At 62.9% G+C, this 54,861-nt stretch carries 60 protein-coding genes and 2 tRNA genes (2 of these 62 running past the window's edge); 18 read left to right on the forward strand and 44 right to left on the reverse strand.

Annotated features, from left to right (window positions below; all coding sequences use genetic code 11):
• The 3 genes from BVU17_10355 to BVU17_10365 form a co-directional block, all read right to left on the reverse strand.
• On the reverse strand, positions 1–1,510 hold the 5' portion of the coding sequence (locus BVU17_10355) for a hypothetical protein (protein ID AUG47898.1). Its footprint begins 44 nt before the window's first position; only the first 1,510 of its 1,554 coding nucleotides appear in the window; the start codon lies at positions 1,508–1,510; the stop codon falls past the left edge of the window.
• Between the two features lie 700 nt (positions 1,511–2,210).
• Positions 2,211–3,458: a hypothetical protein gene (locus BVU17_10360; protein AUG47899.1), complete on the reverse strand. Its 1,248-nt coding sequence runs from the start codon at positions 3,456–3,458 to the stop codon at positions 2,211–2,213.
• A gap of 65 nt (positions 3,459–3,523) precedes the next feature.
• Complete coding sequence (locus BVU17_10365) at positions 3,524–4,459, reverse strand: NAD-dependent dehydratase (GenBank protein AUG47900.1); 936 nt, start codon at positions 4,457–4,459, stop codon at positions 3,524–3,526.
• Between the two features lie 197 nt (positions 4,460–4,656).
• Between BVU17_10365 and BVU17_10370 the strand changes: the two genes are divergently transcribed.
• Positions 4,657–5,715 carry a hypothetical protein gene (locus BVU17_10370; GenBank protein ID AUG47901.1) on the forward strand — a complete coding sequence of 353 codons (1,059 nt, stop codon included), beginning with the start codon at positions 4,657–4,659 and terminating at the stop codon, positions 5,713–5,715.
• An 843-nt stretch (positions 5,716–6,558) separates the two neighbouring features.
• On the opposite strand, the gene BVU17_10375 is transcribed toward BVU17_10370, so the two are convergent.
• From BVU17_10375 to BVU17_10495, 25 genes are read right to left on the reverse strand one after another with little or no spacing between them, the layout of a single operon-like run.
• Positions 6,559–8,022 (reverse strand): preprotein translocase subunit SecY, encoded by a 1,464-nt coding sequence (locus tag BVU17_10375; GenBank protein ID AUG47902.1) that lies wholly within the window; start codon positions 8,020–8,022, stop codon positions 6,559–6,561.
• A 6-nt stretch (positions 8,023–8,028) separates the two neighbouring features.
• Positions 8,029–8,526, reverse strand: a complete 498-nt coding sequence (locus tag BVU17_10380) for a 50S ribosomal protein L15 (GenBank protein ID AUG47903.1) — start codon at positions 8,524–8,526, stop codon at positions 8,029–8,031.
• Complete coding sequence (locus BVU17_10385) at positions 8,526–8,990, reverse strand: 50S ribosomal protein L30 (protein ID AUG47904.1); 465 nt, start codon at positions 8,988–8,990, stop codon at positions 8,526–8,528. Before BVU17_10385 ends, BVU17_10380 begins: the two co-directional genes overlap by 1 nt.
• Positions 8,990–9,628 (reverse strand): 30S ribosomal protein S5, encoded by a 639-nt coding sequence (locus BVU17_10390; protein AUG47905.1) that lies wholly within the window; start codon positions 9,626–9,628, stop codon positions 8,990–8,992. The genes BVU17_10385 and BVU17_10390 overlap by 1 nt, the downstream gene beginning before the upstream one ends.
• Complete coding sequence (locus tag BVU17_10395; protein AUG47906.1) at positions 9,625–10,188, reverse strand: 50S ribosomal protein L18; 564 nt, start codon at positions 10,186–10,188, stop codon at positions 9,625–9,627. Before BVU17_10395 ends, BVU17_10390 begins: the two co-directional genes overlap by 4 nt.
• On the reverse strand, positions 10,188–10,637 hold the full coding sequence (locus tag BVU17_10400; GenBank protein AUG47907.1) for a 50S ribosomal protein L19e: 450 nt from the start codon (positions 10,635–10,637) through the stop codon (positions 10,188–10,190). Before BVU17_10400 ends, BVU17_10395 begins: the two co-directional genes overlap by 1 nt.
• A complete protein-coding gene (locus BVU17_10405; protein AUG47908.1) occupies positions 10,637–11,362 on the reverse strand; it encodes a 50S ribosomal protein L32e in 726 nt (241 codons plus the stop codon). The genes BVU17_10400 and BVU17_10405 overlap by 1 nt, the downstream gene beginning before the upstream one ends.
• Positions 11,362–11,898 (reverse strand): 50S ribosomal protein L6, encoded by a 537-nt coding sequence (locus tag BVU17_10410; protein AUG47909.1) that lies wholly within the window; start codon positions 11,896–11,898, stop codon positions 11,362–11,364. Before BVU17_10410 ends, BVU17_10405 begins: the two co-directional genes overlap by 1 nt.
• Positions 11,899–11,900: 2 nt before the next feature.
• Positions 11,901–12,293: a 30S ribosomal protein S8 gene (locus BVU17_10415; protein AUG47910.1), complete on the reverse strand. Its 393-nt coding sequence runs from the start codon at positions 12,291–12,293 to the stop codon at positions 11,901–11,903.
• Positions 12,294–12,295: 2 nt separating this feature from the next.
• Positions 12,296–12,481 carry a 30S ribosomal protein S14 gene (locus BVU17_10420; protein ID AUG47911.1) on the reverse strand — a complete coding sequence of 62 codons (186 nt, stop codon included), beginning with the start codon at positions 12,479–12,481 and terminating at the stop codon, positions 12,296–12,298.
• Positions 12,478–13,011, reverse strand: coding sequence for a 50S ribosomal protein L5 (locus BVU17_10425; GenBank protein AUG47912.1), 534 nt, complete (start codon positions 13,009–13,011; stop codon positions 12,478–12,480). Before BVU17_10425 ends, BVU17_10420 begins: the two co-directional genes overlap by 4 nt.
• Complete coding sequence (locus BVU17_10430; protein AUG47913.1) at positions 13,008–13,712, reverse strand: 30S ribosomal protein S4e; 705 nt, start codon at positions 13,710–13,712, stop codon at positions 13,008–13,010. The genes BVU17_10425 and BVU17_10430 overlap by 4 nt, the downstream gene beginning before the upstream one ends.
• Positions 13,709–14,071, reverse strand: coding sequence for a 50S ribosomal protein L24 (locus tag BVU17_10435; protein ID AUG47914.1), 363 nt, complete (start codon positions 14,069–14,071; stop codon positions 13,709–13,711). The genes BVU17_10430 and BVU17_10435 overlap by 4 nt, the downstream gene beginning before the upstream one ends.
• 4 nt (positions 14,072–14,075) lie before the next feature.
• Entirely contained in the window at positions 14,076–14,474 is a 399-nt protein-coding gene (locus BVU17_10440; GenBank protein ID AUG47915.1) for a 50S ribosomal protein L14, read from the reverse strand.
• Positions 14,474–14,827 carry a 30S ribosomal protein S17 gene (locus BVU17_10445; protein ID AUG47916.1) on the reverse strand — a complete coding sequence of 118 codons (354 nt, stop codon included), beginning with the start codon at positions 14,825–14,827 and terminating at the stop codon, positions 14,474–14,476. The genes BVU17_10440 and BVU17_10445 overlap by 1 nt, the downstream gene beginning before the upstream one ends.
• Positions 14,818–15,102, reverse strand: coding sequence for a ribonuclease P (locus BVU17_10450; protein ID AUG47917.1), 285 nt, complete (start codon positions 15,100–15,102; stop codon positions 14,818–14,820). Before BVU17_10450 ends, BVU17_10445 begins: the two co-directional genes overlap by 10 nt.
• Entirely contained in the window at positions 15,102–15,317 is a 216-nt protein-coding gene (locus BVU17_10455; GenBank protein AUG47918.1) for a 50S ribosomal protein L29, read from the reverse strand. The genes BVU17_10450 and BVU17_10455 overlap by 1 nt, the downstream gene beginning before the upstream one ends.
• Positions 15,314–16,228, reverse strand: a complete 915-nt coding sequence (locus tag BVU17_10460) for a 30S ribosomal protein S3 (protein AUG47919.1) — start codon at positions 16,226–16,228, stop codon at positions 15,314–15,316. Before BVU17_10460 ends, BVU17_10455 begins: the two co-directional genes overlap by 4 nt.
• Positions 16,228–16,695, reverse strand: coding sequence for a 50S ribosomal protein L22 (locus BVU17_10465; GenBank protein ID AUG47920.1), 468 nt, complete (start codon positions 16,693–16,695; stop codon positions 16,228–16,230). The genes BVU17_10460 and BVU17_10465 overlap by 1 nt, the downstream gene beginning before the upstream one ends.
• 2 nt (positions 16,696–16,697) lie before the next feature.
• Positions 16,698–17,120, reverse strand: coding sequence for a 30S ribosomal protein S19 (locus tag BVU17_10470; GenBank protein AUG47921.1), 423 nt, complete (start codon positions 17,118–17,120; stop codon positions 16,698–16,700).
• Positions 17,117–17,839, reverse strand: a complete 723-nt coding sequence (locus BVU17_10475) for a 50S ribosomal protein L2 (GenBank protein ID AUG47922.1) — start codon at positions 17,837–17,839, stop codon at positions 17,117–17,119. The genes BVU17_10470 and BVU17_10475 overlap by 4 nt, the downstream gene beginning before the upstream one ends.
• 2 nt (positions 17,840–17,841) lie before the next feature.
• Positions 17,842–18,099: a 50S ribosomal protein L23 gene (locus BVU17_10480; GenBank protein AUG47923.1), complete on the reverse strand. Its 258-nt coding sequence runs from the start codon at positions 18,097–18,099 to the stop codon at positions 17,842–17,844.
• The gene (locus BVU17_10485) at positions 18,096–18,836 is read right to left on the reverse strand and encodes a 50S ribosomal protein L4 (protein ID AUG47924.1); all 741 of its coding nucleotides are present in this window, start codon (positions 18,834–18,836) and stop codon (positions 18,096–18,098) included. Before BVU17_10485 ends, BVU17_10480 begins: the two co-directional genes overlap by 4 nt.
• A 3-nt stretch (positions 18,837–18,839) precedes the next feature.
• Positions 18,840–19,856: a 50S ribosomal protein L3 gene (locus BVU17_10490; GenBank protein ID AUG47925.1), complete on the reverse strand. Its 1,017-nt coding sequence runs from the start codon at positions 19,854–19,856 to the stop codon at positions 18,840–18,842.
• Positions 19,857–19,860: 4 nt separating this feature from the next.
• The gene (locus BVU17_10495) at positions 19,861–20,706 is read right to left on the reverse strand and encodes a hypothetical protein (GenBank protein ID AUG47926.1); all 846 of its coding nucleotides are present in this window, start codon (positions 20,704–20,706) and stop codon (positions 19,861–19,863) included.
• 348 nt (positions 20,707–21,054) lie between these two features.
• On the opposite strand from BVU17_10495, the gene BVU17_10500 reads away from it, so the two are divergent.
• The 5 genes from BVU17_10500 to BVU17_10520 all read left to right on the forward strand — a co-directional run bounded on the left by BVU17_10500 (position 21,055) and on the right by BVU17_10520 (position 23,807).
• Positions 21,055–21,126, forward strand: a tRNA-Gly gene (locus tag BVU17_10500).
• Between the two features lie 141 nt (positions 21,127–21,267).
• Positions 21,268–21,915 carry a hypothetical protein gene (locus tag BVU17_10505; GenBank protein AUG47927.1) on the forward strand — a complete coding sequence of 216 codons (648 nt, stop codon included), beginning with the start codon at positions 21,268–21,270 and terminating at the stop codon, positions 21,913–21,915.
• Positions 21,916–22,013: 98 nt separating this feature from the next.
• Entirely contained in the window at positions 22,014–22,346 is a 333-nt protein-coding gene (locus BVU17_10510; protein ID AUG47928.1) for a hypothetical protein, read from the forward strand.
• A gap of 24 nt (positions 22,347–22,370) precedes the next feature.
• Entirely contained in the window at positions 22,371–23,303 is a 933-nt protein-coding gene (locus tag BVU17_10515; GenBank protein AUG47929.1) for a methenyltetrahydromethanopterin cyclohydrolase, read from the forward strand.
• 6 nt (positions 23,304–23,309) lie between these two features.
• Entirely contained in the window at positions 23,310–23,807 is a 498-nt protein-coding gene (locus tag BVU17_10520) for a hypothetical protein (GenBank protein ID AUG47930.1), read from the forward strand.
• Positions 23,808–23,831: 24 nt separating this feature from the next.
• Here BVU17_10520 and BVU17_10525 read toward each other — a convergent pair whose 3' ends face one another.
• The 3 genes from BVU17_10525 to BVU17_10535 form a co-directional block, all read right to left on the reverse strand.
• Positions 23,832–25,463, reverse strand: coding sequence for a GTP-binding protein (locus tag BVU17_10525; protein AUG47931.1), 1,632 nt, complete (start codon positions 25,461–25,463; stop codon positions 23,832–23,834).
• A 266-nt stretch (positions 25,464–25,729) separates the two neighbouring features.
• Positions 25,730–26,413: a phosphoglycolate phosphatase gene (locus BVU17_10530; GenBank protein ID AUG47932.1), complete on the reverse strand. Its 684-nt coding sequence runs from the start codon at positions 26,411–26,413 to the stop codon at positions 25,730–25,732.
• A gap of 37 nt (positions 26,414–26,450) precedes the next feature.
• The gene (locus tag BVU17_10535; protein ID AUG47933.1) at positions 26,451–27,020 is read right to left on the reverse strand and encodes a molecular chaperone DnaJ; all 570 of its coding nucleotides are present in this window, start codon (positions 27,018–27,020) and stop codon (positions 26,451–26,453) included.
• 573 nt (positions 27,021–27,593) lie between these two features.
• Here BVU17_10535 and BVU17_10540 point away from each other — a divergent pair.
• Positions 27,594–30,704 carry a ribonucleoside-diphosphate reductase, adenosylcobalamin-dependent gene (locus BVU17_10540; GenBank protein ID AUG47934.1) on the forward strand — a complete coding sequence of 1,037 codons (3,111 nt, stop codon included), beginning with the start codon at positions 27,594–27,596 and terminating at the stop codon, positions 30,702–30,704.
• Between the two features lie 83 nt (positions 30,705–30,787).
• Here BVU17_10540 and BVU17_10545 read toward each other — a convergent pair whose 3' ends face one another.
• Together BVU17_10545 and BVU17_10550 are read right to left on the reverse strand one after the other, a co-directional pair.
• On the reverse strand, positions 30,788–31,078 hold the full coding sequence (locus BVU17_10545) for a hypothetical protein (protein ID AUG47935.1): 291 nt from the start codon (positions 31,076–31,078) through the stop codon (positions 30,788–30,790).
• A 43-nt stretch (positions 31,079–31,121) separates the two neighbouring features.
• Entirely contained in the window at positions 31,122–32,642 is a 1,521-nt protein-coding gene (locus BVU17_10550; GenBank protein ID AUG47936.1) for a sulfite oxidase, read from the reverse strand.
• Between the two features lie 274 nt (positions 32,643–32,916).
• On the opposite strand from BVU17_10550, the gene BVU17_10555 reads away from it, so the two are divergent.
• Positions 32,917–35,493, forward strand: coding sequence for a hybrid sensor histidine kinase/response regulator (locus tag BVU17_10555; GenBank protein AUG47937.1), 2,577 nt, complete (start codon positions 32,917–32,919; stop codon positions 35,491–35,493).
• Here the strand turns inward: BVU17_10555 and BVU17_10560 are convergent.
• Entirely contained in the window at positions 35,471–36,130 is a 660-nt protein-coding gene (locus tag BVU17_10560; GenBank protein ID AUG47938.1) for a hypothetical protein, read from the reverse strand. The two genes, BVU17_10555 and BVU17_10560, sit on opposite strands and share 23 nt — an antisense overlap.
• 51 nt (positions 36,131–36,181) lie before the next feature.
• On the opposite strand from BVU17_10560, the gene BVU17_10565 reads away from it, so the two are divergent.
• Positions 36,182–36,571, forward strand: a complete 390-nt coding sequence (locus tag BVU17_10565) for a hypothetical protein (GenBank protein ID AUG47939.1) — start codon at positions 36,182–36,184, stop codon at positions 36,569–36,571.
• A gap of 181 nt (positions 36,572–36,752) precedes the next feature.
• Here the strand turns inward: BVU17_10565 and BVU17_10570 are convergent, their stop codons facing one another.
• Positions 36,753–37,763 (reverse strand): hypothetical protein, encoded by a 1,011-nt coding sequence (locus tag BVU17_10570; GenBank protein AUG47940.1) that lies wholly within the window; start codon positions 37,761–37,763, stop codon positions 36,753–36,755.
• A gap of 146 nt (positions 37,764–37,909) precedes the next feature.
• Between BVU17_10570 and BVU17_10575 the strand changes: the two genes are divergently transcribed.
• Positions 37,910–38,053 (forward strand) — tRNA-Met (locus tag BVU17_10575).
• A gap of 193 nt (positions 38,054–38,246) precedes the next feature.
• Here the strand turns inward: BVU17_10575 and BVU17_10580 are convergent.
• On the reverse strand, positions 38,247–38,837 hold the full coding sequence (locus BVU17_10580) for a DNA-binding protein (protein AUG47941.1): 591 nt from the start codon (positions 38,835–38,837) through the stop codon (positions 38,247–38,249).
• A gap of 192 nt (positions 38,838–39,029) precedes the next feature.
• Here BVU17_10580 and BVU17_10585 point away from each other — a divergent pair, with 192 nt between their 5' ends.
• The 4 genes from BVU17_10585 (at position 39,030) to BVU17_10600 (ending at position 41,558) form a co-directional block, all read left to right on the forward strand.
• Positions 39,030–39,467 (forward strand): pyridoxamine 5'-phosphate oxidase, encoded by a 438-nt coding sequence (locus tag BVU17_10585; GenBank protein AUG47942.1) that lies wholly within the window; start codon positions 39,030–39,032, stop codon positions 39,465–39,467.
• A 33-nt stretch (positions 39,468–39,500) separates the two neighbouring features.
• Complete coding sequence (locus tag BVU17_10590; protein AUG48893.1) at positions 39,501–39,911, forward strand: hypothetical protein; 411 nt, start codon at positions 39,501–39,503, stop codon at positions 39,909–39,911.
• A 216-nt stretch (positions 39,912–40,127) separates the two neighbouring features.
• A complete protein-coding gene (locus BVU17_10595) occupies positions 40,128–40,373 on the forward strand; it encodes a hypothetical protein (GenBank protein ID AUG47943.1) in 246 nt (81 codons plus the stop codon).
• Positions 40,374–40,607: 234 nt separating this feature from the next.
• Positions 40,608–41,558: a hypothetical protein gene (locus tag BVU17_10600; GenBank protein AUG47944.1), complete on the forward strand. Its 951-nt coding sequence runs from the start codon at positions 40,608–40,610 to the stop codon at positions 41,556–41,558.
• Positions 41,559–41,768: 210 nt separating this feature from the next.
• On the opposite strand, the gene BVU17_10605 is transcribed toward BVU17_10600, so the two are convergent.
• Complete coding sequence (locus BVU17_10605) at positions 41,769–42,038, reverse strand: hypothetical protein (GenBank protein ID AUG47945.1); 270 nt, start codon at positions 42,036–42,038, stop codon at positions 41,769–41,771.
• A 94-nt stretch (positions 42,039–42,132) separates the two neighbouring features.
• Here BVU17_10605 and BVU17_10610 point away from each other — a divergent pair, with 94 nt between their 5' ends.
• Both BVU17_10610 and BVU17_10615 read left to right on the forward strand, forming a co-directional pair.
• Positions 42,133–42,369, forward strand: a complete 237-nt coding sequence (locus BVU17_10610; GenBank protein AUG47946.1) for a hypothetical protein — start codon at positions 42,133–42,135, stop codon at positions 42,367–42,369.
• 48 nt (positions 42,370–42,417) lie between these two features.
• The gene (locus tag BVU17_10615; GenBank protein AUG47947.1) at positions 42,418–43,068 is read left to right on the forward strand and encodes a hypothetical protein; all 651 of its coding nucleotides are present in this window, start codon (positions 42,418–42,420) and stop codon (positions 43,066–43,068) included.
• Between the two features lie 14 nt (positions 43,069–43,082).
• Here the strand turns inward: BVU17_10615 and BVU17_10620 are convergent, their stop codons facing one another.
• The 4 genes from BVU17_10620 to BVU17_10635 are packed head-to-tail and all read right to left on the reverse strand — an operon-like array spanning position 43,083 to position 49,223.
• Entirely contained in the window at positions 43,083–44,186 is a 1,104-nt protein-coding gene (locus BVU17_10620) for a hypothetical protein (GenBank protein AUG47948.1), read from the reverse strand.
• A gap of 53 nt (positions 44,187–44,239) precedes the next feature.
• Positions 44,240–45,319, reverse strand: coding sequence for a segregation/condensation protein A (locus BVU17_10625; GenBank protein AUG47949.1), 1,080 nt, complete (start codon positions 45,317–45,319; stop codon positions 44,240–44,242).
• Complete coding sequence (locus tag BVU17_10630) at positions 45,312–48,899, reverse strand: chromosome segregation protein SMC (GenBank protein AUG47950.1); 3,588 nt, start codon at positions 48,897–48,899, stop codon at positions 45,312–45,314. Before BVU17_10630 ends, BVU17_10625 begins: the two co-directional genes overlap by 8 nt.
• A gap of 21 nt (positions 48,900–48,920) precedes the next feature.
• On the reverse strand, positions 48,921–49,223 hold the full coding sequence (locus BVU17_10635) for a hypothetical protein (protein ID AUG47951.1): 303 nt from the start codon (positions 49,221–49,223) through the stop codon (positions 48,921–48,923).
• A 119-nt stretch (positions 49,224–49,342) separates the two neighbouring features.
• Between BVU17_10635 and BVU17_10640 the strand changes: the two genes are divergently transcribed.
• Positions 49,343–50,860, forward strand: coding sequence for a glutaminyl-tRNA synthase (glutamine-hydrolyzing) subunit B (locus BVU17_10640; protein AUG47952.1), 1,518 nt, complete (start codon positions 49,343–49,345; stop codon positions 50,858–50,860).
• A 56-nt stretch (positions 50,861–50,916) separates the two neighbouring features.
• Here BVU17_10640 and BVU17_10645 read toward each other — a convergent pair whose 3' ends face one another.
• The gene (locus BVU17_10645; protein ID AUG47953.1) at positions 50,917–51,213 is read right to left on the reverse strand and encodes a hypothetical protein; all 297 of its coding nucleotides are present in this window, start codon (positions 51,211–51,213) and stop codon (positions 50,917–50,919) included.
• A gap of 170 nt (positions 51,214–51,383) precedes the next feature.
• Complete coding sequence (locus BVU17_10650) at positions 51,384–51,932, reverse strand: hypothetical protein (protein AUG47954.1); 549 nt, start codon at positions 51,930–51,932, stop codon at positions 51,384–51,386.
• 223 nt (positions 51,933–52,155) lie between these two features.
• Between BVU17_10650 and BVU17_10655 the strand changes: the two genes are divergently transcribed.
• Positions 52,156–54,639 (forward strand): DNA topoisomerase I, encoded by a 2,484-nt coding sequence (locus tag BVU17_10655; protein ID AUG47955.1) that lies wholly within the window; start codon positions 52,156–52,158, stop codon positions 54,637–54,639.
• Positions 54,640–54,643: 4 nt separating this feature from the next.
• Here the strand turns inward: BVU17_10655 and BVU17_10660 are convergent, their stop codons facing one another.
• Positions 54,644–54,861 carry the 3' end of a hypothetical protein gene (locus tag BVU17_10660; protein ID AUG47956.1) on the reverse strand. It continues 1,165 nt past the right edge of the window, so only the last 218 of its 1,383 coding nucleotides appear in the window; its start codon lies beyond the right edge, outside the window; the stop codon is at positions 54,644–54,646.

The raw sequence follows: 54,861 nt of genomic DNA on the forward strand, positions 1-54,861 counted from the left end.
CCATCTCTCCGTGCTCCGACCGGTCCTCGATTAACGTCTGCTGGAAATCTTTGAATCCGGTTTGGGGAGTTGACGCTGGCCGACTACCGGGCTCGTAGAGATCGGTCCGGGCTGTCCCGTGTACGTCGGGTGGTACGACGCCCACAAGTTGGTTCAGAATCGTCGGTGCGACGTCAAGCAAATGAAGCGGTTCGACCTCTGTGTTGTGCTTCACGTTCGGTCCCGAAAGGACGAACACTCCGTCTTCGCCGTGGTTCAGATTTGCCGTGTCGAACGTCTCGAAGTAGTCCTCAGGGTCCTCTTTTCCTGGTGAGACGACTGATTTTGGGCGCAGGATTCCGTCTTGTGCGCGTATCGTTACGATGGCGTCTGGCGCATCAGGATGCAACTGATCGCCTTCGTATGCCGTTTCGGGCCAGTCTACGACTACCTCGAAGCCCTGTTCAGCCGCCATCCGAGAGAGGTAGTCTACAACTGCTTTGACCTCGTCGTCTCCGTCTGTACCGTATAACTGACCCCAATCTCCGCTGTTGACGACAACGGTGTTCTCGCAGTCGATATCCTCGAAATCCAATCCGTGTTCGAGTCCTGCCTGCTGGCGAATCTTATCGTCACTTAACAACAACTTCTGGATGGGACGTGTGAGTCCGAGAGCGTTCAGCGTGGTTTTGGCCAACTCGATAGCGCGCTGGCTGATATCCGTCTGTGTGACCCGTTCGGCTGCCGTGGTCTCTCTCTGAAGCAGCCCTTGGTCAATGAGAAACTGTGTCATGTAGAACTTCCCATGCACTTTCGAAATGCCGTGATCCGAGACCATCATGACGGCACAGTCGTCTGCACAGTGTTCAAGTATGGACGCGACAATCTCGTCTATCGCTTCGTAGACTCGATACACGTCGTCAAGTGTATCTTCGTCTGCGATGTGAATGATGGTGTCAGCGTCAAGATGCGTGAAATACACATCGAAATCAAAGCGATTTAAAACACGTTCGTCAAACTCGGCCTTGTCCCAGAGGTCGGTGAGTACCTGCTCGACCTCGAACTCTGTGTTCTCCCGGATGTAGTCATCAACCTCGATGTCAGTGTCCTCAAAGAACTCCGCAGGAGCCAAGCGTTGCTCGTCCGCTGGTAGATACCACGGCCATGAGAGGACGAACCCGTCGACGGGCTTGTCCAGCGGCGCGATCGGGTAGCCACTGATACCCGCAGTATACCCTTCCTCACTGAGGTAACTCCAGAATGGATCAACTGCCGACGGCGAAGGACGGTACTCACCGCAATCCTCTCGCGAGAAGTTCCGGAAGTCAAACATTCCGATACTGTTGGGGTCGCGCCCACAGGCCATCGCAGGCCACGCTGCGCCGGTTATCGGAGGCGTGGTGCTCTCGAGAGGGGCCGAAACACCCTCCTGCATTAGTCGTTCGAGCGTCGGAAGTGAGACCGAGTCCGAACTGAGAACACTAAAATCCGCGGCATCTACTCCGAGAATAAGCAATTCACTGACTGCCATTACCGCTAGCACTGGTTGCCGGCGAAAATACGTTCCGGAACCGAACCCGTTTCCAAAACCTATATTTTGCACTTCATCTCCACTCTGCTAATGCAAGTCTACGTCCTCTCGGACTACTTTTCCCCTCACTCGACCGGCGGTGCTGGAAAATAGCCGTCCAGTCATGATATTTAACGGCAACGCTATCAGCCACGATGACTGTCGCCACACCAGACACTATCCAACTGGGAAGTCCCACGGCGACTTGAAGATACAAATGAGTCCGTACTGCCGACATTCGGACGTTTAGTACCGTAATTAGTTTTCCGATACTGGACTGTGTGTGCGTGCGTTGTTTGCGTGTGAAAATTGAACGAGAGTTTGAAATGTGACGCTCAGATGCTAATCCAATGACGAAAGTGATTTTCAAGACCGAATGCTGTCGGTGATAACTATGCCATCTCATAGGATGTTCAGATTCTCGACACAGACCGTGATCAGCTCTACCGGGGCAGTGATACGTAAGCCTGAATAGTACCAATCGAGATTAAAGACGTCGTTTGGACTGGAGACGGCGTGATATTCAATCAAGCAGTTATCGTCAGAGTGGAACGGTAATCGCCAGCGAAGGCGCGGTCACCGACGATGCTCACTAACAACCCTTTTTGTTGGCAGTCCGGCGGAAGTCATTGATCAGGACGCACTATGGGACTGATGTGGTTTATGCCATAAGATGTGACAGATACTTGCTAGCGGTGTCTTCAATAGTGAACGACTTAGTGACATTCTGTTGGGCATTATGGCCCAACTCTTGACATTTGTCGGCATGTTGAATGAGGGCGTCAATCCGGTCAGCGAACTCACGGGTTGAAAACGGGTTGACAACAAACCCGGTGCGGTCGTCTTCCACAACCTCCGGTGGTCCTCCGTAACAGGTGGTGATCGGCGGTGTTCCTGCGGCCATCGCCTCCAGGTTCTGGAGGTTAAATGGCTCAAGATAGACACTCGGCGTCGCCACGGTTGCCGCAGCGGACATCGCACTAGGCATCAGGTCTTCGTCCACCCAGCCAGTTTCTCGTATCGATATTTGCGGGTGCATGCTACGTAACTTTTCAGCGTACTTTTTATTTTCGCCAGTAAGGACCAGTAGGGGCTGGGTTTCCGAGCATGCGATAGCACGGGCTAATTGAGTACCCCCTTTGAGGTCTGAGGCACGGCCGCCGAAAAGGATAAACGGTTGTTCATTCAGGCCATATTTATCTCGGAACTGGTTACCATCAGCTTCAAGATATCGTTGTGGGTCAATACCGTTATGGATAATATAATCAACTGGCCGGCCGTTTGCGCGGAGCGCGCGGCCGAGCTCGTGACTAACTGCGATACCATGATTGATATAGGTCGATAAATACCACTTGTTTACTCGGTTTCGAACGGGATTGTACTGGAACTTCGCTCTACGTATCTGGTGTAGCTCTGAGGGGCAGTATGCATAACTAGGTGGTCGGCCGTCGTTATTGGGGTCACCGTCTACAAAGTGGTTAACCTTCCCGTATGCGAAGCTCATTCCGTCGTGATAGGTAAGGACGACACTGTCTGTATGGGTGCTGGCGGCTCGGAGGGCATCATACGAAAGGAACTCATGAACGTTGTGAGCGTGCACAGCATCAACGGCATGATGAGCGAACCACTGCTGGATTGAGGGGCTTGTCCACGGGTTGTAGAGGGCATGGTACGAGCGAAACTGGCGGTAGGGGGGACGGGGGAAGCAGTAGACGGTAATGTCGTTGTGGCTGTCAATGTTGGGGGACATGGCAGTAAATGCGGTTGGCCGTTCTGTTTCAGAGCTAGTTGTTAGGACGCTAATGATGTGGCCGCGCTTATCATATTGTTCTGCGAGTCGTGCGGCCATCGTCCCTGCCCCAGCAGCGCCATGTCCCGGGTACCGATCAGAAAGAATTGCAATATGCATAATAGATAGCTTCGGGAGGACGACTAAGACATTACGTTCTGCCGAGACCACATACGGTTCAGAAGTTAATTGTGTCCAAAGTACGAGATGGTCTGGCGAAGACCTTCGTTCAGTGATACGTTTGGTTCCCAGTTGAGCAGTTTCTGTGCCTTTGAGATATCGGGGCGTCGCCGTTCAGGGTCGTCCTCAGGCAGCGGTTCGAATATGAGGTCACTATCCGTGTCGCAGTGTTCGAGAATGCGGTCGGCCAGCGTCCGAATTGTAATCTCGTTTTCTCTGCCAATGTTGACCACTTCGCCGTCGAGACCTGGCTGGTCCATCAAAGCTCTGAGACCGGCCACCATATCACTGACGTAACAGAAGCTCCGAGTCTGTGTGCCGTCGCCGTAGATGGTGAGGTCCTCCCCGTCAAGCGCCTGTGTAACGAATGTGGGGACAACCCGACCGTCGTCAGCCCGCATTCTGGGACCGTATGTATTGAAGATTCGTGCGGTCCGAACGTCGATGTCATAACGCTTCTCGTAGGCGACGGTCAGTGTTTCGCCGAAACGCTTCGACTCGTCATAACAGCCACGTGGACCTCTTATATTGACGTTTCCGGTGTAGCTTTCGGGCTGGGGATGGACCTCCGGGTCGCCGTAGACCTCACTCGTGCTTGCATACACCATCCGTGCGTCATGCTTGACCGCGTAGTCAAGTAGATTGCGGGTTCCCTCAGTGTTGGTCAGCGCGATTTGTACCGGGAACTCAGTGAAGTCTGTCGGCGAGGCGCGCGACGCAAGGTGGTACACGCGGTCAGCAGCGGGCAGTCCTAGCGGTTCGCGGATATCAGCCTCAATGAGCATGAACCGCGGGTGGTCCTCAAGGTGTGCGAGGTTCTCACGGCGTCCACTACCAAAGTTATCAATGCAGATAACCTCGTGTCCGTCTTCGACTAATGCCGTACAGAGGTGACTTCCGAGAAAACCGCCACCACCCGCTACCAGCGTTGTCAGATTCATTTAATGAACCGTGGACGGCGACAAATAGTCAATCTTTTCGTTGAATCGTCCCCGGATGCGTCCGCCGGGAAGGCTGACGCTCTTATGATGCCGATAATAAACCGAGATCTCCCGCAAAGGCGGGCGATTTAATGATATGCCTGCTACAGGGAATGCCAACAAGTATTTGCATATCTCGTTATTTCGTTCTATATGTTATGCATCGTCTCCTTATTCTGACGCCAACATTATCCCCCGACACTGGCTGGGGACAGTACTCCGAGGCGGTCGTCTCAAGACTCCGTGACTACTATGAAGTTGACGTCCGAACCGACCTCCCTAGCCCATTGGCGCTGCAGTCATCGCCTGTTTCTGTTCTCCGGGCGGCCAGCAGCGTTCGGCGTGCGACTGACGACGTAGACGCCATTTTCTCACTGGTCGCGTACCCCTACTCACTGGTAGCCTACCTCGCCACTCGTCGTACTGACGTGCCGTACTTCGTCTCGTGTCACGGGACGTACGCGGTCGAGCCGCTCCACTCGAAGCACAGATTACCGGCGCGCTTAGCGCTGTCTAAGGCAGCCGCAGCGTTCTGCGTTTCGACGTTTACCGCCGACTGCATTCGGTCAGTTACAAAATCTCAGAACCTCGTCACGGTCCCTAACGGCGTGCCTCCGGTGAACGATCCTCCAACGCCGTTTTCGCTCGACCACCGTGTCTTACTGACTGTCGGGGCGTTCAAGCCTCGAAAAGGTCAGCACCTCTCTGCCGAAGCGTTTGTCCGTATTGCTGACGACGAACCAGACGTTGACTATCATTTGGTCGGCAGTGGATCAGACACCGAGTACGCAGACGGCGTTCGAAACATCGTGCGTGAGAACGGACTGAGTGACCGTATTCATTTTGAGGGGAAGGTTCCAGATGAAGAACTTGAGCGATGGTACGCGACCGCTGAAGCCTTCATCCTCACGCCCCGGTATGTCAACCACCATTTCGAGGGCTTTGGACTCGTGTATCTTGAAGCAAACCGTCACGGAGTCCCAGTCGTCGGGACATTCGGTACTGGCGCTGAAGACGCGATTGCAGATGGCACGTCAGGCAGATGCACCCGTCCCAACCCAGACGCCGTCGCAGCAGCTCTCCGTGAACTTCTTGATGACGACCGACAGTACTCAGACGGAGCACAGTGCTGGGCCGCTTCACATACATGGACTCGTACCGTTGAAAGGATGGTGACAGTTATCGACCGCCGGCTTACCGATGAATATAAACCGTGAGTGGCTGCTGACGAGGTGTTTTCAAACGGAATTTATGCAACTTGACTGTCTTGAGAAAAGATTACTACCGTTCATTTTTGTCATCAGTGGCTTAGGATAGGGGTACATTCGTCTTAGGCATTCACCGACTGCACCACATCGATATGCGGCTGGAATCTGAATTACGCTGGCAATGGTGCCCGATTCTATGAGTGGATCAATGTGCTCACTGCCTGCCGGACGTGCACCGGAACAAGCGCGTAGTGTCTGGCCCAACCGTGGACATCTTAACAGCAACAACTGCACCCACTCTTTACTAGGGGATAATTATTGCCATCATCGCGGCACATATCCGTGTCGTTCTCTCCACTGAAGTCGTACCTGTTGACAGTGTTGTTCCGTTGCTTTCCTGCGTTCTGATCGTTTGCTTGCAGCGTGTCAGGTGAAAGGGCAACGCGGTACGTTCAGCCTATAGGAGTCAATCACATGTGCGGCTTAGAAACAGTCGTGCCGGTGAAAGAACGACAGGGGAACTGAGAGTTCATGGTCATGTTTCCCCATATCACGCCTCAGAACACCGTTGCTCAGCGTCTTCGTCAGCGGCACCCTTTTCAGTGCTTGCAAGGCGTAATGATACAATCGTGTCTTGTCGTCGTCTCTGGGTGTCCCGCTTCACGGTGTATCCCGCAAGGAAAGGTCATCCGCAGCACTTTGACCGAGGCGAGAGCGGACGGGTATCTGTGTCTATTCGCCCCACACTGAATGACCGATCGGTAGCTCCCGATTCTTGAGGAAACTGCTATGCCATTCGGACGATACGGAAAAAGAGGTAGCTAAGCGGCGCTTTGCGGATTCTCTGTCATCTCATCCGAACATCTGGCGCATCATCGGATGCATCTCCATGAGTTGCTCTTCGGCGATCTCCTCGTACAGCTTGTACGTAATGGAGACCGTCAGTAGCAGCCCGGTACCGGAGACGCCGCCGATGGTACCCAGCATGTTGGCCATCACGGCGAGCAACCCAACCAAGGCACCGCCGATGACAGTCACTTGCGGAATGTACCGCTCAAGCACTTTCTCGATGACGCCGACGTTCTGGCGGAAGCCAGGGATCTGCATCCCGGAGTTGTGGATCTGCTTGGCCGTCGCCTCCGGGCCCATGTCGGTGGTCTCGACCCAGAACACGGCGAAGATGGCGCCGCCGACCAGCATGACGAACAGGTCGATACCGACGCGGGTCAGGATCTGCCAGACCGGTTGGGCCGTCCCTTCGAGCCACCACATCCAGTCGCCACGGCTCTGGATGGGGGCAAGGAAGTAGAACAGGCCGCCGGTGGGCTGGCCGTTAGCGTACGTGCCGAGGAACGCTGGCATCGAACCCAGCTGGGCGTTCAGGATCCGGCCCAGGAACTGGATGTTCGCCTGCAGTGCCCGGACGAGGATCATCGGCAGGACGCTCGCGTAGATAAGCTTGACCGGGAACCGGCCACGGGCCCCTTTCACGCGGGCGTTCGACAGCGGAATCTCCACGCGGACCGATTCGGCGTAGACGACCACGGCGAAGATGAGGACCGTCGTGAACAGCCCCAGCAGTTCGCCCTGAAGCAGCACGGTCTGGAGGCCATCAGCAGCTAGCACTGGTCCGGTGCCGCGCTCGCCGGTGATGAACAGGTACCAGGTGTAGATAATCCCCTCGCTGTTCCCGAGGAACGGGGCCGTCAGGAGGCCACCGACAAGCCGTTGGCTCACGCCGGCGACAATGAACAGCCCGATACCGGAGCCGACGCCCCATTTGGAGATGACCTCGTCCATAAACAGGATGAGGACACCGCCGACGAACATCTGGGCGAAGATGAGCCACTGGACACCGGCCGTGCCGATACCCAGTGAGTTCGCGACCGCTGTGTCAGCCGGGAGGAAGCCGCCGGCAAACACCATCGGGAGCCCGGTGAGACAGATCATCACAAGCACCAGCAGCTTCTGGAGCCCCTGATAGAGGATCTGATCTCGCGGATCGTCTTGGGTGTTCAGCCCGAGCAGGTCCGCCCCACCGAGGAGCTGTAACACGATGGACGCCGTGACGATCGGACCGATACCCAGCTGCATGATGCTCCCCTGGCCGGAGGCCAGAATCGAGGAGAAGCGCCCGAACACCTGTTGGCTGGCGTCGATGTCCAGCCCGAACAGCTTCACGTTCGTCAGGAAGAAATACAGCAGGAGCACGCCACCTGTCCAAGTGAGCTTGCGCTTGAACGGGACGTGTCCGTCCGGTCGCTGGACTGCAGGCATCCGGACAAGCAGTGGTTCGGCGGTGTCCTTCCAGCTCATCGTTCGTTATTCCTCGTCCGCGTCCGCGTCGTCGGTTTCTTCGGCCTCGGCCTGGCGCTCCTGGCCGAGGTCGGTCAGTTCGACGCTTCCGCCTGCGGCTTCAACTTTCTCGCGAGCGCCCTCGGAGAAGTCGTCGGCGATGAGCGTGAGTTCGTGGCGAACCTGGCCGGCACCGAGGACCTTCACGTAATCGGCGTCGTCTGCCTCTTCGACCACATCACGGACATCGACGCGGAAGCCACCGTCTTCGACTTCGGCGACGTCATCGGCAGCCAGCAGCGTGACGTTCTCGTCGATCTCGCGAACGTCGATCGTCGCGGCCTCTTCCTGCACCTTCTGCGGGCGCTTGAAGCCGCTCTTGCCGAGCGGTTCGTGGTTGTGGAACTCGTGTTTGTCACGGCCTGCGGCACCGCGACCGCCGCGGTGGCCGGCACCACGTCGGTTCTTGTGCGAGCCACCGCCGTGCGTGCGCGAGCCGCGCTGTCGTTTCTTTTTACTCGTCATTATCGCATCGCCTCCAGGAGGTCGTCGATTCCCTCGGTGTCGTGTTTCCCGAGCTGCCCGCCCTCTTTGACGGGGTGTTTGACACCGTCATGACCGCCGCGAGGCGGGTGCAGACGGAGCGTCGGTGACAGTCCCTGCTCGCGCAGCGTCGTCTCCTCGGAGAGGAGCGCGAACGCGAGCCCGGAGATGTCGTCGTAGTCCGTGTTCTCGGCGACCCACTCGTCGTCCACGTCGGCGTCGCCCTCAAGCGGCTCGGCGCGCGTGGCCAGAATCGTCTCCAAGGTGTCCTGGCTCGGCTCACCGAAGGCGACGAAGTCGTTGACCTTCGTCACCATGCCGCGGTAGGCGTCCGTCTCGGGGACGAGCGTGCAGTGGTTCACGTGGTGGATGTTGAGCATCTCCAGAGTGTCCTGGATGTCGCTGTGCATGTTGACTTCGCCACGGAGCTGGACGAGCGCGTGCATCACTCGATCACCTCTCGCTTCTCGAAGGTTCGTTCGGGGACGCGCGCCTCGGCCGTGTTCTGCAGGGCGTTGAACGTCGCCTTTGCGAAGTTGACCGTGGTGCGCGTGTTCCCGCTACTGCGTGTCCAGATGTCCTCAATGCCGGCGAGTTCGAGCACCTTGCGGACGGTCTCTCCGCCCGCGAGGCCCAGCCCGCGCGGGGCCGGCTGCAGCTCGACTTCGACGCTTCCGGCCTTGCCCTCGGTGCGCAGCGCGACCGTGTGGGGACGGCCACAGCCACACTCCCAGGACCCGCAGCCGCGGGAGACATCGATGATGTTCAGCTTCGCGATGTCGATTGCTTTCTGGATGGCACCGCCGACCTGGTCGTCACGGCCTTCGGCGTAGCCGATGAGACCGTCGCGGTTGCCAACGGCGACCACGCAGCGGAACTTCACGCGGCGGCCGGAGTCTGTCATCCGCTGAACCATGTTGATGTCCAGCACTTCGTCTTCCAGATCGGGAACGAGCTGGTCGACGACTTCCGATTCTTTCAGCGGGAGCCCGGAGTTCAGCGCCTCCTGCATGGAGTCGATTTCGCCCTCGACGACCTGCTTGCCGAGGCGTGTCCGTGGCTCCCATCCGTTGTTAGCACTCATAGTTCGATGTCACCTTCCAGTAGGGTCTCGCGGAGCTCGTCGAAGTGCTCCGGGAGATCGGCAGCGTCGAAGTCGCCGCTGTACAGCGGCTCGTCGAGCTGCTCGTCGTACTCGGCGATGTGGGCACCGCGCGTGCGCTGCCAGTCGGCGAGTACGTCGTCGTTGTGTGGGATGTCTAGGCCGGCGTCGATTGCGCCTTCCTGTATTGCGAATACTTTGCTTCCGGGGGTCGGGCTGTTGAGTCCGATGTCGAGCACTGCCTCCTCGATGCCCGCTTCCTGCGCGCGAAGCCCGGCGAGCAGACCGGTGAGGTAGGCCGAGGGCATATTGCCCGTCGGGGCCTCCCAGCCGTACTCGGCGAGGTCGCTCGAGTGAGCGGACGCGAGAGTGTCGTCGCCGTTGGGGCCAAGCGTCACCAGCTGCGCCCTGACGTGTTTATTGCTCTTTCGAGCAACGAGACGTGGCTTACCGGATTTCAACAGGCGCAACCGCTGATGGTAATCGGTTCTGGCCTCGCGGCGTCGCCGCATCGGTACTTTATATCGTGGTCCTGTCGCCATTATGCGTCACCGTGGTTTGCGTCGATGTAACGTTCGAGATCGGCAACGCTGTCGAACTCGCCACCGCCGGCCTTGTCGTACAGGTCGCGGTACTGCGAACTCGAAAGCGTTCCCTCGTCACGCAGTTCGCGCAGCTTCGTCCGCTGTGCGCGGATGCGTGACTCCCAGTCCTCCTTGGAGTTCTGCCGTGCGCCTGCCTTGCCCTTCCGGGTACCGGCACCCTTCTGGTGGCCGTACGCACGCTTCTTCTGGCGCTCCCGGGCGCGTCCACGGGAGTTGCCTTTCTTGTCGTTCGCCTGAATGGCGCCCTCATCGACTAGTTCGCGAACGTCCTCGCGGGTAATCGCGTCAGCGATGTCGCCCTGTCGCTCGGGGTCGAACCAGACGCGGTTCTTCCCGACGTCAAGGATGTCGGCCGCGAGTCGCTTCTGTGCAGAGAGATCAGTCATCACTCACTCACCTCGACTTCGACGTAGGTGGGGTTGAGCACGCGGATGCCCGCGTCCTCGGCTTCCTCTTCGATTCGCTCGCGCTTGCGAGCGCCGACCTTCGAGGCGATCCGAACGGCCTCGGTGTCGCCGTCAACGCCTTCGAGGTCGTCCACGTTGTGCACGCGGACCTCCTCGAAGCCGGACGGGTGCTTGCCACGAACCGCGGTCGGCGAGCGGAAGCCCGCCTCAACCGTGTCGCCCTTGCCCTTGATACCGCGGCGCTGCTTCGAGAGCTGGCCGCGGGGCTTGCGCCACGAGGTCGAGACGCGCTTTTTCTTGTGGTGGTCCTGGCGGTTGAACTGCGGCTTGCCGACCCGGTGCCGCTGGGTCAGCAGCCGCGCTTCATCGTCGGAGAGGTCCGGCGTCTTGTCGGTGAGCCCGCGAGCCTGGAGTTCTGTCTCCACATCCTCGTCGGGGGCTTCTTCGCCGCCTTCCTCTTCGACTTCGGCTTCGGTCTCGGAGTCGACTTCGAGTCCGCCGACGTCGGCCTTGATTCGGGCCGCCAGCGCGTTCCCGATGCCACTGACATCGGCGAGCGCGGACTGGTCGGCACCGCGGACGTCTTCGACCGACTCGAACCCGGCCTCGCGGAGCGATTCCGCCTTGGACGGGCCGACGCCGCTGATGTCGGTCAGTTCGGTGTACTCTGCCTCTGCTTCGACATCTTCTTCATTGTCCGCCATCAGGCGTCACCTCGGTTCGGTTTCTGGGTGATGTACACCCCGTCCTGGAACACACGCACGTCCTTGTCGTTGATGCGCGTGAGCTGTTCGATGTCCGCAGCGGTCTGACCGACGGCTTCGATGTCGGGACCACTGATGGTCAGCTCCTCGCCGTCGATTTCGACGTCCGTGTCGCCGTGGATCGTCGTGCGACGGGGGGCCTTCTCGCCCAGGAAGTTCTCGATGACGACTTCGTCACCCTCGACGTCGACCTGCATCGGGAAGTGAGAGTAAAAGACTTCCATCTCGTACTCCCAGCCCTCGGTCACGCCGTGGAACATGTTCTCGATGTGGCTCTGGAAGGTACCGATCGTCGACATCGTCTTGGCGTTGTCCTCGTCGGACTCGATGACGACCGTGTCGCCGTCGACGGACACGTCGATATCAGGGTACCAGAGCCGACGCGTGACGCTGCCGTTGTCCCCCTCGACGGTGATGTCAAGGTGGTCCTGCTCGGCGTCCACGTCCTCCGGAATCTCCAGTTCTACTCGTGGCATTGTTAGTATACGTACGCGATGACTTGGCCACCAACGCCCTGCTCACGAGCCTCGTAGTGGCTCATGATGCCGTGGCTGGTCGTGACGACAAGGGTCCCGTAGTCACGGGCGGGGAGGAACCGCTTCTCCCACTTTTCGAACTCGTCTGCGCCCGCAGAGTAGCGGGGCTTGACCGGGCCACACTCGTTGATGGCTCCTTTCAGTTCGACTTCGAACTCGCCGGCTTTGCCGTCGTCGACGAAACTGAATCCGTCGATGTACCCGCGGTCGTAGAAGACCTCGAGGACGCTGCCGATCTCGTTCGAAGCGGGCGATACTGTCTGCTCTAGGTGCCCGACGCTCTCGGCGTTGTTAAGCGCCGACAGTGCGTTGGCAAATGGGTCGTTCCCTGTCATTGTTAGCTGTACTTCTTGAAGCCCATGCCCCGCGAAATCTCGCGGAAGCACTGGCGGCACAGCCAGATATCGTACTTGCCGACGAGTCCCTGTTCGCGCCCGCAGCGCTGACAGGACTCGAGCTGGCCAGTTCGCTCACTGGTTGCCGTCTCGGAATCGGGCTCGTCTGTGGTTTCACTTTCGCTCATTCGCTCACCTCCACGTCGTAGGTCGACTCGATGAAGGCGACCGCGTCCGCCGGGTTGAGTCGATGCTTCGTCGGAATCGAGCGCGACGCCTTGTCGCGCTTGGCGACGCGGTAGCCGGGGCGGACGAGGTTGACCGTCACGTCCAGCCCGTAGATTCCGATGCTCGGGTCGTACTCCTGGCTCGGGAACTCGGTGTGTTCCTCGACGCCGAAGCTGAAGTTGCCGGTATCGTCGAACTGGCTCGTCGCCAGTTCAGCGAGCGGCAGCGCCGTCTGGAGGAACTCTTCGGCCATCTCGTCGCGGAGGGTGACCTTCGCACCGATGGGGTCGCCCTCGCGGATGTCGAACTCGCCGACAGTCCGCTTGGCCTTCGTTCGAACCGGCGTCTGTCCGGTGATTTCCCCGAGAATGTCCTCTGCGTTGGCGAGGTCGCGCCCACCGTGGCCAATACCCATGTGGACGACGACCTTCTCGATGCGCGGTTCGCGCATCTCGTGGAAATCGCCGCTGGACTCACTCTCGGAGCTCATTCGTCATCACCTGTGAAGTTCTCGTCGATGACGACGACGTACTCTTCGACTGTCTCGAAGCCGTCACCGTCGTCCTGTGAGACGATGACGTTGTTCTGGGCCGAGCCCGGCGTCACCTGAATCTCCTCGATTTCGCCGACCTCGCCCGCGTGGGCACCGTCGACGGCGGTGACAAGCGCGCCCTCTTCGTATTCGAAGTGGGCGACGATTTCGCCGTCCTCGTTGCCGACGACGATGGAGTCACCAGCATCGTAGGTCTGGTCGTCCTCGACGATGAGTGTCTCACCGTCGTGGAGGCCCAGCTGGACGTCGCCACCGGAGACGTGGGTCTTGGTGACGATTTTGCCGAGCTTGGATTCGGCCGCGTCCGGGTCGATTGCGGTCAGCGCCAGCCGACCACCCTCGCCGGGGAACACGCGGTAGTACTCCTCGCGCTCGGTGAAGGCCAGGATGTCGAACATCCCGACGGGGCGCTCCTCGTCGGAGATAGCCTTCCCGTTGATGAGGACGTTGTCCTCGTTGAGGGCGTAGCGGGCTTCTTTGCGGTTGTCGGCGTAGCCGAGCACGTCCCGGAGAACGATGAGTAGGGGAACCCCGTCCTCACCGTGCGGGCCGGCACCGGCTTTCACCGTAAACGTCGCGGTCTTGCGCTCTACAGGCCAGCTGTTTGGCACCGAGAGTCGCTTCTGGTGGTTACTCATGCGGAATCATCCTCCGATTCGAGACGCGCCTCGCGCTTCTCGTCTTCGAGGTCCAGGTCCGTCACGCGGACGTTCGAGGTGTCCAGCGGTCGCGGGACTTCCTCGCCGTCCGTCTTTTCGAGCGTGACATCCTCGACGTGGATGACGGCCTTGTCGAGGTCTACGTTGAGGACTTCGCCTTCCTCGCCAGCGAAGTCGCCACGGAGCACCTCGACGGTGTCACCGGTGTTGACGCGGACGTTTCGCTGGCCGTACTCCTCGCGGAGGTCGGCTGACAGCGTCGCCCGGACCTGCTTGTGCCGCTCGTGAAGCGGGGCACGTCGTTGACTCTTGCGTTGTTTGTCTGGTTGCTTGCTCATGGTTCTATACGATCATCGTCGCTGCTGATGCCACACTGCCGAATCGCTGTGCGACTTCCCGTGCGATGGGACCTTTCAGCTCGGTCCCGCGCGGGTCCTCGTTCTCGTCGACGATGACGGCCGCGTTGTCTTCGAACTTGACGCGGGTACCGTCGGGTCGACGGATCGGCTTTCGCTGGCGGACGACGACGGCTTCGAGCACCTGGCGACGCATTTCGGGCGTCCCCTTGGTGACCGAGACCGTGATCTTGTCGCCCAGTCCAGCTTTGGGGTGGCGGTTCTTCGTTCCCGAGTAGCCGTGGACGGAAATGACCTTGAGTTCGCGCGCTCCCGTGTTGTCCGCACACGTGATGAGCGACCCCTTCTCTAGGCCTTGCGTGACGTCAGCACCGAGTGCTTCCATCAGGCATCACCGTCCTGTTCGTCGTTCGCGGCCTCGTCCGAGCCCGCGCTAACGACGACGTGGCTTTTCGTTTTCGAGAGCGGTCGACACTCTGCTATCGTGACCGTGTCACCGACCGCGAGGTCGAGACAGTCGGGTGCGTGAGCCGGAACGCGGCTCCGCCGCTTCATGAAGCGGTCGTATTTCGGCACCTTCACGTCGTACTCGCGCTCGACGACAACGGTCTTCTCCATGTCAGTGGAGGCTACCTCGCCGTTCAGTGTCTGTCCGCGCACGGAGAGCTCTCCGTGGAACGGGCAGTTCTGATCGGCACAGGTTTCCTCCGGTTCCTGTACGTTCAGTCCTAGCGCCATAGTGAATCTCCTGTGTTCTCTGTGCGACGAGCGGGACGCGCGACGAGTCGGTCGCCGTCGACCTGGACTCGCTGTCCGTCGACGCCGAACGAAAAGGTCGCGCTGTCCTTCGGCACGTGCCACACCCGGTCAGTCCCCTCGACCGTCAGCATCTGTGTCGTCTCCATGACGACAGTGCCGCTGATACCGACGGCGTCCGGGTTGGACGCCGCGACGACCTCACAGTCGAGGCCGACGAGTTCGTGTCGTGGGAGCGTCTCGGGTGTCAGTGGCATTATTCGTTCTCCTGCAGGTCGCCTTCTTCGCCCTGAATCGTCTTGATGCGGGCGATGGCCTTCCGCAGCTCCTTGATGCGACCGGGGTTTTCCGGCGCACCACCCGCGGCCTGCACGGCCCGGGCGTTCAGCAGTTCGGTCTTCAGGTCGTCGAGTTCCGCCTCGCGCTCGGCGGGCGTCATGTCCCGAATTTCCTGGACGTGGAGGACAGTCATTCGTCCTCACCCTCCTCGTCCATTTCGTCCATCAGCTCTTCGGCTTCCGCCTCGACGTCTTCGTCGAGTTCCTCGTCGACGGCCTCTTCGAGTTCGTCGACATCGACGTCCTCGACATCGTCGTCGGTCGGGACTTCGACGTCTTCCTCGACGATTTCCTCGTCGACGAACTCCTCGTCGGACTCGGCGTCGTCGGTGGCCCCGGCGGCCACGTCCTCGTCGAGTTCCTCGGCGGTTTCGCTGTCTTCGGGCTCGCCCTCGAGGAGTTCCTCAACGGACTCGCCGTCGGTGTCGGCCACGTAGTCCTCGACGTCGACATCCTCGTAGATCTCGAAGTCGTCGGGGAGCTCCGCGTCCGGCGGGATGATCTTGACTCGGACCCCGATGGTACCGAGCTTCATCACGGCGACGCCGACACCGCTGTCGACGATTTCCTCCGCGGGCTCGCCGTTGTGCTTGACGTAGCCGCGGTTGAACTTCTCCACGCGCGAGCGTGCACCCGTGACCTTGCCGGAGAGGACGATCTCTGCGCCGAGCGCGCCCGACTCCATGATACGATCAATGGTGGTGTGGCCCGCTTTGCGGAAGTACCAGCCACGCTCGAGTGCGTTGGCCAGTCGGTCCGCGACAATGCGGGCGTTGAGGTCCGGCTCGTCGACTTCCTGCACGTCGACTTGCGGGTCGTCGAGGTTGAACCGCTCCTCGAGTTCCGTCGTTATCTTCCGGATGTTCTTCCCGCCCTTGCCGATAACCATCCCTGGCTTCTCGGCTTTGAGCACGATCTGGGTCCCCATCGGCGTCTTGGCGACGTCCATGCCGCCGTAGCCGGCGCGACCGAGTTCCTCTGCGAAGAACTCGTCGATCTGGGTCCGCTGGAGTCCGTCCTCGATGAACTGTTGTTCGTCGGCCATTAGTCTTCGACCTCCGGCTCTTCGAGGATGAGTTCGACGTCGACCTGCGGGCTGTTCCACGCCGAGGCACGCCCCATCGCGCGGGGCTTGCGACCCTGCTGCTCGCCGACCTTGTGGGCGGCGACGTGCTTGATCGTCATGGCCTCACCGTCGAAGCCCTGGTGGTCGGCGTTGCCGACCGCGTTCTCGAGCAGGTCGAGGAAGGCCTTGCTGGCCTTCTCCGGATAGCGTCCGGCGTCCCAGCCGTCGACCTTGCTTTTGTGGCCGACGCCCGAGTTGTGCTGTTTGAACGGAACGGGCTGGTCGCCCTCGATAACCGCATCGAGGTAGTCGACAGCCTCGCCGGCCGTTTTGCCCTTGATCTCGCGGGCGATGGCCTTGCTGTGCTTGAAGCTCATCTGCCGCTCCCGGAGCATCGCTTTGGCCGTCGTGTCCGGGTCGGCTTCGACTGAGTAACTGATTCCCATGATTATTTGAGCGGTACGAACTTCGAGGAGCGTGTCGCTCCGATACCGGCCTGACCGTGTTCGACGCTACTCCGGGTGAGCTGGAACTCACCGAGGTAGTGGCCGAGCATCTCGGGCTCGACTTTGACACGCTCGAAGTTCTGGCCGTCGTGGACGGCGAAGGTCAGCCCGACCATCTCCGGGAGCACCGGCATGTCGCGCAGGTGCGTCCGGATCGGGTCGTTGGCTGTCTCCTCTTCGCCGGCCGCGCGGGCCTTGTCGAGGAGCTTGTGTTTCTCCTCGGTCAGGCCGCGTACGATACTTCGCCGCTGTCGAGCGGGGAGCAGTTCCGCGACTTCCTCGAGCTCCATCTCCTGCAGCTCGTCGAGCGTGTGGCCGCGGAAGGAGAACTCTCCTTCGTGGCCGATTTGATACTCTGAACTCATTCGTTGCCACCTCGACCAGTTCGCTTCGAGGCGATGTCCCCGACCTTACGGCCAGGCGGGGCGTTCCGCGAGATGGACTTGGGCTTGCCGGGGTGCTGGCGGCCGCCACCACCGAACGGGTGATCGACAGCGTTCATCGCAACACCGCGGACGTTGGGCCACTTCGTCCCTCGCGCTTTCATCTTGTGATGCTTGTTGCCAGCCTTGACGAACGGCTTGTCAGTTCGGCCGCCACCGGCGACGACGCCGATGGTGGCACGACACTGCGGGTCAAGCCGCTTCATCTCCCCGGAGGGGAGCTTGACGACCGCGACGTTGCGGTCGTGGGTGAGCAGCTGGGCGTTGACACCCGACGCGCGGGCGAACTTCCCACCGTCACCGGGGCTGGATTCGACGTTACACACCGGGACTCCCTCTGGGATTTCGGCCAGCGGGAGCGTGTTCCCGGGTGCGATTTCGGCGCTGACGCCGACCTGTAGCTCGTCGCCCACCCCGACGCCCTCCGGCGCGAGGATGAGACGACGGTCGCCGTCTTCGAACTCGACGGCGGCGACCGGGGCCGAGCGGGCCGGGTCGTGCTCGATGTCGACGACTGTGCCGGCGACGACGTCGCCGTCCTCGACCTTGCGGTGCTCCAGATCAGCCTTGTAACGGTGCGACGGCGCACGGAACGTAGAGGTCCCGCGGCCGCGCCGTTGTCCTTGGATTCGTCGTCCCATCGTTAGAACACCCCAATTCTGGAGGCGACTTCCTGGGCGTCGTCGTCCTCGGAGAGGCGAACGACGGCCTTCTTCTCGCCGTCCATCGTGTTCTGCGTGTTGACCTGTTCGACTGTCACGTCGTACTGCTCCTCGACGGCGTCGGCGACCTCGCCCTTGGAGGCGCGGTCGTCGACGGCGAACTGGAGCTTGTTCTGGAAGTCCATGTCGTTCATGGCCTTCTCAGTGACGTGTGGGTGTTTGATGACATCCCAGCTCATCGCTCGGCCACCTCCGCGAGTGCGGATTCCGTGAAGACGGTGAGTCGACCGGGTGCGCCGCCGGGCGCGAGGTCTTCCGTGTTGACCTCGCTTGCGGTCGCCACGTCGGCTCCCGCGAGGTTGCGGGCGGCCGTCGACGGCTCGTCGCTGGTCACGAAGAGAATCGAGGCGGGACGACGGTACTTCCGTCCGCGGGCCGACCCCTGTCCAGCCTTGATCTTCGTCTCGTCGGCGCGGTCGATGTCCGCGTGGACGTCGAGCGCCTCCAGCAGCGAGACGACTTCCTGCGTCTTGACGAGGTCCTCGAAGTCGTCGGAGACGACGACGGGGACTTCGTCACGGTCGAACTCGTGGCCACGGTCGGCGACGAGGTCGGCGTCGGCCGTCGCGGCCAGCGCCGAGCGAACGGCCAGCTGCCGTTCCTTGTCGTTGAGGTCGAGCGAGCGGTCCTTCTCGGCTTTCGGCGGGTGGGCGCGTCGCCCCTTGACCGCCTGCGGGACGCGGCGGGCACGGCCGTCCTGCTTCGGGACGTGTGCCTGCCCGCGGCCGCTACCGAAGGACTCGGCCGGCGTTCGGAGGCCGGCGTACTCGTCGGACCCGTAGTCCTGCTTCCGGTTGGCCTGTGCGGCACGTACAGCCTTGCCGATGAGGTCGGTCCGAACCGGCGTCTCGAAGACGTCCGGCAGGTCGACCTCGCCGTCTGTGTTGCCGTCCAGGTCGTAGATTGTTGCCTGCATAGGTTATCCCTGGTTCGATTCGTTGGAGACGTAGCGCACCTCGGGGTCGAGGCGCGGCTGGTCGTTCGGACGCACTGCGGGCCGGAAGCGCACCAGGCGCTTGTCCGGACCGGGCACGGAGCCTTTCACGAGCGTGTACGACCCATCGACCTCGCCGTAGTTGACGAAGCCGCCATCGACGGTGGGCTCGTCGCCCTCGCCGATGTCGATGAGACGCTTGTTGAGCTCGGTGCGCTGGTGGTAGCCGGTCTGCCCCTGCTGGGGGACCGTCGAGCGCACGCGGGACGGGTTCCACGGACCGAGGTTGCCGATCCGTCGGCGCCATCCCTGGCGGGCGTGCTTGCCCTTCCGCTTCTGGACGCCCCACCGCTTGACGGGACCCTGCGTCCCCTTGCCTTTCGTGACACCGGCCACGTCGGCGTACTCGCCGGCGCGGAAGATGTCGTTCATGGCGTGTTCGCCACCGTCCTCGACGAGGTCGAGGGCGTGGTCGAGGCGGTCCGAAACGGACCCACCGCCGACGCGAGTCTCCATCACGTCGGGCTTTTTCTTCGGGACGCTCGGGACGGCGTCGGGGACGGTGTGCGTAATAACTCGCACGTCCCCGAGGTCACCGGCCTCGAGTGCGTCACGTACCTGTTCCTCAGCAGCGTCCGGGTCGTGGTCCTCCGGAACGTCCAGGGTCCGGTCGAGCTCCGAGTGGAACTCGTCGGTCCAGACTTCCGTCAGCGGACGCTGACCGTACGGCGTGTCTTCGTACGCTCGCAGGGCGACGGCGCGCATCGGCGGCGTCTCGATGACTGTCACCGGGACAGTCTCCTCCATCCCCTCGCGGGGGGAGTTGGGTTCGTCGTTGACGAGCACGACGTGTGTCATGCCTGCCTTGTAGCCGGCGAACCCCTGGACGCCCGGCTGGCCGTCGTCGGACGGCCAGCTGTTGAAGCGAGGTGTCTCGCTCGTCGAGCGCTTGCGCGGGCCAAAGCCCATTGAGCCTTTGCGTGGTCTGCTTGGTTGTGGCATTCGTTTACTCCGTGAGGGTTAGACAGGTGAGGGAGGCGAACAGAGCTTCCTCCGTCCGCACGACCTCACTGCCCTGGTTCGGAACCGTATTCAGCCAGAGGTCGAACCCTTCTGGTTCGTCGCTCGTCTGGTCTCCCCCGACGGCGTCCGGGGCAACGTCGAGTATCGACGGTAACCCGCGCTCGGGTGCCCCGAAGGCGACGGTCATGCCGCCCTCGGCGTCGCGCCGCTCGGCCAGCTGGCCGAGACGGGTCGACGTTACCGGCTCGCCGTATCGCGAGGACGCGATAGTGAGCCCGGCATCGTCGCGCGAGAGTGCCGCATCGAGGTCCGCGGCGACAACGTCGAATCCCGTTGTAGGGGCGTCGACGAGTTTCGCCCGGACCGGCCGTCGCGAAGAGACCCTGACGGTCACGCGCTCCCCCTGTGCCACGTCCATATCCGCTGGGACGGGCAGGGAGATCGGGTGTTGCATGCCGCAATTGACCCGGACGCGCCCATCAGCTCCGACCTCGGTCACGATTCCCTGTCTTAACGACCCCGAACCCTCAGATCCGGAGCCGGTCTGTGAACGCACGCGGAGCGGCGGCAGGACGCCGACGCACTCCAGTTCGTCCCGCTTACCCCACATCTCCTTTCGGAGGTGCGGGGGCGTCGCGGCGTACCGCAGCACGGTTTCGACGAACCCGTCTTCCCACTTGCCCGCCCCGTCAGGGTCGGGATACACTGTCAGCCGATCAACCCGGTAGACCGCAGCCGCGCGGGCCACGTAACCGAGCTTGCGAGTTGCCTCGCGTCTGTCCTCGGCTTCCCGTGCGAGGGAAGACGGCACGAGTACGCTGGTCGTCATGCCGTGACGCTTCCACGTCGCGCCACTAGACTGTGCCGATATCTCCCTTTCCAGGGCTTAAAAAGCCCCCGTTTCGCGTTCGCGATGCGTCGCGTTCACATGGTCCGTCATGCCGGTTCGGGACCGATGCAACGGCTCACTGTATTGCCGCTTCCGAAAGTCTATGTCTCGTGACGCCATCACATGATCCGGCGCTCAGCCGGGGAGATGATTGCCCTCACTTCCCATGGTTTTCCCCGGAAAACGGAAGGCTTTTTACTCTCACCCTCGCCAGATTTGATTGCAACGAGGCGTTGCGCGCTGGTACCGAGCGGCCGACGGCCGCGAAGGTCAGGGCGAACGAAGTACGCGCTGGTAGTGTAGTTGGTATCACGTGACCTTGCCATGGTCACAACCTGGGTTCAAATCCCAGCCAGCGCATTTCTGCCGACATCGACCGACGAGCACAGCGAGCCGCGTCGGCTCCTGACGTTTTGATGACGTGCTTCTGCGACAGACAGCACCGTCGGCTGACGAATCGGGGGGCAGCGTTATCCGTTTTCCCGTCGACAGTGTGGTTGCATGACAGACGAGACCGTCCACGAGTCACAGGAAACACGGAGTCGAAGGGGAATCGCGTCGTACTTCCGGCGGTTGGCAAACAGGCTCAGCCGCGGCGAGCCAGTGCCGGCCGACGAGGAACAGACTGTGACTGTCGACCCACCGGCTGAGTCCGACTTCGAGGTCGGGGTCGAACGCGAGGACGGCACCGTCACCCTCGAAATCGAGATGGGATGGGAGGAAGCGGACGGCGAGGTCGAGACCGAGGTCGTCGCGAGCAAGGCCACGTTCGAGGTGTACGAGGACAACGCCGAGCAGTACCGCTGGCGGCTCCGCCACGACAACGGGAACATCATCGCCGACAGCGGCGAGGGCTACGCCTCGAAGCAGAAGGTAAAGCAAGGGCTCGAGAGCGTCAAGAACAACGCCCCCGGCGCGTATGTCGTCGACAAATCCAAGGACGAGACCGCCCCCGACGACGGCGGGAGCAAGGCGACGTTCGAACTGTTCAAAGACAGCGGGGACAAGGCCCGCTGGCGGCTCCGCCACGACAACGGTGAGATAATCGCCGACTGCGGACAGGGGTACGCATCGAAGCAGAAGGCGAAACAGGGGCTCCAGAGCGTGAAGACGAACGCGCGCGGCGCACCAGTCGAAGAAGGCGAGTAACCGTTCCGAACAGCGGCGGCTTCGTTACTCCAGTCCGACAGCGATAGCAGCACGCGAGCACCACAGCGGTTAGGTCGCGGGCGCGCGTGGAGACTGATATGACCTGCATAGGGTTTCTCTCGGTCGCACCGGTCATCGAAGGCAGCATGTCCTCGTACGTCGCCGACGCCGTCGCGGCGCTAGAGGCGTTCGACGTCGACTACGAGACGACGCCGATGGGGACCATCATCGAAGCGGAGGACAGCGAGGAACTGTTCGCGGCCACCCACGCGGCTCACGAGGCCGTCGGCGAGCAGACCGACCGCGTGAGCACGTTCCTGAAGATCGACGACAAGCGGACTGTCGACCAGCAGGCGCGGGACAAGGTCGACGCCGTCGAGGAGCACCTGGGTCGGGCGGCCAGAAGCGACGCGGCCGAAGGCGGAGACTAAAGGGAAGGGTACCAAAGACGGCGTATGGACAGTCTCAATCGGATGGCCACGGAACTCGTCGACGAGGCCATCGACTTTGCCGATGAGCTCACGATAGACGTACACGCACTGGAAGGCGACGCCGCGGTGCTGGACTTCGGCGTCGAGGTTCCCGGTGCTGTCGAAGCTGGCATGTTGCTCGCGGAAATTCAGACAGCCGGGCTGGCGACGGTCCAGTCCACGATGGACACCGTTGGCGGCGCACCGTTGAACCACGTCGAGCTGTCGACAGACCACCCGGCACTGGCCCTGCTGTGCTCGCAGAAGGGCGGCTGGGAACTGGCCGTCGGCGGCTTCGAGGCGCTCGGGAGCGGCCCGGCACGCGCGCTGGTCGCCGAAGAGGAGGCGTTCCAGCGTATCGGCTACCGGGAGGACGCCGACTTCGCTGTGCTGGCCCTTGAGACCGACGAACTGCCGGACGAGGACGTTGCGAGCCAGGTCGCCGAGCGCACCGGCGTCCCCGAGACCGGCGTGTTCCTGCCGTCGTTTGCGACAGCGAGCGTGACCGGGAGCGTTGTCGCCGCGGCGCGGGCCGCCGAGCTGGCCGTCTTCCGGCTGGCCGAGCTTGGCTTCGATCCGGTGTCGGTGCTGTCGGCCAGCGGCCGCGCGCCGGTCGCGCCGGTCGCCAGTAACGAGGCGACTGCGATGGCTCGGACCACAGACGCACTCGCCTACGGCAGCGAGGTGCATCTCACCGTCGACGAGTCCTTCGACCGCTTCGACGAGGTCCCCTCCGTCGCCGCCAGGGAGTACGGCGAGCCACTGGAGGGCGTCTTCGAGGACGTGGACTGGGACTTCGCGGAGCTTCCCGTCGAACTGTTTGGCCCAGCTGCCGTCACCATCGACGTTGTCGGCGGCGACACGCACGTCGTCGGTGAGACGAGCGAGAACGTGTTAGCCGAGAGCTTCGGCCTGTAATCGGGTATGCGCTACAAGGTCGCGCCGCCGGCCCGATCGCGTTCGTTTCTGGACACGGCGAGAGAGGCGATTCCGCTGGTCCCCGACAGCGAGGCCGACTGCTGTCGAGCGATACAGACAGCAACCGACGTATCCGACCGCGAAACGGCACAGGAGTACCTGGTGTTCCTGCAGGCACTGGGACTGGTCGCCGAGAGCGAACGGGGTTACTACCGGACGAGGACTGATCCCGACCGGGCGGCCCTTGCGACAGCCTTCGAAGAAGCGGTTTTCGGTGTCGACGTGCTCCTCGCTGCTCTCGATTCAGAGGGCGTAGATGCCGATGCTGCGTTCGAGGCGCTTCGGGCTGAGATTCCTCGCTGGGAGCGCGAGCGGCACACCGATTGGGAGGCCGTCTGGCGAGAGCGGACGACGAGTCTGTTGGATTGGGCCGTGCTGTTTGGTCTCGCAGAAAGAGCGGATGACGACTACAGGTTACTGACCGGAGACAGCGCAGACCGGTGAGAGGACGATAGAGACGGCGGGGCGCTACTCTGCCGGGTCGGTGTCGGTGACGGTGCCCACACCCTTCGAACTGCCCTCGCGGAAGACGAACTTCTGGCCCTCCTCGATAAGATAGGAGCGGAACTTAAAACTGATCCGGGCCTTGCCGGCGTCGCCCGGGAGCAACTGCCCGCCGTCCGGATAGAAGGCTGCGGCCTCGCTGACCGTTTCGAGGTGGACTACGGGTTCGTAGCCGTCACCGATGCGGGTCGGGTGGTTCAACACCATCACCTCGGCCTCGAACTCGCGGACCGGCGACGGGTCTGCGTCGCTCGGGAGCAGGACCATCCCACGCTCGATGTCTGCCTCGCGGACGCCCTTCAGCGCAATGCCGACGATGCGGCCAGCCTTGGCCTCGTCGACCCGGTGGTAGTGCATCTCGATGGAGCGGACCTCGACCTCGCGGAAGCTCCCGTCCTGCATCGGTCCGAGAAGCAGTTCGTCGCCCGCCTCGACCGCGCCGGACTTGATGGTACCCGAGGCGACCGCGCCGACGCCCTGGACGTTGTACGTCCGGTCGACGTACATCCGGAAGTCGCCCACTTCGCCGGCGGTTTTGGGCAGCGCCTCGAACATCTCGTCAAGGTCGTCCAGCCCCTCCTTGGTGACGGCGCTGGTGGTGATTACCGGCACGACGGTCTCGGAGATCTCGTTTATAGCCGTGTCCACGCCGTGGCGCTCGACCCGGAGCGGCGTCTTGTCGACCTCTCGCAGTGCCTGCTCGACGGCGCGTTCGACCTCGGCGACCCGCTCTTGCTCGACGAGGTCGGTTTTGGTAATGGCGACAATCGTCGGGAGGTCCGTCGCCAGCAGGATACCGAGGTGTTCTCGCGTCGTCTCTGTCACCCCGTCGTCGGCCGCGACGGTCAGGAGGCCGTAGTCGAGTTTCTGGCCGACGAGGCCGCGAATCGTCGTCCGAAGCCACGGCTCGTGACCGACAGTGTCGACGAAAGAGACCAGTCGGTCAGACTCCTCAACGACGCGAGCGCGGTCGTCCTTCCGATGTGGGTTGTCCATGCGGATCGGCTCTCCGTCGTCGTCGAAGCCGTAGACGCCGTAGGAGAGGTCCGCCGACAGTCCCCGCTCGACTTCGTGAGGCTGGACATCCAGAAAACCGCGGGTCCCGCCTTCGCCGTCGTCGGCGTCACCGGTGACCAGCGACCCCACGAGCGTGGATTTGCCGTGGTCGACGTGCCCAGCAGTTCCGACGACGATGTGGTCGTCGTCCGCGAGGACCGACCCCTCGGAGACCGTTGCCACACCCACGATGCCGTCCGTGTCGGTCGACCCGTCGTCCGAGATGCCATCGACGCCCCATGTTTTGACATCCTCGATGTGTGCGCCGGCCTCTTCTGCCAGCAGGCTGAGTACGTCCATCGACTCGGAAAACTCCGCCGGCGAGATGCCTGCGAGACCACCGTCGTCGGTGACCCCGACGACGTACGTCGCCTCCCCATCCCCGGAGAGAACGCGGTGGCGCAGCTGCGCCGCGAGAGATTCGAGTCGCCCCTCGGACAGGTGGAGGTTCTCGGTGAGCCGTTCTTTGAACTCGACGCTGCCGCCCTCACGCTCGCCGCGGTCAAGCGCACGCCGGAGGACAGCCCGGTCGGGGCTCATATCCCCTCGTTACCGTGGGGCAGACATAAGCCTTCCCCGGATTTACGGCTCTAGAGCCCTCCTGAATCCGGTGGCTGAGTGTATCTCTCACAGTAGCGCTCGGACGGATATTTATACGCAAGGACGCGGCCAGCACGGGCCATGAACTGAGCCGCCACGCGGGGTTCGCGGTTGCGTGACGCCGCTCCGTGTGCTAGCTGGTGTCGATGGCGTCACCTGCTTGCCCATTCGGACAGGGACTGGTCAGACCGTCGGTCATGCGACCGTCACTCCCGGTATGGCGCGACCGCTTCGAGAAAGCCGTCGCCGTAGCTCCCGCTGGTCACTCGGTCGGCCCGTTCGAGTGCCGTCTCATCGGCATTAGCAACAGCAACAGCCTCGCCGGCCAGGTCGAACATCTGGGCGTCGTTTACCGAGTCGCCGACCGCCAGAAACTCGGCCGGCTCCAAGCCCAGTTCTGCACACACCGCTTCAAGACCGGTCCCCTTGTCGACGACCGGGTCCGTCACGTGGTAGGCGAAGCCGGTGTCGAGGACGACGAGCCCGCGCGCCGCAGCCAGTTCCTCCAGTGGTTCAAGCGGCCGATCGCGCGACACGACGAGTTCCGTCTCGCGCCATCGGTTTGCCAGATCGACCTGCCCGAAACCGAGGTCGTGGCCCAGATCGCGGTAGGCCTCGCCGACCGCTAACGCCGCCTCGTGGTCGCCTTCCAGCCTGAGTTCGTCGCTCGCTTCGACGAACACGACGCCGCCGTTCTCGGCGACGACTGTCCGCTCGATACCCAGAAACTCACAGAGGGCAATCGGGAACGGCATTGCCTTACCGGTGGCGATGACGACGCGTGCAGGCCACTCGCGGAGGACTGGCATGACGTGGGGGTCGATTGCGCGGTTCTCGTCGGTCAGTGTCCCGTCGATGTCGACAATGAGGGGCGGCGTGTCGGTGTCCATACGTTCCGGTTCGGAGCACCGCTTATGGAAATTGCGGTCAGTCGTCGGTCAGCGTCTCGTAGGCTGCCTGCACCTGCTTGAATTCCCGTTCACTCCCGCTGTCGGTGTCGGGATGGACCTCTTTGACTTTCTCCCGGTAGGCCCGCTTGATGGAACTCTGGTCGGCATCCGGGTCGAGGCCCAGCCGTCGGTAGGCCTCCGCCGGACTCGGTCCCGACGACTGAACGCGCTGTCGGCGCTGCCGGCCGCCCGCTGTCTGGCGTCGTTGGCGCTGGCGTCGCTGGCGGCGACGCTGGCCACCCTGACTCGCCTGTGAGCGGCGTGCTCGACGACCGTCTCGCGGTGGTTCCCACTCCTCTCGTGGCCCGGCTCCGAACCCGCCGCGACGGGCGTTCCCCGTGTTCTGGGCCGCCTGTCGCTCAACCCGTTCGTAGAGGCTTGCCGCCATTTTCCCGCTGAGGTGGTAGTACATGAAATACGTCGACACCCCGAACATGAGCGCCAGAAAGAGCACCGCAGGATTGATTACGAGGCCCACCGCCGTCAGGACGACTGTCAGGCCTCCAAACACCACTGCGATTCCCTTGGTGAGCCCATCGTACTGCACGCGTTCTTCTTCGGTCCACAGACCTGTAAGCGTCCCGCCTCTCGCCTGTCAATCAGTTCGCTCTCGGACTCTATAGCGGACACGTTCCAGAAGAACCAAGAGCAAAACAGCGAACATGCACCCGATATCGACACCGCACGGACTGACAGGACTGATTTGGCAAAACCGCACTAGGGCGGAGGGTCTGACACAGTCTTATAACCTCCCCACGTACCGTTAGTGAGCGGCTGTCACAACGCGCAAACCCCCGCCTGTTTCTACTGGATATCTCGGTCACGTCTGGTGGTTCACGAGGACGGGTTTTCACTTTCACCTCGGTCTAGACAGTATTAAGAAGAATCGACGGCATCTATTCCGTTGTACGCGGCTATCGTTTCACGCGTCACCAGCACAGTTCGTCGAGCACCGTAGCCGCGACTCCGGAGCTTGCTACGGCCGCCACCGAATCGCAGACAAGAAGGATTAAACGCTATCGATGAATACGTATTCGCCGCCAGAAATGACAGGATCACGGGTAGCTACGACGAGGGGTATCGACCGACAGACGGCCGCTGTCGGGAGGAGGAGCGGGCGATGAGTAACAGCGACCTTTCCGCCGACGAGATCACGCTCCCGATCAAACGTACCGACGGTGACACGATCGAAGAGCGACTCACAGGCAACGCCTACCACAACATTCTCCCGGCTCGCTACCTCCGGAAGGATGCCAACGGTGACCTCATCGAGGAACCCGAAGACCTCTTCGACCGCGTCGCCAAGAACATCGCGCTCGCCGAAGCAGTGTTCGAGGCCAACAAGCAAGACATCGACGTATACGTCTCGCCGGACCAGTTGAAGCCCGACCACCCGCGCCGCGACGAGCTCGCCGACGAGGTGTTCGGCAAGGGCACGTCGGTCGACGACGATGTCGAGACCGAACTCTCTGTTTACAACGTCAACAAGTTCGCTTACGAGACGATTGTGCCGGAACTGCCCGAGGGCGTCCGCGAGCATGTCGAAGCAACCGCCGACGCCTTCCAGGAGCAGATGGAACAGCTTTCCTTTATGCCGAACTCGCCGACGCTGATGAACGCCGGCGACGAACTCCAGCAGCTCTCCGCCTGTTTCGTCGACTCACCAGCTGACGACATCGACGACATCCACCAGACCGCCAAGGAGGCCGCACAGGTCTTCCAGTCCGGCGGTGGCATGGGCTATGCGTTCTGGAAGCTCCGCCCGTACGGCGACCCCGTCGGCTCCACCGGCGGCATCGCGTCCGGCCCCATCACGTTCATGCGGACCTACGACCAGATGTGCGAGACCATCGCGCAGGGCGGGGCTCGCCGCGGCGCACAGATGGGCGTCATGCGCGTCTCCCACCCGGATGTCATCCAGTTCATCCACGCCAAGAACAAGGACGTCTCGCTGGCCGAGACACTCCGCCTGAACGACCCGGACGACTTCACGCACAACTCCTTTGCCGAGGCCCTGGAAGAAGCACGGGAACTCATTGACGACGACGGAAAGGTGCCAAAGCACCTCCGCAACGCCGTCGAGGGCCACCTCTCGAACTTCAACATCTCCGTCGGGGTCACTGACGACTTCATGGAGGCGCTGAAAGCCGGCGAAGAATTCACCTTCACCAATCCACGAACGGGCGACGCCCACATCGTCACCGAGGAGACGAAAGAACTGTACGACATGTTCGGCCTCGGCGAGCACGTCGAGGTCGGCGAGGAGCTCTCGATTCCGGCCGAGGAACTCTGGGACGACATCGTCGAGGGCGCTCACGAGAACGGCGAGCCCGGTGTCATCTATCTCGAACGGGTGAACAAGCAACACTCCTTCGACGTCGAGGAACACCCCGACCACGAGATTCTCGCCACGAACCCGTGTGGCGAACAGCCCCTCGAAGAGTACGAGGCCTGCAACCTCGGGCACATCAACCTCTCGACGCTGGCTGCCACGGACGCGCCGGACTGGCGCGTCTGGTCGGACCGTCACGCTGACGAATACGACTCGATTGAAGCGGCTATCGACGCGTTCCTCGAGGAAGCGATCGACTGGGACGAGTTCGACCGACGCATCGAACTCGGCACCCGCTTCCTCGAAAACGTCGTTACGATGTCCGACTTCCCGGTCGAGAAGATCGAGCAGAAGGTCCGGGAGATGCGCAAGATTGGCCTCGGTATCATGGGCCTCGCACAGCTGTACATCCAGCTCGGCGTCGCCTACGGGACCGAGGAGGCAAACGAGATCGCCCGCCAGACGATGCGCCACATCAACCACGGGTCCAAGGCTGCGAGCCACGAGCTTGCGACCGAGCGCGGCACCTTCGAGGAGTGGGACAACTCTAAGTACGCGAACCCGACGGACTACCCCGACTGGTTCGAGAAACAGACCGGCGAGGACGCCGAGGATTGGGCGGACGGCTACCCGATCCGCAACCACAACACCACGACCATCGCCCCGACCGGGACGACCTCGATGATCGGCAACACCACCGGTGGCTGTGAACCGATCTACAACGTCGCCTACTACAAGAACGTCTCCGACGACGTGCAGGGCGACGAGATGCTCGTGGAGTTCGACGACTACTTCCTCCGCGCACTGGAGGACAACGACATCGACGTCGAGGCCGTCAAGCAGGAGGCCCAAGAGCAGATGGCCAACAACGAGTTCGACGGCGTCGACGGGCTGACGACTGTGCCCGACGCCATCGGCGAGCTGTTCGTCACGACTGGCGACCTCTCGGCGAAGCAGCACGCGGGTATCCAGGTGGCCTGTCAGGAGGGCGTCGACTCCGCCATCTCGAAGACGGTCAACGCCCCGAACGACTCCACGACCGAGGACGCAGCCGAAGTGTTCGAGTACATCTACGACCACGGCGGCAAGGGCGTCACCTACTACCGCGACGGCACCCGCAGCAAGCAGGTGCTGACAACGCGCGCCCAGAACACGGAGTTCTCGGACATGGACGCCGAGGAGGTCGTTGCCCAGATAGAGGAGGTCTTCGGCGGCATCGAGGGCTTCCTCGAAGACGAGGCTGTTCAGGCCGCCCTCGACGACTCCGTCGAGGAAATCCTGAGTGTCGCCGACGGCGACACCGACGCCGAGTTCGCCAAGAAGCAGACCCGGCCGGACGTGCTCCATGGCGTCACCCAGCGCATCGACACCGGCTACGGAAAGCTCTACGTCAACATCAACGAGGACCCCGAGGCCGACCGGCCGTTCGAGCTGTTCGCCAACATCGGCAACTCCGGCGGCTTCACCGCCTCCTTCACCGAGGCGCTGGCAAAGACCATTTCGACGGCGCTGCGCTCGGGCGTCGACCCCGAGGAAATCGCCGACGAACTGCAGGGCATCCGGTCGCCGAAGGTCGCCTGGGACAAGGGCGAGCAGATACAGTCTATCCCGGACGCCATCGGCACCGCCCTGCGTCGCTACCTCGACGGCGACGTCGACAAGGCCTATCCCGACCAGACCACGCTGGAGGAGACGGCCGAGAAGGCCGAAGGCGAGACCGAACCCGCCACACAGACCCAGACCGACGGCGGTGCGGCCGCCGCAGCCGACACGAGCGGCGACCAGCAGGACATCATCGACGCCGGCGAGAGCCCGGAATGTCCTGACTGTGGCTCGCTGTCGCTGTACTACTCAGAGGGTTGCAAGACCTGCGAGTCCTGTGGCTGGTCCGAGTGCTGACCGTCTCAGCCTGAGAGGCGGCTCTGTCATTCGCCGCGCTTGAAGCCCGTTCTTTTCACGTTCGCTGACTCGCCGAGGACCGGCTACCGGAACTCGGTCACGTCGTACACGCCGGTAATCGTCGTTTCCTCGACGGCTGCGGTGATTTCTGTCCCTTCCTCAGCCGCCGAATCTGCGACGAGCGTGACTGGTTCGATGGGCTGGCGGCGAAGAAAGGCTGCAATCCGTTCGAGCCACGACGGCGTCCCACCCTTCCGGCAGACGATAACGTAGCGCGATTCGGCGAGCGACGCCATCTCAGGTTCGAAGTCGTAGTCCTCGTGATCGGCCGGCGGGACGACGTGAATGACCTCGCCGGCAATCGTCTCGTCCATACACACGATAGCGACTACAGCGGTATGTGCCGCTCGCTTTGCATTACGAGTACTGCTTCGACACCCAGCCCGAGGCACCGCTGGGATAGGAGTCAGTCTCCTCCTCGGGCTGTACCTCGCCGCGTTGGTCGACCATCCGGACGACGACGGTGTGGCCGCCGGACGGCGGGTCATAGGTATGTTCCCACTGTCGCCATGCGTCCTCGGCGGGGCCGTCGCCGCTGGCGGCCGGCAGTTGGTCCGAGAGCGTTGCGTCCGCCCACGTCTCGCCGCCGTCGGTGGAGACCTCGACGCGCTGGACGCCGCGCAGGCCGGCGTAGGCGGGGCCGCCGATCCGCCGCCGGCCGTCGGAAAGCATCGATTCGTGGTGGAGTTTGGCGACCGGATTCACCGGCCCGGTCCCCTGCCAGCCGCGTTTCTCCCAGTAGCCGTCGGCCTCCTCGTCGAGAATTTCGATCTCCGAGAGCCACTTGACGTTGACCTCGCCCCAGTGGCCGGGGACCAGCGCCCGGACGGGGTAGCCGTGGCCGCGCGGGAGTATCTTCCCGTTCATTCCGTAGGCGAGCATCCCGCCCCGGAGCGCGTCGATGGGGAACTCCTCGTAGTAGTCGTCTTCGGCCCGGAGCATCACACACTCACAGCCGCTCTGGACGCCGGCTTCTTCGAGCAGGCTGTCGACGGGAACGCCGGTCCATAGCGCGTTGTCTATCTTGTAGCCGTTCAGACTCTCGCCGACACAGCGGAGCGTGATGAACCGGTTTTCGGCGTCCATCTCCAGGATGTCCCCGTAGTCGAGCGTGATCTCCTCTTCGACGGCACCAGTGATAGAGAGCGACCAGTCCGCGGCCGAGATCTGCGGGTCGATGGAGTTGATATCGACCTCGTAGAAGTTCTCGCTGACCAGCGGGTCTATGTCGCCAAAGCCAAGCGAGGACTCCGCGGCGACGGCGAGCTTCTCGTCGACATCGTCGAGGTCTGCCCCCGGCGCATTCAGTACGGGCGCGTCGTCACCCGTCGCGGCGACCGAACGCCGGTTACCAGCCGTGTAGCCGACCGTTGCCGCGGCGACAGCCGCACCGACCGTCGAGAGCGCCCGCCGTCGTTTCGAGGATATCGGCGACACCGAGCCACTGAGTCCGTCAAGGAGCTGCGCAAGGCCGACGACGGCGGCGGCGGGGACCGCCGGGCCAGCGGCAAGGACGACTTCGCCGGTGAGAACGACGCTGACAACCCAGGTGACGACAGCCGTTCCGACAACAGGGAGGGCGCGGTTATTCGCCAGTTGCCCGATGAGGATGGCTGCCCTGGCCGCCAGTGCGATGAACAGCCCAGCGAGCGCGATGGCGAACAGGAGATTCAACTGTTGGCCGAGACTGCCAAGCGACGAGATGGCGGTCGAGACGATGATGCCGGGCATCGACCGTGCGAGCGTCCGTTCGATAGGCGAGGCGATGAACGCAGGTGCGTAGCCAGTGACCGCGTAGGAGCCGGCCAGGCCCGCGACGGCTGCAACGACACTGACCAGCAGCCGCCCGCCGGGAGAGTCGAGAAGGTCGTCAGTCATGGCTGCACTGACGGTCTACCCGGCAAAAGAGATTGTTCCAATTTCACCCAGATTCCGTTCCGAAACTCCGGAAGACACAAGCGAGCGGGGTTGGTCTACGGAATCATGGACGAGCAGCCCGGCGGTCGGCCCTGCCCGCTCTGTGAACGGGCGATGTACCACCGACACTGCAAGTACGTCTGTCCGGAACACGGGGTCGTGTACGACTGCGCCGACACGTTCTACTGACGAGACGCTCACGGGTTTATTAGCTTGGAACAATGAAAAGAGTGGTATGAGTGGTCACGGGGAGGAGATTTCGGTGCTGCACGTCGACGACGACCCCGACCTCGGTGACCTCGTTGCGGTCCATCTGGAGCAAACGCACGGCGACATCTCTGTCTGTACCGAACGAAGTGCGGCCGACGGGTTAGCGCGACTGTCTGAACACGCGTTCGACTGTGTCGTCAGCGACCACGACATGCCGGGCATGGACGGACTCGAGTTTCTGAGAGTCGTTCGCGAGGAGTACGAGGAACTCCCGTTTATCCTCTTTACTGGCAAGGGAAGCGAGGAAATCGCGAGTGACGCGATCTCTGCCGGCGTCACCGAATACCTGCAGAAGGGAGTCGGAACGGACCAGTACGCCGTGCTCGCGAACCGTATCGAGCGGGCTGTGGGGGAACGACGGGCCAAGACCGCGCTCGAAGAGTCTGAGCGGATGCTGTCGACGCTCATCTCGAACCTTCCGGGAATGGTGTATCGCGCGCGGAACGAACCCGATTGGCCAATGGAGTTCGTCAGCGACGGTGCAGCGGAACTCGTCGGCTACAGTTCGGCGGCGCTCGAGAGTGGCGACGTTTCTTGGGGCACGCTCATAGAGGATTCCGAGACAGAGCGTCTCTGGGAGACAGTCCAGACCTGTATCGCCGCCGACGAACCGTTCGAAGTCTCCTACCAGATTGAGACGGCCGACGGTGAGACTCGCTGGATGTGGGAACGCGGGCGTGTCGTCGACACTGACGACGACGGCGTCGAAATCCTCGAAGGATTCATCACCGACGTGACCGCACGCGAGGAGCGCGAACGGGAACTCGCGGATCAGCGGGCATTTACCGAGAAGCTCATCGACTCTATCGACGATATGTTCTACGTGGTCGCTACCGACGGGAGCCTGGTCCGATGGAACGACACCGTCCCGTCGGTGACCGGGTACACCAACGAGAAATTAGCGTCGATAGGAATTGACGAGCTCATTGTGGACTCTGACCACGACAAACTGTGGCGGATATTCGAGGAGACGCTGGAGACCGGGTACGGAACCATCGAGGCAGGTGTTGAGACGGCTGACGGCGAGCAACTCCAGTATGAGTTCAAGGGCTCGCTCATCGAGGACGAGCGCGGTGACCCGTTCGGGATTGCTGGAATCGGCCGGGATATCACCGAGCGGAAGCGTCGAGAGCGGGCACTCAGAGAGTATCGCACGCTAGTTGAAAACGTCGGAGACCCGATGTACGTCCTCGATAGGGACGGGACCATAGAGATGGTGAACGAGGCGATGGCCGTTCATCTGGGGTACGACCGCTCGGAAATCATCGGCTCGAATCCGGCCCGGTTCATGCCCGACGCGGACGTCGAGGAAGCGGCAGACCTCATTCGTGACCTGCTCGACGACGAGCGAACGTGGGCGTCCTACGAGATGCGGACGATATCGGCTGACGGGACGGTTCGGATCAACGAAGACAGGATCGCCCCACTGTTCGACGAGGATGGAACCTTCGACGGCTCGGTCGGTGTGATGCGTGAAATAACGGATCGAAAGCAGCGCAAGCGGGAACTCGAACGCTACGAGACGATTATCGAGGCCGTCGGCGACCCGGTGTACACCCTCGACGACGAGGGCGTGTTCACCTACGCGAACGAGGCGATAGAGCGACTGACGGGCTTCGAGCCGGATACCCTCATCGGTGAACACATCTCCACGATTATGGCTGGTGATGACATCGACCGCGGTAGCGACCTCATCCGGACCATGCTATCCGAGCCGACCCGGCAGAACGTGACCTTCGAAACCGATATCGTCGACCAGAACGGGGAACACACCCCTATCGAGATCCACATCGCGTTACTTCCGGCAGCCGATGGAGAGTTCAACGGCACGGCGGGCGTCATCCGCGACATCAGCGACCGGAAAGAGAGAGAGCGACAACTCGCGGAGTTCGCCTCCGTCGTGAGCCACGACCTCCGGAACCCGCTGAACGTGGTCAAAGGGCGGATATCGGCCGCTCGGACGTCGGGCGACGTATCACACCTCGATGCGGCGGAGTCCGCGGCCGACCGGATGGACGACCTCATCAACGACCTGCTGACCCTCGCCAGACAGGGCGAGACGGTCGGTGAGACGGCGATGGTGGATCTCACCGCTCTCGCTGGGCAGGCCTGGGCCGATGTCGAAACAGGCGAAGCCAGGCTGGAAGAGCACGGAACGGCGACGGTTGAGGCCGACGCGGCACGGCTCCGGACGGTGTTCGAGAATCTGTTCCGAAACAGTGTGGAACATGGGTCCACGAGCAGTCGGTCAGGGACCGACGGCGGCGTGGAACACGGGGCCTCGACGGATGATGCCGCACCGATAACGGTCTCCGTCGGGACGACAGACAACGGTTTCTACGTCGCCGACGACGGAGCCGGAATCCCGCCGGAGGAGCGACAGGACGTGTTCGGCCGCGGCTACACCACGAGCGACACGGGGACCGGCTTCGGGCTGGCAATCGTCACCGAGGTTGTGCAGGCTCACGGCTGGTCGGTGTCGGTGACAGAGAGCGAAAGCGGTGGCGCGCGGTTCGAGTTCACGACGAGTTCGGAGCGTTGACGTGGCGATAGGCCGGTCCCGCAAGCACCAACACGGCCAGCGCCGCCGAAAACAGCAGGACGTGCGGGAGCGCGTCGATAGTGAGGCCGGTGAGCGTCAACGACCGCAGCGACGCGCCCGCAGTGACCTCGACGGCAACCCACGGAATCTCTCCGAGAAAGGTCCCGACAGCGAACGAACGCGGCGAGACGCGGGCGAATCCGGCCCCATAGGACACGGGGTCCGCGGGAACCGGTGAGAGCCGCGCTGCGAGGACGCCCCGCATCTCGCCGGTTACCTCGATGATCCGGCGGCCGGAGTCGCCCAGCCAGCCGAACATCCCGCCCTGTTCACCAGCCCGGAGCGCGAACCGGTAGGGAATGAGGCACGTGACGAGTGCCCCCATCAGCGCGACCGGGAAGCCGTACTTGACGCCGAGGACGAACCCGACGAACGCGGACAGCGGCATCGTGGGCCACGCAAAGAACGGGCGGATGAGATACAGGCCGACGATGACGCCCGCGAGGTAGACAGGGTGGTCGGCCAGGTGCAGCATCTGAGCTACCACCCGCTCGGGCGTGAGCAGCGTCGTCGCAATGGCGACGACTCCCACCAGCCCAGCAGTCCCGACCAGCTGTCGCTTCGCGAGGCGGTCCATCTACCCAATTGAGCGGCAGCAATCGACAAACGCTTTGTGGTATCTTTTACGTTGTTCGGGGTTGAATCGGTGGTTGTGTCCGAGACGCGAGACCCGGTCGAACTCGGCGTCGAACTGCTCGCCCATCTGGAACACGGTGAGCTGTCCGTCGCTGACGCCCTCGACCGTATCGAGACGGTGACGACCAACCCACAGGTCCAGCGCGAGATACTCGATACCGCCGTGATGCGGGGCCTCATCGAACGCGAGAACGGTGTCGTCCGCCCACGGTCACAGGGGTCGTACGTGAACTTCGACAGTGACGTGGTCGTCCGGGAAGGAGAGTTCTCGTGTCAGCGCTGTGGTGCAGCTATCAACACGGGTCACTTCGTCCAGTTCGACGGTGGCGAACTGGGCCCGTTCGGGTCGACGTGTATTCGGAAAGTGTTAGGGCGGGAGTAGCGGAGCCGTGGCCGCGACAGAGGCCACGGCGTCGGTCAGGCGAGCGGGGAGGAACGACCCGCGAGCAAAGGAGCGCGACCGCAGGGGACAGTACGACCTGCAAGTAGCGAGGTCGTGGCCGCACCCACGACCTCATTAGCCAGACGGCCCCAAAAGTACGGCTTCAGTCAAAACAGACGACTCAGCGGCCTTGCCGGAGTTCCTTGATGAGCTGTTTGATTGTACGCTCTTGCTTTTGGAGCTGTTCGTTCTGGGCCTCGACAGCAGCGGTCAGTTCGGCGACCTGTGCTTCGAGTTCAGCGATGTCGGGGTCTGCAGCGGTGTCCGGCTCGACCGAGTCGGTGTCTATGCCTGCTGTGCCAGTGGATCGTGTCTCGGTCGTGGCTTCGGCGGTAGTTCCCTGCTCACTGGTCGATTGGGTCGCGGCCTGCGTGCTGGTGCTCGCAGATGCAGTCTCGGACTCATCACTGCCCTCCTCGTCATTGCTCACAAGGGGGTCGATGCCGGATTCCAGGCCGAGCCCGTTGCCACCTTCGTCTGCACTCTCGTCTGGGTCGGCCCCGACTTTGGTGTTGAGGTCGGCAAGCGAGTCGACGTCGTGGTACGCGAAGAGGGCCTCTTCGAGCGTTTTCCGGACCATCGGTGCTTGCTCGGACGGAGCCTTGATGCGCTCCGGTCGCTCGTTAAACGAGAGCACGACCGCCGTAGCGACGCTGCCCTCTTCGAACTCAAGGCCGGTCACGTCGTCGAAGGAGAACGCTTCGTAGTCGGCATCCCAGGTGACGTTACCGATGTGCTTGAGCAACTGGCGGTCGGTAACCACCAGCGTGAGTTCGCTGAACCGGAACACGCCGGCGAGACTCTCGTCCGGGGCAATACCACCCGAGACGGCGAGCTTACCTTCGAGTAGCCGTTCGAGGACGGCGTCGCTGCGGTTGCCGGGAACGGACAGCTCAAGCTTCTCACCAGTGTAGATGAGCGAGAACTTGGTCTTTCGCCGACCGGCCGAAACCGTGAGCCGTTCGAAGTCGTGTGGATAGCTGGCGACCTTCTCGTCGCTGAGAAGACCCTCACCGCGGTAGACGAGCGTCCGGGTCGGTGTGAAACAGGCCGCGTCTTCGTCGCCGAGGTTGACACCGCCCCGGATCTCCTCGTCCCCGAGTTCCTGCTGGACGAGGTCTGGTATCTCCATACTGGCTGCATACCTGCGTGATGGCTTAAATCCGCGGGTCGAGTATCAGCGACGATGCGCCCACGCAGCGTGGGACTGTGCCACAGTCCCGGTGGAGATGAGAACCTTCAAGACGGCTAACGGCCAACGGCTGAATGCACCCGCGCCCGGGTGGCTTAGCTGGACATAGCGCCGCACTCATAGGGTCTCTCGACTCATGCGGCAGTGCAACCCGTCATGACCCCGGGGCGCTCGTCACGCCCCAGACCTGGGCCATGCGGAGATCGAGGGTTCGGAGCCCTCCCCGGGCATTTTCCAGATCACATCGGTCAATAGCGACCAGCTCTCTGTCACGGAGCCGGACAGATGGCGTTGTGTCGGTTGAAAGAATGGTGTTCCGAGCGAGCAGGTCGCCGCAGCGGTGAGTGGCTCTCAAACGCCGTTACGTTCGTCATGGCAGTTCCGGAGGGTGGAGCGATTTCACTGAGCAAGAATCGGCAGCGGTCACCCAGACGAGAGACCGCTGCCGGGGAACTGCTGGAAAACAGACTCGAAATCGTCAATCTCTGCAGCCGTGGCGTCGACTCTGTCACGGAGTTCGTGGAACTGCTCGTTGACGCTCTGGTATTCGTCGCTCGCTTCGAGTTGCGGCGTGTTCTTTTGCGTTTCTAGCGTTGCCTTCTTTGAAGCCACGGCGAAGTACTCCTGGACCTGCTCATCGTACGTGGTTCGGACGAGCATCTCCGAGACAGTGTCGAGGAGGTCATCACGACCGACCGGCTTGGTCAGGTACTCGTCGAAGGGCATCTCGACGATGTCGAAATCCGGGTCGACGGCTGTCACCATCACCACTGCCGGGTCGATGCCCTGCTGTGCGATAGCGTCGAGCACTTCGTCACCGCTCATGTCGGGCATCTGCCGGTCCAGAAAAACGACATCGACCGACGCGTCCACTAACTCGAGCGCTTCCGTACCGCTGTGTGCGGTCTGAACGTCGTGTGCAGTCAGCAGCCACGTCGAATACAGATCTGCGATGTCTTGTTCATCGTCGACCACGAGTACCGTTGCTTCCTCCGTCTCACCACGCATTTGCACTTGTTATCCCTCCTGTCGACTCACGTACTGCTCTCACCGAGACTTTCCTGAACAACAAGATAAAGCTATCCAGTATATTATCAATTCTGAGAATGCAGCAGTTGTTCTATTGCCATTTTATGCGACTGTACTGTCACAATGCAGTGACTCATGCCAGAGATGTTAACATAGCGGCGACCGTACGCTGTGTGTATGGTGACCGTCTCCGGACCGTGGACGAGCGAGGAAATGTCACAGTTTCTCAGCGCCGAGACTGTGCCACTCCGCCTCGGGTGTCGAACTCCAGCAGGCAGGCCCTGGATGCTCTCGCTGTGGTACCGGTTCGTCGACGGGACCTTCGAGTGTGCGACTGGCGCGGACGCGGCAGTCGTCGACTACCTCGACTACGACGACGACGTCTCGTTCGAGGTTTCGACGAACGAGCCGCCGTACTGCGGTGTCAGGGGTAACGGGACAGCGACGATGACAGCGGACGATGATAAAACCGTTCTCACTGACTTGTTACACCGGTATCTCGGCGGCACTGACTCGCCGCTGGCCGAACGACTGCTTGCACCTGACCGCCGCGAGATACAGATCACTATCACGCCCGACCGCCTCCACACATGGGACTACAGCAACCGAATGTAACAGCCTGAACCAATGGAACCCACAGACTCAGCCATGGACACAGATCCGACAGACATCAAATCAATTGCGATAAACGCAACTGACCTCGTCGCAGCCATTGAAGCGACTGCGGACGGATCAGAGACCGTGTTGCGCGTCACACCGCCGTTCAGCGGTCGGATGCGAGCGCGTCTCCACGTCGTCCAGCCCGGCGACGACGATGAGCCGATACACATCCAGCCCGACTCACTACTGGCGACGGACGCACCGTCGTATCCGACGCCCGACGACACCGCCGACGAACTTCGAGACGCGGACGACGAGACGTACTCGGTGGAACGCCATCGGACCTACCACGAACAACGGCTCGCCGAGTGGCGTGAGTCCCTGCCTGATCACGTCGTCGATAGCACGACACTAGTGGATACGGACCACGACGTAACCGTGTCACTACTCGGACCGTAATCGGTCGAATACGCCATCCAGAGCTGTCACCGAAAGCGGAAGTGCCACTGCGTATCACACAGCATCTGCAACGCGGATAAAACGTCTAAGCGCCGCTCAGACTGTAGTAAAATGAGCTGCTGGGGTGTCGCTGTGTGTGAAACGAAGCGAAACGGGCGGAAACCTCTAGAGGTTATAAGCTATCTCCAGTGGAAGTCGTGGACAGGTCCCTCCCACATGTCAAGTTCGTCCGCATACGAGTTACTCGCCCAGTTTGATGAGTCCATTCCGGAGTTCGACGAGCCGTTCGTCTCCGCCGTTCGAGGTATCGCATTCTGGACAGCGATTGCACTCCCGTTTCTCTATCTCCCGCTACTGGTCACCGGACTGCACTCCGGAGCAACGCGGACAGCGTTCGTCGCACTCGTCGTCTGTAACGCAGTTTCGCTGCTCGTCGGCCACTCGCACGGCGGGAGCGACTGAGCAGCCTCGGTGAGTCGTTGGGCCCCGTCTGAGGTCGCTGTCTCGGCGATTCGTTGATATTCACAGCCAAGCGAGGCCCCAACCCGTTCATAGTCCGTCGATGTAGCTTCTCGGCACTCTGTAGGTATATTCTGCAAGTATGCCCTGGATACTCACCAGCGAGGTGTGGGGTCGGAGTACAGCCCGTATATGCAGGGACGGTGTGGTTCCGTCACTATTCCTTACCCTCGTTGCATGCGTCGGACGGCGCATCTTTTCGGAGCGAGTACTCTCGCGGTAGCGGCGTCGACGGTTACGGTTGCGGCCGCGAGCGGTGTCGCAGAGTTGGTTCACGCGCACTCTCTGCCCTGGGTCATCACACTCGCCTGTCTGCCAGCGGTCTGTATCGGCTACGTGACGGCCGGGGAGGCCAGACGTGTCGTGACTGACGGCGGCTTCGTCGTGACAGAGACCGATATCGTGAATCTACACGCCGTCGCGGTCGCCGCGCCGGTCACGCGCTGGCTCGCGGTCGAGGCCGGCCTGGGGCCGGTCGTCGCCTCGGCGCTGGTCGGGTTGATAGCCGGGCTGTTCGTGCCGACGTACGGCGCTCCGGTGTACTGCGGGTCGTTCGTCGGGATGGTCGCCCCCAGCGTCTTTGTGGGCCGCCTGGCGGTCGCGGCCGCAGGTCTCATGGCCGGCGTCACCTTCGTCGCGGCCAAACGCGTCTTCGACGGGTTCGGCGGCAAACTCGGCACGACGGCGTTCGTCGGATGCGGGACGGTCGCGTTGACGACGGGCACAAACCCGGCCGAGCCAGCAGCGCTCCCGGACCCGGTGACGGCGGTCGCACTCGTCGCGGTAGCTGGCGTCGCCGCAGCCTTGACCTTCGTCGTGAGCGTCCGCCTCGACCATGGCCCCGTCGTCGGATCGGCGGTCGTCGGGTTGGTCGTCGGTCTGCTCGCGCCGACGCTGTTACCGGTCGGCGGCCAGGTCGCCGCTGTAGCGTTCTGTGCCTCGTTCGTCGGGATGGTGAGCCCCAACCGGCTGCCGAGCGAGCGAGCAACCTTCGGAGCCGGACTGCTCGCCGGCGGCCTCTACGTCGGAACGATGCCGTACCTCGCAGGGTTCGGCGGGAAACTCGGCACCATCGCGTTTGTGGCGTGTCTAGCGACCTACGGGGTGCGGACGGTCAACAGCAGGTAGACGATGGGATGGGCGGGCGGACACGGCGGCAAGGACCAGGAGATTCCGTTGACAGACACAGTTGGTGGCGTCCCGCCGTGTCCACTCGGCGATTGGACTACACCGAAATGAGATGGGACCGTAAGAACTGTGGCCTATTTCACAAGAACAGGCGACACTCCCACACCGCATGCAATGTTCTGGGGGGCGCTCTTCGCGTTGTGCTGGCTCTCACTTTGTGTCCGCGGACCGACTGTCGACGAGATCGACCCATTCTCTCAGCGGCCCCCGAACACCATCGACTGAGACTGTCACGTCGCCGTCGAACCGCCACGTCGCCTGCGGGGCATCCGAGCCGAACTGCATCGGAATAGAGACAGACAGCTCGTCGGCCGAGAGGTGAAGTGGCTCGTTGCGGTCAACCGTCTCGTCGAGCAGCCGCTCGATGGCCAGGCGGAGCTGTTCTGGGTCCGGATCTGGAAGATCTGTGGAGTGACTCATGTCTGTCGCTTAGACCCGAAGCTACCTCCGTGTTGTGACGGACCGGACGGTTTTGCCCCGTCATTTAGGGGGGTGTGGTCCCCAGACTGCATCGATGAAGTTGCCAACGCCTTACGCTCTCGGCGGGACCTACTACGTCGAGACGGTGTCAGCCGGGAAAGAGACGGACGACGAGACAGTGCGCGATTGCGTGGTCTGTGGCGGCCACGTGTACGCCGACGACTGGCACCTCGTCACTGGCGTGGTGGACACGACCGGCGGCCGACAGCGCCACCACCACTGTAGCGACGACTGCCTGACCGAGTGGCTCCGGCTGATGGCGACCGACTGAACGGCGGCGAGTCCGCGGAGTCTTGACGGTGGAGCGCGTCGGGGGAATATGGACGAGCGCACGGGCGTGTTCAGGGTCTACCGGGTCGTCAACGCGGTCCCACATATCAATCTGTTCGACACTGATGCAACGCGACTCTACACCGTGTACCAGTCCGGCTACGGCGAGCGACAACCGGCGGTCGACGACCTCCGGACGGGCGATCTCGTCGAGGCGACACTGGGCGGCGACCCCGATGATTCGGATGAGGCCTGGTCGCTGCTTTCGTTCGAGCGGCTTGACCGCGTTGCGATGGATTTCGCCGTCGACGCCGAAATCCCGGCAGTGGCGGCTGCGCTCTGGGAACCCGGGCTCGAACGCCCGGCGAGCACCGTGCTCGAAGAGAACGGCGAGCAGGTCGCGGAGTGTTTCGTCCAGCCGCGCGCGCCGCTGCCCGGCGGCGCGTTCGTCCCGAGTGTGCTCACCGGTCTTGTTCCGATGGAGTCGCTGCTGACCGAACTCCCCGGTATCGGCGAGCCGCCGACAGACGCTATCTTCATTGACCCCGACCCGTCCGATGCCGACTCGTACTCCCGCCCCTACGGCGTCGCCGTGCTGTTCACCGCCGAGGCCGACGAGCTACTCGCCGAGTTCCGGGAGCGGTACGACCTTCCCGCCGACGCCGACAACAGGCCCGAGTACGACCCGTACGGGCTGTGAGTCCCGGTCGGGCGCTACATCGTGATGACCAGCGGCACCGGGACGAAACAGAGCATCCCCAGGACGAACGTAAGCAGGCCCACAGCCCAGCGGCCCAGTCCCAGCGGCGTCTCGTCCAGCGGCGTCGCGGAGCCCAGCCGCCCGAACACCAGCGCCAGAATTCCCCAGAACGCCCACAGCCCGGCCGCCCGCCCTCCTTCGAAGACGACGAGGTATGCCGCGAGCCCGAACAGGGCGGCGGGGACGGCCAGCTGGACCAGCGACAGGCGGTCGCCGAACAGCGACCGGGCGACGTGTGCGCCGTCGAGCTGTCCGACCGGCAGGAGGTTCAGGAAGGTCACGAACGCGCCGACCCAGCCGCCGATGACGACCGGGTTCGGGAGGAGCTGCGGGTTCGCGTACTCCAGCGGCTCGCCCATCGCCGCGGCGATGCCCTGGAGTAAGAGCGGGTAGCCGAGTTCGATGTTCGTGACGATGCCGCGTGTCACCTCCACCGGCGGGAGTGTCACGCCGATAGCAGTCACGACGACCGTGGCGGCCAAGCCCGCCAGCGGACCGGCGACGCCGATGTCGAACAGCGCCTTGCGGTCGGGGATGTGGTCGTTCATGCTGATGACCGCCCCCAGCGTCCCGAGGACGTTCGGGAACGGCAGGAAGTACGGCAGGCTCGCCTCCACCTCGTGGTAGCGGCTCATGACGTAGTGCCCGAACTCGTGGACCGCGAGGATACCGAGCGCTGCCGCGGCGAAGGGCCACGCCGCGAGCATCGCTGTCGGGTCTTCAAGAACTGACAGCCCGTACCAGCGAGTCCCGGCGTACAGCGTCGACAGCAGCGTCAGGACGGCGAGTCCGACGTTCAACCACGGGATACCGTCGACGCCGAGCGACCGCTCCTGTGCGATCAATACCCACTCGCCCATCTCTCGCTTGAGTGCGACGCGATACCCGCGCTGGCGGAACGCCGGCGCGATGCGGTGGATGACCTGCTCTGACTCGGTCATCGGCTCGCCGTAGTACCGGATACCGTCCTCTGCGGTCCTGTCGACCTCGTAGACGTGGAAGGTGTCTGCGAGCGTTTCCGGGTCCGGCAACTCCGGCGGCGAGGACTGGGTCGCCATTACTCCCGTTTAGGGTTCGACCCGTTTGAACCTGTTTGCTGGCCCCGGCCTCGTCAGTCCGCGATGGCCTCGTCCGACCCAGTCGCGGCGTTTGGGTCCCGAATCCAGAGGTCGCCGAACAGGTCGTCTTGCTGGAGTCGGACCTGTCCGCGGTGAGCCAAAAAGAGTAATCCGAGGAACGTCTCGACGCGAGTCCCGCCAGCGGTGTCGACCTCGCGGTACAGCACTTCCTCGCGGCCCTTGTCGTACTGCTCGCGGACGGCGTCGTGGACGTCGGCGATGATGTCGTCGATGTTCTCGGCGTGGGCCGTCCCGGTCACGTCAGCAGCCGACGGCTCCTCGTCCAGTCGCATGTCGTCGGCCCCGCGGTAGTCCAGTTCCTGGGTCCCGCGGTCGAAGCCGCTCGGGGAGTCGCTGGTGTCGTACTCCCGAGATTCTTTCCACCAGGAGTCCCGTTCGGCGTCCCGGAGGTCCCGGACCAGTTCGTCGAGCGTCTGTGGCATCCCGCGGGCGCGGCGGCGTTCGAGCCGGCGGTCCATCTCCGACTCGAGGGCGGCGAAGGGGTCGGGCTGTTCGATTGGAGCGTCCTCGTGCATCGCCTGCTCCCATGGCTCGGCCGGCTCCTCCTCAGTCTGTCCCTCGCCGAGCATCGCGTCGCTTTTCATCCGAATCAGGACGCTCGCGTAGAACAGCGCCCGCCCCGACGTGCGCAAGTCCGCGTCGTCGATGCGGTCGAGGAATTTGTCGGTGACCCGCACCACGTCAATGTCCCACGGGTCGATTTCGCCGTCGTCGGCGAGCTGGACCAGCACCTCGACGGGTTCGACGTCTTCGTCCTCGTCCTCGTCGGTCGTCCGGTCGCTTTCGGGGCTGTCCTGTGCAGTTGTCTCGTCGTCTGGGTCGGGGGAGTCGCCCAGCAGCGCCGCCGCGTCGTCCGAGCCACCTGGCGGCTCGCGGTCCTCGTGCCCGGTGATGTTGAGCGGGATGTCATCGGCATCGTCTCGTGGGTCACTTCGTTCCCCGCTCGACTGTCCCGAGGAGTCTCCGTCGCGCTGCTCCTCAGTCTCGCGGGTCGCGTCGCTCCCCGCTCGCGAGTCCGAGCCGCGTGACGGCTCGCTCCCCTCGCTAGTCATCAGCGGGCACCTCCTCGTCGCCGTCGCCCTCGCCAGAGAGGTCGATGCCAGTTACGGCGCTCACGTTGTCGCCCTGCATCATCACGCCGATGGCCCGCTCGGACCGCTCCAGCATGGCCGAGCGGTGCGAGACGACGACGAACTGAGCGTCCCCGGCGAGTTCGTCCACCAGTTCGCCCACGAGGTCGGCGTTGGCCGCATCGAGGAAGGCGTCGACCTCGTCAAGCGCGTAGAACGGCGCGGGGTTGTGCCGCTGGATGGCGAAAATAAAGGCCAGCGCGGTCAGGGACTTCTCGCCGCCGGACATCGCGTTCAGCCGCTGGATGGGCTTGTCGCCCGGCTGGGCCTTCATCGTCAGCCCGCCCTCGAAGGGGTCGTCCTCGTCTTCGAGGTGGAGGTGGCCGGTACCGTTCGAGAGCCGCTCGAAGATGTTCTGGAACTGGTCGTTGATCTCCGTGAACGACTCCATGAACGTCTCCTTCTTGCGCGCCTCGTAGGTGTCGATGCGGTCGCGGATGCCGTCGGCCTCCTCGACCAGCGTCGCCTTCTTGTCTTCGAGTTCCTGCAGGTCGTCGTTGACCCGGTCGTACTCCTCGATAGCCCGCATGTTGACCGGCTCCAGTTTCTCCATCTCCGTTTCGAGTCGGTCGATTTCCCGCTCGACGGTCTCGTGGTCTGGCACGTCCTCGGGGTCGTAGTCGCCGACCTGCGCTTCGAGTTCATCGATTTCCCACTCCAGACGCTCCTGCGTTTCCTGCTCTGATTCGAGGTCACGCTCGATCTCCGAGACCGCGGCCTGTTGCTCGTCGCGGGCCTCTTTGGCCTCCTGCAGGTCGGCTTTCAGGTCCTCGCGTTCGGACTTGAGTTCCGACAGTTCCTCCTCCAAATCGGCGACGGCCTGCTCCTTCTCGGCTTTCAGCTCCTCTTTCTCGGCGACTTCCGCTTCGAGGTCGTCGATACGCTCCTCGTGTTCGGCCTTCCGGTTCTGTGCGGCCTCGATGTCGTCGTGAAGGTCCTCGATGGCCTCCTCGGCGTACTGTTTCTCCAGTTGGTACTCGTTGAGTTCGGCGTCGAGGTCGCTCTGGCGGTCTTCGAGCGCGTCGATGTCGGCCTCGATGGACTCGCGGCGGTCGGTCAGGTCCGGCAGTTCCGAGTCCTCGACCTCGGCCTCCAGGTCGTCGATGTCGGCCTGGAGCGCGTCGATTTCCTCGGTCTTTGCCTCGATGTCGGCCTCCAGGTCGTCCATCTGGTCGGCCACGTCCTCGCGCTCGGCGGCTATCTCTTCGAGGTCGGCCTCCAGCTGGTCGATGCGGTCGCGGGTGTCTTCGAGGGCGCTCTCCTTGCGCTCGATGCTCGTCTCGATGTCCCGGACCTGCTCGGTCGCGTCGGACTCGCGGTCGCGGGCGTCGTCGAGGCGCTCCTCCACGTCCCGGAGGTCCTCGCGCACGTCGGCCCGCTCGTCTTCGAGTTCGTTGATGCGCGTGGCGACGCGTTCGAGCTTGCCCGCCCCGCCCGAGAAGGAGTAGCGCGTGCCCGACGAGGAGCCGCCGGTCATCGCGCCGGACTTCTCGACGAGGTCGCCGTCCAGCGTGACCATCCGGTACTCGCCCATCAGGTCGCGGGCGGTGTCCATGCTGTCGACGACGACGGTGTCGCCGAGCACGTACGAGAAGATGCCCGCGTACTCGGGGTCAAAGTCCACGAGGTTGTACGCGAAGTCGACGACGCCGTCGGCGCTGGGCAGCGACCCCAGCGAGCGGTTCTGCATCTGCGTAATCGGGAGGAACGTCGCCCGGCCGGCACTACGTGACTTGAGGTACTCGATACAGCGCTGGCCCACGCTGTCGTCGTCAACGACGACGTGAGCGAGCCGCCCGCCGGCCGCCGTTTCACAGGCCGTGGCGTACTCGGGGTCGACCCCGCCGAGTTGGCCGACGGTGCCGTGGACGCCGTCCTGGCTGGCGTTGAGAATCGCCGTGACCGCGCGGCCGTAGGAGGAGTCGCCGTCTTCGCCGGCCTTCGCCTCTAGCTGGGCGTACTCCTGCTGTTTCGCGCTGATTTCGTCTTCCAGCTCGTCCAAGTCCGACTGGAGTTCCCGCTTCTCGGCCCGAAGGTCATCGACGACTTCGCCGATGGTCGCCTTGTTCTGCTTTGCCTTCTCCAGTTCCGTCTGCAAGTCCTCGATGTCGGCTTCGAGGTCGGGAATCTCGGCCTCCGCTTCCTCGATGGCCGCGCGCTTCTCGTCCTCGGCGTTCGAGCGCCGCCGGGCCTCATCGAGCAGGCGGTCCTGCTCACGCTGGAGGTCGTTTTTCTCGCTTTTGAGCGTCTCCAGTCGCGAGCGCTTTGTCTCCAGTTCGTCCTTGACCTCCTGGAACTCCTCGCCGACCTCGTCGATGCGCTGTTGAACCTCGGCGAGTTCGGACTCCTTCTCGGCGATGTCGGCCTTGACGTTTGACTTGGCGACTTTCGCCTCGCGGATGTCGCTTTCGAGGTCGTCGATGGTCTCCTGCTTGCGGTCTATCTGGACGAACGCCTGTCGGCGCTCGTTTTCGGCGGCCTCGACGGTTTCCTCGGCGGATTCGATTTTGTCCTCCAGCCGCGAGATGTCGCCCTTTATCTCCTCGATGTCCCGCTTGATGGCGAGCTGTTCGTCCTCGCCCTTGCGCTCGATTTCCTGATTGAGCTCGTGGAGTTCGTCCTCCAGCCGGATGACCGCACCCTGACGCTCGTCGAGTTCCGTCTGTAGTTCGGTGAGTTCGCTTTCGAGCTCGTCGATAGTTTCCTCGACGGCGGCCAGTTCCTCGCGCTTGTCTTCGAGTTCGGCGGCCTTGCGGTAGCCCTCGTACTCCTCTTTCTCCTCGCGGAGGTCCTGGTACTGCAGCGCCGTCTCGCGCTCGTCTTCCAGTTGGTCCAGCCGCTCCTGTTTCTCCTCGATGCGGAGTTCGGCCTCGTCGATGCGCTCCTGGACGACCTCCAGTTCGTCGAAGGCGTCGGCCTTTTTTGCGTCGAACTGAGCGACGCCGGCGATCTCGTCGATAATTTCCCGACGGGAGCCGGCCGTCATGTTGATGATCTCGGTCACGTCGCCCTGCATGACGACGTTGTATCCCTCCGGCGTCACGCCCGCCTGCGCGAGCAGGTCCTGAATGTCCGAGAGGTTGACCGAGCGGCCGTTGATGTAGTAGTAGGAGTAGTAGTTGTCCTCGGTCTCCTTGACGCGGCGTTTGATTGCGATCTCGTCCACGTCGCCCACGTCTTCGGTGCCGGCGGCGTTGACGACCTGCGAGCGGGAGAGCGTGCGGTCGTCGTTCGCTAAGATGACCTCGACGCTGGCCTGGCGCTCGCCGTCGTACTCGGCGTCCTCGTCGGCGTGGCCGGGGTTGTAGATGAGGTCGGTGAGCTTCTCGGCGCGGATGCCCGAGGTGCGAGCCAGTCCGAGCGCGAACAAGATGGCGTCGATGATGTTGGACTTGCCCGAGCCGTTCGGACCGCTAATAGTGGTAAAATCTTCGTAGAACGGGATTCGGGTCTTCCGCCCGAAGCTCTTGAAATTGTCGAGGACGAGCTCTTTGATATGCATACGGTGGTGTGGCCGACAGCCCTACGCGACGATGATGTCGGACTCCGAGTCCTCTTCGCCCTCGGTCTCCGACGCGGCTTCGGCTTCCTCCCTGTTATCACCCTCGTCGGTATCCGCAGTGTTAGGTGTGTCGGCCTCGGTTGGGGTGGCGGCCGATTCTTCCGAGTCGGACGCGTCGGCGCTGAATCCGTTGTCCTCGTCGACGCTGGCTTCGAGTTCTCGGATGCGGACCTTGCATTCGACGAGTTCGTCGGTCAGTCCCTCGACCGACGCTTCCAGTTCTCTGACGCGCGTTTCGAGTTCCTCGACTCGGTTGCCGCACATACCCGATACCCAGCCATTCTGGACACTTATACCTACGTCAGACATTACCAGTTCGGTTGATACGTCCGCGCCTGTACAGGGTCGTTAGCCTTTAGCCACGCGCCACCGAACCCCGGATAATGACCGCACAAGCGTCCGAGTCCCGCGAACTCGCGGCCGTCATCGGGCTGGAGGTCCACGTCCAGCTTGAGACGGCGACGAAGATCTTCTGTGGCTGCTCGACCGACGTGGCCGACGCCGAGCCCAACACCCACACGTGCCCGGTGTGTCTCGGCCTCCCCGGCGCGCTCCCCGTGGTCAACGAGGGGGCCGTCGAGGCGGCGGTGAAGGTCGGCAAGGCTATCGACGCCGATATCCCGGAAGAGACCGCCTTCCACCGGAAGAACTACTACTACCCCGACCTCCCGAAGAACTTCCAGATAACGCAATACGATTCGCCCATCTGCCAGGACGGGGAACTGGAGTTCACCGTCGAGGGCGAGCGCCGCAGCGTCGACATCCGCCGTGCGCATCTGGAAGAGGACCCCGGTTCTATCAAGCACGTCCGCGAGGGGTCCGGCCCGCTCGAATCCCGGACCTGCTCCATCGAGCGCGCGGATTACACGCTCGTCGACTACAACCGCGCCGGGACGCCGCTGATGGAGATTGTCACGGAACCGGACTTCCGCGCGCCGGGCGAGGTCCGGTCGTTCCTCGAAAAGCTCGAAGAGGTGCTGGAGTATCTAGGCGTGTTCGACGCAACGCGGGACGGCAGCCTCCGCATCGACGCGAACCTCTCGATGGTCGAGGCGGGCGAGGTGGACGACGACGGCGACATCGACGAGGCCGTCCTCGAAGACGCCAACCGCACCGAAGTCAAGAACATCTCCAGTCACAAGGGCGCGGAGCAGGCGCTGTCCTTCGAGGCCTCCCGCCAGCGGAAGCTTATCCAGTCCGGCCGCGCCGTCGAACAGGAGACCCGCCACTTCAACGAGACACACGGCAACACAGTGTCGATGCGCTCGAAGGAGGAAGAGAAGGACTACCGCTACTTCCGGGAGGCCGACCTGCCGCCCCTGCGAGTCAGCCACTGGAAGGACGAGGTCCCGATTCCGGAACTCCCCGACGCCCGCCGCGAGCGGTTCGTCGCCGAGTACGGTCTCAGCGAGGAGGCTGCCTCGAAGCTCACGAGCACGAAACAGGTCGCGGACTTCTTCGAGGACGTGGCCGAGCGCTTCGATGCCAACCTCGCCGCAACGTGGGTCGCCGACAATCTGCTTGGCGAACTGAACTACCGGGACATGGCTATCACCGACATCGACGACCGGTTCGACGAGGTGACGCGCCTGGTCGAACTCGTCGCGGAGGACGAAATCACCGCCAAAAACGCTCACGAGACGGTCCTGCGGGAGATGCTCGACACCGGCGACGACCCCGATACCGTCGTTGACCGCGAGGGACTGGGCAAGACCACCGGCGACGAGGTCCAGCAGGCTGTCGTGGAAGCCATCGACGAGAACCCCGACGCCGTCGAGGACTACCACAGCGGCGAGGACGGCGCAATCAACTTCCTCGTCGGGCAGGTCATGCAAAAGACCGGCGGGAGCGCCGACCCCGGCGACGTGAACGGGCTGCTGCGCGAGGAACTGGAGAGCTAGGCGGGCGTTCTACTCGACCGTCCCGGGGAGGGCGAATCTGTATCTCTGTCGCCCTGTCACCGCCGTGGCCAGTCGTCCGGCAGTTCATCAGCGTGATTTTCGAGCAGTTCGAGCATCGGTTCGATTTCGTCGAAGCGCTGGCCCCGTGAGACCTCGTCGGCCGCTCGGTCCCAGTCGATGTACGCTAAACTGGCCAGTCGGGGCAGGTCGTCGTGTCGGAGTTCGGCTTCGGTAGTTCTGGCTCCAGCACTTCTGGGCAGAAAATCGACAATCGGCCGTGGACTCCGCTGTTTCAACATGAACAGAATCATTCGACGGCGGCGGGTAAACAGCGCTTCAAACACCCGGTCCATCCCTGTGTCCCATACCACGTCCGGGATAGAAGTTCCCATCCTGTAACAAGAGACACACTACTGATAATAAATGTCACGATACCGCCGTTCTCTTGCCGAATCGGTCCTGAATGCTACAGGCGTAGTTACTGTCAGAGGCTGTCCAAAGAGCCGCTATGGTGCGTCGTATGCTACGATTCGCTCGATGCGTTCGACTCGACGTTCTCACGCCGCTCGCCCGGGATAATCGCGGGGTCCTTCCACAGCAGTGTCACGAAGACCGTCGCGGCGAGCGCTTCGATGGTCTTGATAGCTGATTCGACCGGTTCTGTGGTGAAATGGTCCAGTATCAGCAGGGCAGTGCTCCCGCCGTGGTGGTGGCCACCGCCGCCGGACGACGGTGCAGAGAACCCGTCGACGAGGAAGGCCCCGTGCCCGGTGGCGTGCCAGAACACCCACCCGGCGATGGACGCAATCATGAGGACAGTCCCGACGATATAGGCGTTCCGCAGACCGATGATGCCCCGGGTAATGAGATACGGGCCAGTGAGCAATACCACGGCGAAGGCGACAAACAGAAACGGGCGAGGGTCCGGCGGGAGTCCCCGTCCGAACAGTCCCTCTATCGCCTGCGCGTAGATGATGCTTCGCGGGAGTCCCCACCAGAGGTGAAACGCCGCCGTCGCAAAGACGAGCGTGGCGGCGGTTCCGCGGAGGAGTTTGGTCGTCCGGCGATCCATACTGACAGTCGGAGTGGCAGTGGCAAGAGTGCGTCGAAGTGATGAGTCGTGCCGAGGACCGCCACCTTCGTGGGACGGGGCCGACGTTGTAATGGCTACCTCCGCGCGAGCGCGAGCGGCCCCGCAAGCGCCCGCACACCCGCGCTGTCGCCTGATTTTCCCGAAAGCCTTTAGAACAACTGACTCCGTAGCGACGGGTAATGACAGAGACAGGTGGTGTCCGATGCGGCTGATTATCACCGAGAAAGACAACGCCGCTCGCCGCATTGCGGAGATCCTCTCAGAAGGAGGTGCGTCCGCGAATCGGCGCAACGGCGTCAACGTCTATCGGTGGGGTGACACCCGCGTGGTCGGCCTCTCCGGACACGTCGTCGGCGTCGACTTCCCCGAGGAGTACAACGACTGGCGCGACGTGGAGCCGGTCGAACTCATCGACGCCGACGTGACGAAGGAACCGACGCAGGAGAACATCGTCACGACGCTGCAGCAACTGGCGCGGGAGGCCGACGAGGCCACCATCGCGACAGACTACGACCGGGAGGGGGAACTCATCGGCAAGGAGGCCTACGAACTCATCCGCGAGGAGACTGACGTGCCCGTCGACCGCGTCCGCTTTTCCTCGATTACCGAGCGGGAGGTCCGCGAGGCCTTCGCCAACCCCGACGACATCGACTTCGATCTCGCGGCCGCGGGCGAGGCCCGCCAGATTATCGACCTCGTGTGGGGCGCGGCGCTGACGCGCTTCCTCTCGCTGTCGGCCCGGCAACTGGGCGACGACTTCATCTCCGTCGGCCGGGTCCAGTCGCCGACGCTGAAGCTCATCGTCGACCGCGAGCGCGAGATACAGGCGTTCGACCCCGAGGACTACTGGGAGATATTCGCCGACCTCCAGAAGAACGGCTCGGCCTTCGAGGCCCAGTACTTCTACGACGACGACGGCACCGAGGCCGAGCGCGTCTGGGTCGAAGAGGACGCCGACAACGCCTACGCCGACCTGACGAGCGTCGACGCGGCGACGGTGACGAGCGTCCGCCGCCGGACCCGCACCGACAGCCCGCCGACGCCGTTCAACACCACCGCCTTCATCTCCGCTGCGAGTTCACTGGGCTACTCCGCCCAGCAGGCGATGTCAATCGCCGAGGAGCTGTACACCACCGGCTACATCACCTACCCGCGAACGGACAACACGGTCTACCCGGACGACCTCGAAGAGGACGCCCTGCTCGATGAGTTCGTCGGAGCCGGCCACTTCGGCGAGGACGCCGAGGCCCTGCTGGAGCAGGAGGACATCACCGCCACCGAGGGCGACGAGGAGACCACCGACCACCCGCCCATCCACCCGACGGGCGAGATTCCGCCGAAGGTCGACCTCTCCGACGACGAGTGGGAGATTTACGAACTGGTCGTCCGGCGGTTCTTCGCGACGGTCGCCGAGGCCGCGACGTGGGAGCACCTCCGCGTCGTCGCCGAGGCCGGCGGCCGCTCGCTGAAGGCCAACGGCAAGCGCCTGGTCGAACCGGGCTACCACGAGGTGTATCCCTACTCCAGCGCCAGCGAGAACCACGTCCCCGACGTCGAAGAGGGCGAGGAACTGGCCATCTCGGAGGTCCGGATGGAGGAGAAACAGACCCAGCCGCCCCGCCGCTACGGCCAGTCGCGGCTCATCCAGACGATGGAGGACAAGGGGCTGGGGACGAAGAGCACGCGCCACAACTCCATCGAGAAACTGTACGACCGCGGCTACATCGAGGGCGACCCGCCGCGGCCGACGACGCTGGCGATGGCCGTCGTCGAGGCCGCCGAGGAGTTCGCCGACCACGTCGTCAGCGACGAGATGACTGCCCAGCTGGAGGCGGACATGACCGCCATCGCCAACGGCGAGGCGACGCTCGACGACGTGGCCGACGAGTCCCGTGAGATGCTCAAACGGGTGTTCGAGGAACTGCGCGAGTCCCGCGAGGAAATCGGCGAGCACCTCCAGGAGTCGCTGAAAGCCGACAAGACGCTCGGTCCCTGTCCCAAGTGCGGCGAGGACATGCTGGTCCGGCGGTCACGCCAAGGATCGTACTTCGTCGGCTGTGACGGCTTCCCCGAGTGTCGCAACACGCTCCCGCTGCCCTCCTCGGGCGAACCGCAAGTGCTCGAAGACCACTGCGAGGAGCACGACATGCACCACGTCAAGATGCTCGCTGGCCGGGACACCTTCGTCCACGGCTGTCCCCGCTGTGAGGCCGAGAAGGCCGACGAGAGCGAGGACGAAGTGATTGGGCCGTGTCCTGATTGTGGCGACGAGCACGACGGAGAGTTGGCCATCAAACACCTCCGCTCGGGCTCCCGGCTCGTCGGCTGTACGCGCTACCCCGAGTGTGACTACTCGCTGCCGCTGCCCCGCAACGGCGACATCTCGGTGACCGACGCCTTCTGCGAGGAGCACGACCTGCCGGAGCTGGTCATCGACGCCGACAGCGACGACCCCTGGGAGCTTGGCTGCCCCATCTGCAACTACGAGGAGTACCAGGCCCGCACGGCCGTCGAAGACCTAGAGGACCTGAACGGCATCGGCTCGGCGACCGCGGAGAAGCTCGGCGACGCCGGGGTCGACTCGCTGGCGGCGCTCCGGGAGGCCGACCCAGACACCATCGCTACCGAAGTTCAGGGCGTCAGCGCCACGCAGGTCCGGGAGTGGCAGGACGAACTGGAAGCCTGAGATACTACGGTCGCGTTTCGATAGTCGGGAACGAGAGGCGAACACGGTTCGCTGGCGGCGACCCGCCCAGTTCGAGTCGCCCGTTCATGCTTTGAATAGTCCACTGCGCAACCCACAGCCGGAGGGTCCGCGCGTGTGCAAGCGAGCGCTCGATGTCGTTGTCGAACGCAGTCATCGTCGCCTCTGAGACGAACCCCTCGTCGGCGACGACTTCGACCGTTC

It is taken from the genome of Haloarcula taiwanensis (assembly GCA_002844335.1).
GTDB lineage: Archaea > Halobacteriota > Halobacteria > Halobacteriales > Haloarculaceae > Haloarcula > Haloarcula taiwanensis.

Excerpts from the sequence above, each read along its gene's own strand:
- BVU17_10645 (AUG47953.1), bottom strand. The coding sequence starts at position 51,213 with ATGGACCGGGTGTTTGAAGCGCTGTTTACCCGCCGCCGTCGAATGATT.
- BVU17_10600 (AUG47944.1), top strand. The coding sequence starts at position 40,608 with ATGCGTCGGACGGCGCATCTTTTCGGAGCGAGTACTCTCGCGGTAGCG.
- BVU17_10475 (AUG47922.1), bottom strand. The coding sequence starts at position 17,839 with ATGGGACGACGAATCCAAGGACAACGGCGCGGCCGCGGGACCTCTACG.
- BVU17_10470 (AUG47921.1), bottom strand. The coding sequence starts at position 17,120 with ATGAGTTCAGAGTATCAAATCGGCCACGAAGGAGAGTTCTCCTTCCGC.
- BVU17_10405 (AUG47908.1), bottom strand. The coding sequence starts at position 11,362 with ATGGCGGACAATGAAGAAGATGTCGAAGCAGAGGCAGAGTACACCGAA.
- BVU17_10555 (AUG47937.1), top strand. The coding sequence starts at position 32,917 with ATGAGTGGTCACGGGGAGGAGATTTCGGTGCTGCACGTCGACGACGAC.
- BVU17_10540 (AUG47934.1), top strand. The coding sequence starts at position 27,594 with ATGAGTAACAGCGACCTTTCCGCCGACGAGATCACGCTCCCGATCAAA.
- BVU17_10360 (AUG47899.1), bottom strand. The coding sequence starts at position 3,458 with ATGCATATTGCAATTCTTTCTGATCGGTACCCGGGACATGGCGCTGCT.
- BVU17_10430 (AUG47913.1), bottom strand. The coding sequence starts at position 13,712 with ATGAGTAACCACCAGAAGCGACTCTCGGTGCCAAACAGCTGGCCTGTA.
- BVU17_10425 (AUG47912.1), bottom strand. The coding sequence starts at position 13,011 with ATGAGCTCCGAGAGTGAGTCCAGCGGCGATTTCCACGAGATGCGCGAA.
- BVU17_10550 (AUG47936.1), bottom strand. The coding sequence starts at position 32,642 with ATGACTGACGACCTTCTCGACTCTCCCGGCGGGCGGCTGCTGGTCAGT.
- BVU17_10480 (AUG47923.1), bottom strand. The coding sequence starts at position 18,099 with ATGAGCTGGGATGTCATCAAACACCCACACGTCACTGAGAAGGCCATG.
- BVU17_10610 (AUG47946.1), top strand. The coding sequence starts at position 42,133 with ATGAAGTTGCCAACGCCTTACGCTCTCGGCGGGACCTACTACGTCGAG.
- BVU17_10365 (AUG47900.1), bottom strand. The coding sequence starts at position 4,459 with ATGAATCTGACAACGCTGGTAGCGGGTGGTGGCGGTTTTCTCGGAAGT.
- BVU17_10595 (AUG47943.1), top strand. The coding sequence starts at position 40,128 with ATGTCAAGTTCGTCCGCATACGAGTTACTCGCCCAGTTTGATGAGTCC.
- BVU17_10435 (AUG47914.1), bottom strand. The coding sequence starts at position 14,071 with ATGAGCAAGCAACCAGACAAACAACGCAAGAGTCAACGACGTGCCCCG.
- BVU17_10515 (AUG47929.1), top strand. The coding sequence starts at position 22,371 with ATGGACAGTCTCAATCGGATGGCCACGGAACTCGTCGACGAGGCCATC.
- BVU17_10455 (AUG47918.1), bottom strand. The coding sequence starts at position 15,317 with ATGACTGTCCTCCACGTCCAGGAAATTCGGGACATGACGCCCGCCGAG.
- BVU17_10490 (AUG47925.1), bottom strand. The coding sequence starts at position 19,856 with ATGCCACAACCAAGCAGACCACGCAAAGGCTCAATGGGCTTTGGCCCG.
- BVU17_10380 (AUG47903.1), bottom strand. The coding sequence starts at position 8,526 with ATGACGAGTAAAAAGAAACGACAGCGCGGCTCGCGCACGCACGGCGGT.
- BVU17_10635 (AUG47951.1), bottom strand. The coding sequence starts at position 49,223 with ATGTGCGGCAACCGAGTCGAGGAACTCGAAACGCGCGTCAGAGAACTG.
- BVU17_10370 (AUG47901.1), top strand. The coding sequence starts at position 4,657 with ATGCATCGTCTCCTTATTCTGACGCCAACATTATCCCCCGACACTGGC.
- BVU17_10630 (AUG47950.1), bottom strand. The coding sequence starts at position 48,899 with ATGCATATCAAAGAGCTCGTCCTCGACAATTTCAAGAGCTTCGGGCGG.
- BVU17_10605 (AUG47945.1), bottom strand. The coding sequence starts at position 42,038 with ATGAGTCACTCCACAGATCTTCCAGATCCGGACCCAGAACAGCTCCGC.
- BVU17_10510 (AUG47928.1), top strand. The coding sequence starts at position 22,014 with ATGACCTGCATAGGGTTTCTCTCGGTCGCACCGGTCATCGAAGGCAGC.
- BVU17_10450 (AUG47917.1), bottom strand. The coding sequence starts at position 15,102 with ATGCCACTGACACCCGAGACGCTCCCACGACACGAACTCGTCGGCCTC.
- BVU17_10410 (AUG47909.1), bottom strand. The coding sequence starts at position 11,898 with ATGCCACGAGTAGAACTGGAGATTCCGGAGGACGTGGACGCCGAGCAG.
- BVU17_10520 (AUG47930.1), top strand. The coding sequence starts at position 23,310 with ATGCGCTACAAGGTCGCGCCGCCGGCCCGATCGCGTTCGTTTCTGGAC.
- BVU17_10655 (AUG47955.1), top strand. The coding sequence starts at position 52,156 with ATGCGGCTGATTATCACCGAGAAAGACAACGCCGCTCGCCGCATTGCG.
- BVU17_10390 (AUG47905.1), bottom strand. The coding sequence starts at position 9,628 with ATGAGTGCTAACAACGGATGGGAGCCACGGACACGCCTCGGCAAGCAG.
- BVU17_10620 (AUG47948.1), bottom strand. The coding sequence starts at position 44,186 with ATGGCGACCCAGTCCTCGCCGCCGGAGTTGCCGGACCCGGAAACGCTC.
- BVU17_10495 (AUG47926.1), bottom strand. The coding sequence starts at position 20,706 with ATGACGACCAGCGTACTCGTGCCGTCTTCCCTCGCACGGGAAGCCGAG.
- BVU17_10460 (AUG47919.1), bottom strand. The coding sequence starts at position 16,228 with ATGGCCGACGAACAACAGTTCATCGAGGACGGACTCCAGCGGACCCAG.
- BVU17_10585 (AUG47942.1), top strand. The coding sequence starts at position 39,030 with ATGGTGACCGTCTCCGGACCGTGGACGAGCGAGGAAATGTCACAGTTT.
- BVU17_10420 (AUG47911.1), bottom strand. The coding sequence starts at position 12,481 with ATGAGCGAAAGTGAAACCACAGACGAGCCCGATTCCGAGACGGCAACC.
- BVU17_10445 (AUG47916.1), bottom strand. The coding sequence starts at position 14,827 with ATGGCGCTAGGACTGAACGTACAGGAACCGGAGGAAACCTGTGCCGAT.
- BVU17_10650 (AUG47954.1), bottom strand. The coding sequence starts at position 51,932 with ATGGATCGCCGGACGACCAAACTCCTCCGCGGAACCGCCGCCACGCTC.
- BVU17_10375 (AUG47902.1), bottom strand. The coding sequence starts at position 8,022 with ATGAGCTGGAAGGACACCGCCGAACCACTGCTTGTCCGGATGCCTGCA.
- BVU17_10440 (AUG47915.1), bottom strand. The coding sequence starts at position 14,474 with ATGGAAGCACTCGGTGCTGACGTCACGCAAGGCCTAGAGAAGGGGTCG.
- BVU17_10525 (AUG47931.1), bottom strand. The coding sequence starts at position 25,463 with ATGAGCCCCGACCGGGCTGTCCTCCGGCGTGCGCTTGACCGCGGCGAG.
- BVU17_10385 (AUG47904.1), bottom strand. The coding sequence starts at position 8,990 with ATGCACGCGCTCGTCCAGCTCCGTGGCGAAGTCAACATGCACAGCGAC.
- BVU17_10400 (AUG47907.1), bottom strand. The coding sequence starts at position 10,637 with ATGACTGATCTCTCTGCACAGAAGCGACTCGCGGCCGACATCCTTGAC.
- BVU17_10485 (AUG47924.1), bottom strand. The coding sequence starts at position 18,836 with ATGCAGGCAACAATCTACGACCTGGACGGCAACACAGACGGCGAGGTC.
- BVU17_10395 (AUG47906.1), bottom strand. The coding sequence starts at position 10,188 with ATGGCGACAGGACCACGATATAAAGTACCGATGCGGCGACGCCGCGAG.
- BVU17_10615 (AUG47947.1), top strand. The coding sequence starts at position 42,418 with ATGGACGAGCGCACGGGCGTGTTCAGGGTCTACCGGGTCGTCAACGCG.
- BVU17_10415 (AUG47910.1), bottom strand. The coding sequence starts at position 12,293 with ATGACAGGGAACGACCCATTTGCCAACGCACTGTCGGCGCTTAACAAC.
- BVU17_10625 (AUG47949.1), bottom strand. The coding sequence starts at position 45,319 with ATGACTAGCGAGGGGAGCGAGCCGTCACGCGGCTCGGACTCGCGAGCG.
- BVU17_10530 (AUG47932.1), bottom strand. The coding sequence starts at position 26,413 with ATGGACACCGACACGCCGCCCCTCATTGTCGACATCGACGGGACACTG.
- BVU17_10590 (AUG48893.1), top strand. The coding sequence starts at position 39,501 with ATGGACACAGATCCGACAGACATCAAATCAATTGCGATAAACGCAACT.
- BVU17_10545 (AUG47935.1), bottom strand. The coding sequence starts at position 31,078 with ATGGACGAGACGATTGCCGGCGAGGTCATTCACGTCGTCCCGCCGGCC.
- BVU17_10640 (AUG47952.1), top strand. The coding sequence starts at position 49,343 with ATGACCGCACAAGCGTCCGAGTCCCGCGAACTCGCGGCCGTCATCGGG.
- BVU17_10560 (AUG47938.1), bottom strand. The coding sequence starts at position 36,130 with ATGGACCGCCTCGCGAAGCGACAGCTGGTCGGGACTGCTGGGCTGGTG.
- BVU17_10570 (AUG47940.1), bottom strand. The coding sequence starts at position 37,763 with ATGGAGATACCAGACCTCGTCCAGCAGGAACTCGGGGACGAGGAGATC.
- BVU17_10465 (AUG47920.1), bottom strand. The coding sequence starts at position 16,695 with ATGGGAATCAGTTACTCAGTCGAAGCCGACCCGGACACGACGGCCAAA.
- BVU17_10505 (AUG47927.1), top strand. The coding sequence starts at position 21,268 with ATGACAGACGAGACCGTCCACGAGTCACAGGAAACACGGAGTCGAAGG.